General features: G+C 67.6%; 46 protein-coding genes. 22 read left to right on the forward strand and 24 right to left on the reverse strand.

Translation table 11 applies throughout. The features are described from left to right. Positions 1–182: 182 nt before the first annotated feature. Together ACJ7C5_RS10520 and ACJ7C5_RS10525 are read right to left on the reverse strand one after the other, a co-directional pair. Positions 183–815, reverse strand: coding sequence for a YdcF family protein (locus ACJ7C5_RS10520; RefSeq protein WP_080354798.1), 633 nt, complete (start codon positions 813–815; stop codon positions 183–185). Further along, complete coding sequence (locus ACJ7C5_RS10525) at positions 812–1,774, reverse strand: pyridoxal-phosphate dependent enzyme (protein WP_412703849.1); 963 nt, start codon at positions 1,772–1,774, stop codon at positions 812–814. Before ACJ7C5_RS10525 ends, ACJ7C5_RS10520 begins: the two co-directional genes overlap by 4 nt. A gap of 159 nt (positions 1,775–1,933) precedes the next feature. On the opposite strand from ACJ7C5_RS10525, the gene ACJ7C5_RS10530 reads away from it, so the two are divergent. Together ACJ7C5_RS10530 and mnmG are read left to right on the forward strand one after the other, a co-directional pair. After that, complete coding sequence (locus tag ACJ7C5_RS10530; protein WP_088027844.1) at positions 1,934–2,422, forward strand: hypothetical protein; 489 nt, start codon at positions 1,934–1,936, stop codon at positions 2,420–2,422. Between the two features lie 534 nt (positions 2,423–2,956). After that, entirely contained in the window at positions 2,957–4,846 is a 1,890-nt protein-coding gene (gene mnmG, locus ACJ7C5_RS10535) for a tRNA uridine-5-carboxymethylaminomethyl(34) synthesis enzyme MnmG (RefSeq protein WP_412703850.1), read from the forward strand. Positions 4,847–5,033: 187 nt separating this feature from the next. On the opposite strand, the gene smeC is transcribed toward mnmG, so the two are convergent. From smeC to smeA, 3 genes are read right to left on the reverse strand one after another with little or no spacing between them, the layout of a single operon-like run. Then, entirely contained in the window at positions 5,034–6,449 is a 1,416-nt protein-coding gene (gene smeC, locus ACJ7C5_RS10540; RefSeq protein WP_412703851.1) for a multidrug efflux transporter outer membrane subunit SmeC, read from the reverse strand. Next, positions 6,446–9,595, reverse strand: coding sequence for a multidrug efflux RND transporter permease subunit SmeB (smeB, locus tag ACJ7C5_RS10545; RefSeq protein WP_412703852.1), 3,150 nt, complete (start codon positions 9,593–9,595; stop codon positions 6,446–6,448). The genes smeC and smeB overlap by 4 nt, the downstream gene beginning before the upstream one ends. A gap of 12 nt (positions 9,596–9,607) precedes the next feature. Beyond that, complete coding sequence (gene smeA, locus ACJ7C5_RS10550; RefSeq protein WP_412703853.1) at positions 9,608–10,804, reverse strand: multidrug efflux RND transporter periplasmic adaptor subunit SmeA; 1,197 nt, start codon at positions 10,802–10,804, stop codon at positions 9,608–9,610. 129 nt (positions 10,805–10,933) lie between these two features. Here smeA and baeS point away from each other — a divergent pair, with 129 nt between their 5' ends. From baeS to ACJ7C5_RS10595, 9 genes are all read left to right on the forward strand, one after another. Beyond that, positions 10,934–12,325 (forward strand): sensor histidine kinase efflux regulator BaeS, encoded by a 1,392-nt coding sequence (gene baeS, locus ACJ7C5_RS10555; RefSeq protein ID WP_412703854.1) that lies wholly within the window; start codon positions 10,934–10,936, stop codon positions 12,323–12,325. Then, the gene (locus tag ACJ7C5_RS10560) at positions 12,322–13,011 is read left to right on the forward strand and encodes a response regulator (protein ID WP_094001292.1); all 690 of its coding nucleotides are present in this window, start codon (positions 12,322–12,324) and stop codon (positions 13,009–13,011) included. Before baeS ends, ACJ7C5_RS10560 begins: the two co-directional genes overlap by 4 nt. Positions 13,012–13,231: 220 nt before the next feature. Then, positions 13,232–13,762 (forward strand): gamma carbonic anhydrase family protein, encoded by a 531-nt coding sequence (locus ACJ7C5_RS10565; RefSeq protein WP_412703855.1) that lies wholly within the window; start codon positions 13,232–13,234, stop codon positions 13,760–13,762. 123 nt (positions 13,763–13,885) lie between these two features. Beyond that, positions 13,886–14,575, forward strand: a complete 690-nt coding sequence (locus tag ACJ7C5_RS10570) for an RDD family protein (RefSeq protein ID WP_094001293.1) — start codon at positions 13,886–13,888, stop codon at positions 14,573–14,575. Next, positions 14,572–15,564, forward strand: coding sequence for a stage II sporulation protein M (locus tag ACJ7C5_RS10575; protein ID WP_412703856.1), 993 nt, complete (start codon positions 14,572–14,574; stop codon positions 15,562–15,564). Before ACJ7C5_RS10570 ends, ACJ7C5_RS10575 begins: the two co-directional genes overlap by 4 nt. Beyond that, on the forward strand, positions 15,554–17,176 hold the full coding sequence (locus ACJ7C5_RS10580; RefSeq protein WP_412703857.1) for a DUF4129 domain-containing protein: 1,623 nt from the start codon (positions 15,554–15,556) through the stop codon (positions 17,174–17,176). The genes ACJ7C5_RS10575 and ACJ7C5_RS10580 overlap by 11 nt, the downstream gene beginning before the upstream one ends. Next, a complete protein-coding gene (locus tag ACJ7C5_RS10585; protein ID WP_412703858.1) occupies positions 17,173–18,357 on the forward strand; it encodes a DUF4350 domain-containing protein in 1,185 nt (394 codons plus the stop codon). Before ACJ7C5_RS10580 ends, ACJ7C5_RS10585 begins: the two co-directional genes overlap by 4 nt. Beyond that, positions 18,354–19,340 carry an AAA family ATPase gene (locus ACJ7C5_RS10590; protein WP_005411535.1) on the forward strand — a complete coding sequence of 329 codons (987 nt, stop codon included), beginning with the start codon at positions 18,354–18,356 and terminating at the stop codon, positions 19,338–19,340. The genes ACJ7C5_RS10585 and ACJ7C5_RS10590 overlap by 4 nt, the downstream gene beginning before the upstream one ends. Continuing rightward, positions 19,337–20,635: a DUF58 domain-containing protein gene (locus ACJ7C5_RS10595; RefSeq protein WP_412703859.1), complete on the forward strand. Its 1,299-nt coding sequence runs from the start codon at positions 19,337–19,339 to the stop codon at positions 20,633–20,635. Before ACJ7C5_RS10590 ends, ACJ7C5_RS10595 begins: the two co-directional genes overlap by 4 nt. Positions 20,636–21,196: 561 nt before the next feature. On the opposite strand, the gene ACJ7C5_RS10600 is transcribed toward ACJ7C5_RS10595, so the two are convergent. Next, complete coding sequence (locus ACJ7C5_RS10600) at positions 21,197–22,375, reverse strand: glutathionylspermidine synthase family protein (RefSeq protein WP_412703860.1); 1,179 nt, start codon at positions 22,373–22,375, stop codon at positions 21,197–21,199. A gap of 7 nt (positions 22,376–22,382) precedes the next feature. Further along, positions 22,383–22,955, reverse strand: coding sequence for a DUF1190 domain-containing protein (locus ACJ7C5_RS10605; protein ID WP_014038869.1), 573 nt, complete (start codon positions 22,953–22,955; stop codon positions 22,383–22,385). Positions 22,956–23,411: 456 nt separating this feature from the next. On the opposite strand from ACJ7C5_RS10605, the gene ilvD reads away from it, so the two are divergent. Together ilvD and ACJ7C5_RS10615 are read left to right on the forward strand one after the other, a co-directional pair. After that, entirely contained in the window at positions 23,412–25,250 is a 1,839-nt protein-coding gene (ilvD, locus tag ACJ7C5_RS10610; RefSeq protein WP_412703861.1) for a dihydroxy-acid dehydratase, read from the forward strand. 141 nt (positions 25,251–25,391) lie between these two features. Then, positions 25,392–26,000 (forward strand): hypothetical protein, encoded by a 609-nt coding sequence (locus ACJ7C5_RS10615; protein WP_412703862.1) that lies wholly within the window; start codon positions 25,392–25,394, stop codon positions 25,998–26,000. 57 nt (positions 26,001–26,057) lie between these two features. On the opposite strand, the gene dinG is transcribed toward ACJ7C5_RS10615, so the two are convergent. The 3 genes from dinG to aroE all read right to left on the reverse strand — a co-directional run bounded on the left by dinG (position 26,058) and on the right by aroE (position 29,530). Beyond that, on the reverse strand, positions 26,058–28,160 hold the full coding sequence (gene dinG / locus ACJ7C5_RS10620; protein ID WP_097049496.1) for an ATP-dependent DNA helicase DinG: 2,103 nt from the start codon (positions 28,158–28,160) through the stop codon (positions 26,058–26,060). A 167-nt stretch (positions 28,161–28,327) separates the two neighbouring features. Further along, positions 28,328–28,681, reverse strand: a complete 354-nt coding sequence (locus tag ACJ7C5_RS10625) for a hypothetical protein (protein WP_094001303.1) — start codon at positions 28,679–28,681, stop codon at positions 28,328–28,330. 3 nt (positions 28,682–28,684) lie between these two features. Next, entirely contained in the window at positions 28,685–29,530 is an 846-nt protein-coding gene (gene aroE / locus ACJ7C5_RS10630) for a shikimate dehydrogenase (RefSeq protein ID WP_412703863.1), read from the reverse strand. A gap of 51 nt (positions 29,531–29,581) precedes the next feature. Here aroE and ACJ7C5_RS10635 point away from each other — a divergent pair, with 51 nt between their 5' ends. Next, a complete protein-coding gene (locus ACJ7C5_RS10635; protein ID WP_412703864.1) occupies positions 29,582–30,442 on the forward strand; it encodes a hypothetical protein in 861 nt (286 codons plus the stop codon). A gap of 96 nt (positions 30,443–30,538) precedes the next feature. Here the strand turns inward: ACJ7C5_RS10635 and ACJ7C5_RS10640 are convergent, their stop codons facing one another. From ACJ7C5_RS10640 to ACJ7C5_RS10655, 4 genes are all read right to left on the reverse strand, one after another. Continuing rightward, the gene (locus tag ACJ7C5_RS10640) at positions 30,539–30,808 is read right to left on the reverse strand and encodes a hypothetical protein (protein ID WP_049461678.1); all 270 of its coding nucleotides are present in this window, start codon (positions 30,806–30,808) and stop codon (positions 30,539–30,541) included. 32 nt (positions 30,809–30,840) lie between these two features. Beyond that, positions 30,841–31,830, reverse strand: a complete 990-nt coding sequence (gene hemB / locus ACJ7C5_RS10645) for a porphobilinogen synthase (RefSeq protein WP_006400669.1) — start codon at positions 31,828–31,830, stop codon at positions 30,841–30,843. A 19-nt stretch (positions 31,831–31,849) separates the two neighbouring features. Further along, positions 31,850–32,767, reverse strand: a complete 918-nt coding sequence (locus ACJ7C5_RS10650) for a bestrophin family protein (protein ID WP_317222946.1) — start codon at positions 32,765–32,767, stop codon at positions 31,850–31,852. Positions 32,768–32,889: 122 nt separating this feature from the next. Further along, positions 32,890–33,138: a hypothetical protein gene (locus ACJ7C5_RS10655; RefSeq protein WP_006475755.1), complete on the reverse strand. Its 249-nt coding sequence runs from the start codon at positions 33,136–33,138 to the stop codon at positions 32,890–32,892. Between the two features lie 184 nt (positions 33,139–33,322). On the opposite strand from ACJ7C5_RS10655, the gene ACJ7C5_RS10660 reads away from it, so the two are divergent. Beyond that, a complete protein-coding gene (locus ACJ7C5_RS10660) occupies positions 33,323–33,787 on the forward strand; it encodes a YbjQ family protein (RefSeq protein ID WP_088027876.1) in 465 nt (154 codons plus the stop codon). Positions 33,788–33,892: 105 nt separating this feature from the next. On the opposite strand, the gene ACJ7C5_RS10665 is transcribed toward ACJ7C5_RS10660, so the two are convergent. The 5 genes from ACJ7C5_RS10665 to ACJ7C5_RS10685 form a co-directional block, all read right to left on the reverse strand. Further along, positions 33,893–35,692: a DUF885 domain-containing protein gene (locus ACJ7C5_RS10665; protein ID WP_412703865.1), complete on the reverse strand. Its 1,800-nt coding sequence runs from the start codon at positions 35,690–35,692 to the stop codon at positions 33,893–33,895. Between the two features lie 38 nt (positions 35,693–35,730). Beyond that, positions 35,731–37,101 (reverse strand): M12 family metallo-peptidase, encoded by a 1,371-nt coding sequence (locus tag ACJ7C5_RS10670; protein WP_412703866.1) that lies wholly within the window; start codon positions 37,099–37,101, stop codon positions 35,731–35,733. A gap of 293 nt (positions 37,102–37,394) precedes the next feature. Continuing rightward, the gene (locus ACJ7C5_RS10675; protein ID WP_412703867.1) at positions 37,395–37,910 is read right to left on the reverse strand and encodes a cytochrome c oxidase assembly factor Coa1 family protein; all 516 of its coding nucleotides are present in this window, start codon (positions 37,908–37,910) and stop codon (positions 37,395–37,397) included. 25 nt (positions 37,911–37,935) lie between these two features. Continuing rightward, entirely contained in the window at positions 37,936–40,161 is a 2,226-nt protein-coding gene (locus ACJ7C5_RS10680; protein ID WP_412703868.1) for a S9 family peptidase, read from the reverse strand. A gap of 157 nt (positions 40,162–40,318) precedes the next feature. Next, positions 40,319–41,008: a glutathione binding-like protein gene (locus tag ACJ7C5_RS10685; protein WP_094001311.1), complete on the reverse strand. Its 690-nt coding sequence runs from the start codon at positions 41,006–41,008 to the stop codon at positions 40,319–40,321. 112 nt (positions 41,009–41,120) lie between these two features. On the opposite strand from ACJ7C5_RS10685, the gene ACJ7C5_RS10690 reads away from it, so the two are divergent. After that, the gene (locus ACJ7C5_RS10690; protein WP_088027888.1) at positions 41,121–41,741 is read left to right on the forward strand and encodes a TIGR00645 family protein; all 621 of its coding nucleotides are present in this window, start codon (positions 41,121–41,123) and stop codon (positions 41,739–41,741) included. A gap of 200 nt (positions 41,742–41,941) precedes the next feature. Beyond that, positions 41,942–42,931: an energy transducer TonB gene (locus ACJ7C5_RS10695; protein WP_412703869.1), complete on the forward strand. Its 990-nt coding sequence runs from the start codon at positions 41,942–41,944 to the stop codon at positions 42,929–42,931. A gap of 81 nt (positions 42,932–43,012) precedes the next feature. Here ACJ7C5_RS10695 and ACJ7C5_RS10700 read toward each other — a convergent pair whose 3' ends face one another. Further along, on the reverse strand, positions 43,013–43,267 hold the full coding sequence (locus ACJ7C5_RS10700; RefSeq protein WP_412703870.1) for a hypothetical protein: 255 nt from the start codon (positions 43,265–43,267) through the stop codon (positions 43,013–43,015). Positions 43,268–43,345: 78 nt separating this feature from the next. Here ACJ7C5_RS10700 and ACJ7C5_RS10705 point away from each other — a divergent pair, with 78 nt between their 5' ends. Beyond that, on the forward strand, positions 43,346–44,143 hold the full coding sequence (locus ACJ7C5_RS10705; protein ID WP_094001314.1) for an AraC family transcriptional regulator: 798 nt from the start codon (positions 43,346–43,348) through the stop codon (positions 44,141–44,143). Positions 44,144–44,243: 100 nt separating this feature from the next. Continuing rightward, complete coding sequence (locus tag ACJ7C5_RS10710; RefSeq protein ID WP_412703871.1) at positions 44,244–44,954, forward strand: transposase; 711 nt, start codon at positions 44,244–44,246, stop codon at positions 44,952–44,954. Positions 44,955–44,979: 25 nt separating this feature from the next. On the opposite strand, the gene ACJ7C5_RS10715 is transcribed toward ACJ7C5_RS10710, so the two are convergent. The 4 genes from ACJ7C5_RS10715 to ACJ7C5_RS10730 all read right to left on the reverse strand — a co-directional run bounded on the left by ACJ7C5_RS10715 (position 44,980) and on the right by ACJ7C5_RS10730 (position 49,701). Next, positions 44,980–46,164, reverse strand: a complete 1,185-nt coding sequence (locus tag ACJ7C5_RS10715; protein ID WP_412703872.1) for an ABC transporter permease — start codon at positions 46,162–46,164, stop codon at positions 44,980–44,982. After that, the gene (locus ACJ7C5_RS10720; protein ID WP_285317405.1) at positions 46,161–46,907 is read right to left on the reverse strand and encodes an ABC transporter ATP-binding protein; all 747 of its coding nucleotides are present in this window, start codon (positions 46,905–46,907) and stop codon (positions 46,161–46,163) included. The genes ACJ7C5_RS10715 and ACJ7C5_RS10720 overlap by 4 nt, the downstream gene beginning before the upstream one ends. Beyond that, a complete protein-coding gene (locus tag ACJ7C5_RS10725) occupies positions 46,904–48,430 on the reverse strand; it encodes an alpha/beta fold hydrolase (RefSeq protein ID WP_412703873.1) in 1,527 nt (508 codons plus the stop codon). Before ACJ7C5_RS10725 ends, ACJ7C5_RS10720 begins: the two co-directional genes overlap by 4 nt. 68 nt (positions 48,431–48,498) lie before the next feature. Further along, positions 48,499–49,701, reverse strand: coding sequence for a GGDEF domain-containing protein (locus ACJ7C5_RS10730; RefSeq protein WP_412703874.1), 1,203 nt, complete (start codon positions 49,699–49,701; stop codon positions 48,499–48,501). 154 nt (positions 49,702–49,855) lie between these two features. On the opposite strand from ACJ7C5_RS10730, the gene ACJ7C5_RS10735 reads away from it, so the two are divergent. The 3 genes from ACJ7C5_RS10735 (at position 49,856) to ACJ7C5_RS10745 (ending at position 53,092) form a co-directional block, all read left to right on the forward strand. Beyond that, the gene (locus ACJ7C5_RS10735; RefSeq protein ID WP_094001320.1) at positions 49,856–50,341 is read left to right on the forward strand and encodes a DUF1203 domain-containing protein; all 486 of its coding nucleotides are present in this window, start codon (positions 49,856–49,858) and stop codon (positions 50,339–50,341) included. Positions 50,342–50,574: 233 nt separating this feature from the next. Then, the gene (locus ACJ7C5_RS10740; protein ID WP_412703875.1) at positions 50,575–51,744 is read left to right on the forward strand and encodes a lytic polysaccharide monooxygenase; all 1,170 of its coding nucleotides are present in this window, start codon (positions 50,575–50,577) and stop codon (positions 51,742–51,744) included. A gap of 178 nt (positions 51,745–51,922) precedes the next feature. Then, a complete protein-coding gene (locus tag ACJ7C5_RS10745; RefSeq protein ID WP_094001322.1) occupies positions 51,923–53,092 on the forward strand; it encodes a lytic polysaccharide monooxygenase in 1,170 nt (389 codons plus the stop codon). The last annotated feature ends 134 nt before the right edge of the window (positions 53,093–53,226 follow it).

Raw genomic sequence — 53,226 nt, forward strand, 5'->3', positions numbered from 1 at the left:
GGGGTTGGGCGGCGGGGGGGCCGCCACCCCCCCTTCTCGTGGGGGGGCAGCGGCGGCCCGGCGCCCGCCACTACCGCATTCCACACCGCACGCGAATCGCTCTGGTAGGTGCCAACCTTGGTTGGCACACCCCGTCAGATCGCGTTACGGCCGGCATCGTGCCAACCAAAGCAGGCCGCTGCTCAGGTATTGGCCGGCGAGCTCAGCGGCGGGCGCACCAGGTCGCGGTGGAAGAAATAGATTTCCTGCACCAGGAAGCGCCAGCTGGTGTGGAAGCTGCGGAAGCGCGTGCTGGGCGTGGACGAGGCCAGCGCATCGATGCCCAATGCCTTGCTCAGGCGCAGCGCGCGCGCCATGTGCAGCGGGTCGCTGACGATGATCACCCGGTGCAGGTCGCGCTGGTCCATCAGCCGCTTGGCTTCGACCAAGTTCTGCACGGTGTTGCGCGAAGCGGTTTCGATCAGGATCGCGTCGTCCGGCACGCCATGCTTGAGCGCATAACGCCGCGCCACCTGCGATTCGGAGAAGCGCGCGCCGGTACCACCGTAGCCACCGGTGAAGATCAGCAGTGGCGCGTACTGGGCCTCATACAGATCCAGGCCGTGGCGGATGCGTTCCTCGAATACCGGCGACGGCTTGGCGTCGTAGGCCGCTGCGCCGAGCACGATGATGGCGTCGGCCTTGGCGGCCTGGTCACGCTCGCCGACCCAGACGATCCAGGCAGTCACGCCCAGCAGCCAGATCACCAGCACCACGAACAGCCGCCACAGCCAGCCCAGCAGGCCGGTGCGATGGCGGTTGCGCTCGCGGCTCAAGGCGCCCCCCAGCGAAGTGCTGGCAGGTCGACATTGCCACCGGACAGCACCAGGCCCACGCGCAGGCCGGCAAAACGCTGCGGCTGTGCCAGCACCGCGGCCAGCACGGTAGCCGAGGACGGCTCGACCACCTGCTTGAGCACCTCCCACAGCAGTCGCATCGCGGCCATCGTCGCCGCGTCATCGACCACGATCACCTCGGCACCAGCCGCACGCAGCAGTTCGAAATTGGGCGCGCCGATCAGCGTACGCAGCCCATCGCAGATCGTGTCCGGGGTGAATGCCCCCTGGCGCTCGCCTGCGGCCAGTGATCGCGCGGTGTCGTCGGCACCGGCCGGCTCGGCCAGCACCAGGCGCGTCTGCGGGCTGGCATGCTGCAGCGCCAGGGCAGTACCGCTGGCCAGGCCACCACCGCCTACCGGCACCACCAGCACATCAAACGGGCCGTCGCTGTGCAGCAGTTCCAGCGCCGCGGTGCCCTGTCCAGCCATCACCGCCGGGTCCGCATACGGATGGACCAGGGTCGCTCCGGTATCGGCCTGCACCTTGGCGCAGGTGGCCTCACGGTCGGCAATGGTCGGCGGACAGCGCCAGAGCGTCGCGCCATGGCGCGCAATGTTGGCCAGCTTGGCCGCCACCGCACCTTCGGGCACCACCACGTGGCAGGGAATGCCACGGGTACGCGCGGCCAGTGCCAGGGCGGCGCCATGATTGCCGGAGGAGTGGGTGACTACACCGGCACTGGCGCGATCGGCCTCCAGTGACCAGACCGCGTTGCAGGCACCACGGAACTTGAATGCGCCACCGCGCTGCAGGTGCTCGGCCTTGAACGCCAGCCGCGCGCCGGCCAGCGCATCGAGCGTGCGCGAGCGCAGCACCGGCGTCACGCTGGCGTGCGGGGCGATCCTCGCGGCAGCAAGCAGGACGTCATCGGCGCGGGGCAACAGTGAATCGCTCATGACGCAAGATTAACGTATGGCTTCGCGCTGGCGACCGGGACACAGGTCATGCCAGCATGCAGCCCTACGCCTCCATTCATCCTGGCCGGCGGAATTAAGGGCCGATTCAACGCTGGCGCCCGAAGCTGACTGCACACCCGTCCTCTGGGGGGACCCACCATGAAAACGCGCCTGATGCTTGCCGGTGGCCTGTTGCTGGCCCTGACCGGCTGCACCACCTACGACTATGTCGGCGGCGGCCGCAGCGGCAGCTACTACCACGGTGCGCCGTCGGTGGAATACCGCTACCCGGCCGGCTACCCCTACAACTATGGCCCCTACTACGGTGGCTATGGCGGTTACTACGGCGGCTACGGCAACCCGTATTACTCGCGACCGATCTACCGCCCGCCGCACAACCACCGCCCGCCGCCGCGTCCGCCCGGCAACGGAGGCGAGAACCGTCCGCCACCGCCGTCGCGGCCGTCGTACAACGGGGGCTCGCCGTGGCGGAACATGGACTCGATGCGCCGCCCGCCGCAGTCCGGCGTGCGACCGTCGGCCCCTCCGCCGCAGGCCCGTCCGGCGCCGGCGCCGAGCGCGCCAAGGATGAACGGTTCCCCCTGGCGCAACATGGATCGTGCGACACAGCGCACAGTTGAGCGCTGAACCGTCTTGCATTTCACACGGTCTAAGCCGCAATCTACGCGGACAGTGACGGCCCGCGTCACAAAGTGACAAAAACGACACGGGCCGCCGCAAAAAGCTCTACGTCGATATCCGACAGGAACATCTGGATCCCCCCTGTTCCGGCCCTGTCGGATGTCGGCACCTCTGAAGGCAGACGGCCCCGCGATGCGGGGCCGTTTGTTTTCGGCGAGAGCCCCAGCGTCAGTAGATCCACGCCATGCGTGGATGGGGCCTTCCCGACAGCCCAAAAAAACAGGGCCGGACAGTCCCCCGACTGCCGGCCCTCTGCTCCCCCACCGTGCGCCTGTACCGGCCCCTGTTCCAATTCCGGTCACGGGCGCCTACGGCGCCAGCCACGATGGGTGCTATTGGGTTATCTGCAAAAATCCTGCCAACTTTAGGGCTGATTTCGGCGCCGGCCGGCCGGCACCGACGTCCCGGCCCCGAATGGCGCTAAAATCGCCACCCCGGCGCCGCCCCCCGGCCGCGCCCGCCCCCAGCTGAACAGCCCCCATGAATCCGTCCTTCCATCGTTACGACGTCATCGTCATCGGCGGTGGCCACGCTGGCACCGAAGCCGCGCTGGCCGCGGCCCGCACCGGCGTGCGCACCCTGCTGCTGACCCACAACATCGAAACGGTGGGCGCGATGAGCTGCAACCCGGCCATCGGCGGCATCGGCAAGGGCCACCTGGTCAAGGAGATCGACGCCCTGGGTGGCGCGATGGCGCATGCCGCCGACCGCGCCGGTATCCAGTGGCGCACGCTCAACGCCTCCAAGGGTCCGGCCGTGCGTGCCACCCGCTGCCAGGCCGACCGCAACCTGTACCGCATGGCGATCCGCGCCATCGTCGAAGGCCAGGCCAACCTGACCGTGTTCCAGGCCGCAGTAGACGATCTGGTGATCGAGGGCGACGCCGTGCGCGGGGTCATCACCCAGACCGGCCTGCGTTTCGACGCCGAAGCGGTGGTGCTGACCGCCGGCACCTTCCTGGCCGGCAAGATCCATGTCGGGCCGACCCAGTACGCCGCCGGCCGCATGGGCGACCCGCCGGCCACCACGCTGGCCGCGCGCCTGCGCGAGCGCCCGTTCCAGGTCGACCGCCTGAAGACCGGCACGCCGCCGCGCATCGACGGCCGCTCGCTGGACTACAGCGTGATGGACGAGCAGCCTGGCGATTCGCCGCGCCCGGTGATGTCCTTCCTCGGCTCGGTGGACGAGCATCCGCAGCAGGTCAGCTGCTGGATCACCCACACCACCGAACAGACCCACCAGATCATCCGCGATGCGCTGCACCGCTCGCCGCTGTACAGCGGCCAGATCGAAGGCATCGGCCCGCGCTACTGCCCGTCCATCGAGGACAAGGTGGTGCGCTTTGCCGAGAAGGCCAGCCACCAGATCTTCGTCGAACCCGAAGGCCTGGGCATCGTCGAGATCTACCCCAACGGCATCTCCACCTCGCTGCCGTTCGACGTGCAGCTGGAGATGGTGCGCAGCATCCGCGGCTTCGAGAACGCACACATCACCCGCCCCGGCTACGCGATCGAGTACGACTTCTTCGATCCGCGCGGGTTGAAGGCCTCGCTGGAAACCAAGCTGGTCAACGGCCTGTTCTTCGCCGGCCAGATCAACGGCACCACCGGCTATGAAGAAGCCGCCGCGCAGGGCCTGCTGGCCGGCCTCAACGCCGCACGCCAGGTGCGTGGGCTGGACGGCTGGTGCCCGCGTCGCGACGAAGCCTACCTGGGCGTGCTGGTGGATGACCTGATCACCCACGGCACCAACGAGCCGTACCGCATGTTCACCAGCCGCGCCGAGTACCGGTTGCAGCTGCGCGAAGACAACGCCGACCAGCGCCTGACCCCGGCCGGCCGCGGGATGGGCCTGGTCGATGATCGTCGCTGGAGCGCGTTTGAGACCAAGCAGGCGGCGGTGGAAGCCGAGCGTGCACGCCTTGGTGCACTGTGGGCGACCCCGGCCAATGCACTGGGCCGCGAAGTGAACGAAACGCTGGGCGTGGCGGTCAGCCGCGAAACCAACGTACTGGACCTGATCAAGCGCCCCGAGCTGGATTACGCCAAGCTGATGCAGGTGCCCTCGCTGGGCCCGGCCGTGGCTGACGGCAAGGTGGCCGAGCAGGTCGAGATCGGCGTGAAGTACGCCGGCTACCTGGACCGCCAGCGCGAGGAGATCGAGCGCCAGCAGCGGCATGAAGCCACGCCGATCGCTGAAGCCTTCGACTACGCGACGGTGCGCGGGCTGTCGGCCGAAGCACTGCAGAAGCTGGAGCGTGTGCGGCCGCAGACCATCGGTCAGGCGCAGCGCATCCCGGGCATGACCCCGGCAGCGATCTCGCTGCTGCTGGTGCACCTGGAGCGGGCGCGCCGCGGCCGCGTGGCGTAACGCGGTCGAACCTGCTTGTGGTGGGTGCCGATCTTGGTCGGCACGAATCATCTGATCGCATGCTTTCGTGCCGACCAAGGTCGGCACCTACCAGAGCGGATCACGTGCAGCAATGCAGTAGATCCACGCCATGCGTGGATGAACAACACAGCGCCGGTCAAGGTCGGCATCTACCGGAACGAACGCGTTACCGTGCGTCGGCGCCACCGCCCAGCACCTTGAACAACGTCACCCGGTTACCCGCTTCCTGCTGCTGCAGCGCGATCAGGTCCAGCTGCGCGGCATACAGGCTGCGCTGCGCATCCAGCGCCTGCAGATAGCCGTCCAGCCCGGTGTGGTAACGCGCGTCAGCCAGCGTGTAGCTGCGCTGGCTGGCGGCCACCAGCGCACGCTGGGCTTCCATCTGCGCAGTCAGGTGATCGCGCGTGGCAAGCGCATCGGCCACTTCGCTGAAGGCCTGCTGGATCGACTTCTCGTACTGCGCGATGCCGATGTCCTTGCCGATCTTCGAGGCATCCAACGAGGCCTTCAACGCACCGGCATGGAAAATTGGCGCGGTGATGCTGGGCGCGAGCGACCAGCCGCGGGTGCCGGCCGAGAACAGCGTCGACAACGCGGTGGAGCTGTGGCCGTAGTTGGCAGTCAGCGTCAGCGTCGGGAAGAACGCAGCGCGCGCGGCACCGATATCGGCATTGGCTGCCTGCAACGCGTGTTCGGCGGACAACACGTCCGGGCGCTGCAGCAGCACGCTTGAGGGCAGGTTGGAAGGCAACGGCGCCAGCGCCACGGTGCCGTCCAGTGCCTGCGCGCTCGGCAGCAATGCCGCGTCCAGCGGCGCGCCCACCAGCAACTGCAGCGCATCACGATCCTGCGCCTGCTGGGTCTGCAGCCTGGCCAGCGCAGCGCGCGCGGCTTCCACGCTGGTCTGCACCTGCGACAGGTCCAGGCCCGAGGCCAACCCCTGTGCGTGGCGGGCCTCGGTGCGCTGCAGGGTCTGCTGATGGCTGTCCAGGGTCTGCCGGGTGAACGCCAGCGACTGCTCGTCCGCCGCCAGCGCCAGCCACGCCGTGGCCACTTCGGCCACCAGGCTGGTGCGCGCGGCGCGCTGGTTCTCGGCGCTGGCCAGCCAGTTCTGCAGGGCCTCGTTCTTCAGGCTGCGGATGCGCCCGAACAGGTCCAGTTCCCAGCTGCTGATACCCACCTGCACCGCATCGGATTCGGTCACCTGAGTGGCACCGGTCTCGCTGTTGGCATCACTCACCCGCGAGCGGGTGACGCTGCCGCTGGCATCCACCGATGGCAGCAGCGCCGCGCGCTGGATACGGTATTGCGCGCGTTCCTTCTCCACCTGCAGCACCGCCACGCGCAGGTCGCGGTTGTTCTGCAACGCCAGCGCGATGACCTGCTGCAGGCGCGGTTCCAGGAACACCTCGCGCCAGGCCGGCATCGCCAGTGCCGGCTCGGCCTCGCCGGTGGCGGCATTGCCGAACTGTGCCGGCACCGGCGCCTCGGGGCGCTGGTAGTGCGGTGCCATGCTCACGCAGCCGCCCAGCACGGTGGTCATCGTTGCGGCCGCCAGGGCGCGCAGCAGCATCGGCTTCATGGGCTTGCCTCCGTGGCAGTGGCTTCGGCCGGCGCACGGCCCGGGAACAGGCGCCGCACCAGCAGATAGAACAACGGCACGAAGAACATGCCCAGTACCATCGAGGCGACCGTACCGCCGGCCACGCCGGTACCCAGCGAACGGCGCGCGGCCGAACCGGCGCCGGTGGCGAATACCAGCGGCAACACGCCCATCAGGAACGCCAGCGAGGTCATCACGATCGGCCGCAACCGCAGATAGACCGCCTGCAGGATCGCTTCGCGGGTGCGCTTGCCCTGCTGCTCGAGGATGCGTGCGAACTCGACGATCAGGATGCCGTTCTTCGCGGCCAGACCAATCGTGGTCAGCAGGCCGACCTGGAAGTACACGTCGTTGTTGAGGCCACGCAGGTTCATCATCAACACGGCACCGAACACGCCCAACGGCACCGCCAGCATCACCGCGAACGGCACCGCCCAGCTTTCATAAAGCGCCGCCAGGCACAGGAACACGAACAGCAGCGAGATGGCGTACAACATGGGCGCCTGGTTGCCCGACAGCTGCTCCTGGTAGGCCATGTCCGACCACGCGTGGCTGAAGCCTTCCGGCAGTGTGTCAGCCAGCCGCGCGATCTCGGCCATCGCCTCGCCGGAGCTGACGCCCGGCGCCGGCTGGCCGGTGATCTCCATCGCCGACACGCCGTTGTAGCGCTGCAATGCGGCCGGCGCGCTGGTCCAGTGGGCGCTGACCAGCGACGACAGCGGCACCATCTGGCCGGCCTGGTTGCGCACGCTCCAGCGCTCGATGTCCTGCGGCTGCATGCGTGCTTCGGCCGTGCCCTGGATGAAGACCTTCTTGATGCGGCCCTTGTAGATGAAGTTGTTGACGAAGTCGCCGCCCAGCGCTGCGTTCAAGGTGTCATTGATGTCCTGCGGATTCACGCCCATGGCCTGTGCCTTCGCGTCGTCCACCTTCACCGCATACACCGGCGCGTCTTCCAGGCTGGCATAACGCACGTTGACCAGCTTCGGATCCTTGGCGGCCTCCTTCAGCAGCGTGTTGCGCGCGGCCACGGCGGCGGCATGGCCGGCACCGCCTTCGTCCTGCAGTTCCAGGGTGAAACCGCCCGCATCGCCCAGGCCAAGTATGGCCGGTGGCGAAGTGATGAACACCTGCGCATCGGGCACGCTGGCCATGGCAGCGGTCAAGCGCGCGGCGATGGTATCGGCATCGTCCTTGCGGTCATCCCAGTCCTTGAGCCGGATGAAGGCCTGGCCGACGTTCTGTCCACTGCCGGTGACACTGAAACCGGCGGTGGCCTGGATCGACAGCACACTGTTGTCCTTCACTGCGGCGGCACTCAGGCGATCCATCACTGCACGGGTCTGCTCCAGGGTGGAGCCGGCCGGCAGCTTCACCAGCGCGTTGAGCATGCCCTGGTCCTCATCGGGCAGGAATGCACCCGGCAGGTGCCACAGCAGCAGGCCGGTGGCCACGCTCAGCACCAGGTAGAACAGTACACCCAGCGTGCGCCGGCCAAGGAAACCATCCACGCGATGGCGCAGGCCGTTGGAGGTGCGCTCGAAGCGGTGGTTAAACCAGATGAAGAACTTGCCCAGCAGGCTCGGCTCGCCGCCGTGGTCACCATGCGGATGGCCGCCCTTGGGAATCTGGTGCAGGATGCTGCCGCACAGCGCCGGGGTGATGGTCATCGCCACCAGCACCGACAGGATCATCGCGGCGGCAATCGTCACCGAGAACTGGCGATAGATCACGCCGGTGACACCGCTGAAGAACGCCATCGGCAGGAACACTGCGGTGAGCACCAGCACGATGCCGACCAGCGCACCGGTGATCTGGCCCATCGCCTTCAGCGTGGCCGGCTTCGGTGCCAGCCCTTCGAAGGTCATCACCCGCTCCACGTTCTCCACCACGACGATGGCATCGTCCACCAGCAGGCCGATGGCCAGCACCAGCGCGAACATGGTCAGCGTGTTGATCGAATAGCCGAAGGCCGCCAGCACGCCGAACGTGCCCAGCAGCACCACCGGCACCGCGATGGTCGGGATCAGCGTGGCCCGCCAGTTCTGCAGGAACAGGTACATCACCAGCACGACCAGCGCGATCGCCTCGATCAGGGTGATCACCACTTCCTTCAGCGAGATGGTCACGAACGGCGTGGTGGTGAATGCCACGTGGGCGGTGTAGCCATGCGGCCAGTACTTCTGCAGCTGCTGAAGCCGTGCATCGATGGCCTTGGACACGGCGATGGCGTTCGCACCGGCATTGAGCTCGATGCCCAGCGAGGCCGACGGCTTGCCGTTGAAGGTGCTGATGCTGTCGTAGCTCTCCGGCCCCAGGCCGATCGTCGCCACGTCGCCCAGGTGCACCACGCTGCCACTGGCATCGGCCTTGAGCACCACCTGCGCGAACTGCTCGGGGGTGTGCAGGCGGCTGCGCGCGGTCACCGTGGCGTCGAGCTGCTGGCCCTTCAGCGCCGGCTGGCCACCGAGTTCACCGGCCGACACGTCGGTGTTCTGCGCCTGCAGTGCGGTCTCGATGTCCGACGGCATCAGCGCGTACTGGCGCATCTTTTCCGGGTCCAGCCAGATACGCATGGCGTATTCCTGGCCGATCGGCTGGATGTTGCCGACGCCGCTGACACGGCTGATCTGGTCGTCGATGCGCGCTTCCATGAAGTTGGCGACATCGAAGTTGTCCATGCTGCCGTCTTCGCTGGTGAACGACAGCACCTCGAAGATCGAACCACTGGACTTGGTGATGGTCAGGCCGTTCTGCTGCACCGCCTGCGGCAGCGTCGCCATGGCCGCCTGCAGCTGGTTCTGTACCTGCACCTGCGCGGTGTCCGGGTTGGTGCCGGTGGCGAACACCAGGTTGACCTGCGCCGAGCCGTCGGAGGCACTGGTCGAGGTCATGTACATCAGGTGGTCCAGGCTCTGCTGGGACTGCTCGATGACCTGGGTGACCGCGTTTTCCACAGTCTGCGACGAGGCACCGGTATAGGTGGCGCGGATGGTGATGGTGGGCGGGGCGATCTGCGGGTAGCGGTCCACCGGCAGGATCAGGATCGCGAGCAGGCCGAGCAGGCTGACCGCGATGGCGATCACCCAGGCGAAGATCGGCCGGTCGATGAAGAAACGAACCATGCGCGGCAGGCCTCAGTGCGACTTTTCGTCGGTGTTGCCGTTCGGGTCGATCACCGGCATTGCTGCCAGCTGCGCGGTGGTGACCGCCACCGCCTTCACCTGCTGGCCGAGCGAAACCGCACTGCCGTTGCTGACGATCACCCGCTCGCCGGCCTTCAGGCCCTGCGTGATCTGCCACTGGTTGCCCACCACCTGGCCGGTGCTGACCCGCCGCTCGACCACGCGATCCTTTGCGTCGAGCAGGCGCAGCAGCGGCTCGCCACGTTCATTGCGCACCACCGCCTTCTGCGGCACCAGCAGCGCGCGCGCATCGGTGGCCATCGGCAGCACCGCCTTCAGGTACATACCCGGCAGCAGCAGGCCGTCCGGGTTCGGAATGACCGCACGCAGCACCACGTTGCCGGTGCCGGGATCGACCGCGCTGCCAACAAACTCCAGCGTGCCTTCATGCGCATACGTGCTGCCGTCTTCCAGCAGCACCTTCACCTGCGCCTTGCCGTCGATGGCCTTCACCAGGCCGGCATCGAGCTGCTTGCGCAGCGCCAGCATCTGCGTGCTGGACTGGGTCACATCCAGATAGACCGGGTCCAACCGCTGGATGGTGGTCAGCGCCGCATCCTGGCCGGCGGCGACCAGCGCGCCGGCGGTGACGCTGGAGGTACCGATGCGGCCCTCGATCGGTGCGGTCACCCGGGTGTAGTCGAGGTTGATGCGCGCGGCCTGCAGCGCAGCGCGCGCGGCGATCACATTGGCCTGTGCCTGCTTCAGTGCCGAGGTGGCATCGTCGGCATCCTGCTTGCTGGCCGCATCCATGCCCAGCAGCGTGCGGGTGCGCTCGGCCTTCGGCTGCGCCGACAGCACGGTGGCCTCGGCCTGCGCCAGCTGGCCGCGCGCGGTATCGAAGGCGGCCTGGTACGGCGCCGGATCGACCTGGTAAAGCAGCTGGCCGGCCTTGACCTGCTGGCCTTCGGTGAACAAGCGCTGGCGGATCAGCCCACCGATCTGCGGCCGTACCTCGGATACCTCGAACGGTACCGCCCGGCCGGGCAGGGTCTGCTGCAGTGCCAGCGGCTGCGCGCTGGCGGTGATGATGCCCACTTCGGGGGTGGCCGGGACGTCGGTCCTGCCCGCCGAGCAGGCGGCCAGAGCCAGCAGCAGGGGCAGCAACAGCGGACGGGGGGAACGGGACAGCGGGCGCAGGAGTGACATGGGGGGCGTGGGGGCCTTGCGTTGACCCGTGCACGCTGCCGTGGAACTGTGCAGAGAATATGGAGAATGTGCGACCCACTCAGCTGACGCTTGCTTTCGGCGCCGCATACGCCGCTAATGGCCCCCGCGATGGCGAAGATTCGACTCAAATTCGGCCTGACCGCGAAGACCTTCCTCGCGATCTTCACCGCCTGCCTGCTGGTGCTGGCAGTGAACGGCATTGCCAGCCGCGTGGCGTTCCAGACCGGCTTCCTGGACTACCTCAACGACCAGGGCGACCTGCGCATGCAGCGCCTGATGCCCCACCTGCAGCGCGAGTACAGCGCCCACGGCGGCTGGGAGCATCTGCGCGGCGACAGTGACCGCTGGGCGCGGCTGCTGCGCCCGGACCTGGCCCATGGGCACGAAGGGCCGGTGCCGCCGCTGTCCGACCAGACCGGCGTTCCTTCCCGGCTCGGCCTGTTCGATGCACAGCATCGGTTCGTGGCCGGCAATCCCGATGCCACCAGCGATGACGAGCCGCACGCGGTGCAGGTGGACGGACACACGGTGGGTTGGCTGGGCATGGTGCCGTTCCAGACCGTCATCGCCACCAATGATCTGAATTTCTACAACACCCAGATGCGCGCGTGGTGGGTGATCGGCATCTCGCTGCTGCTGGTGACGGTATTGCTGGCCTGGCTGGTGTCGCGCGCGCTGCGCCAGCGCCTGGCCAAGCTGGCTGCGGCCACGCACCGGCTGGCCGCCGGTGACTATGCCACCCGCATCGAGCGCACCAGCGACGATGAGCTGGACGCACTGGTCAATGACTTCAACCGGATGGCACAGGCGCTGGACGATACCGAGCGCAACCGCCGCGCCTTCATCGCCGACATCTCGCACGAACTGCGCACGCCGCTGGCGGTGGTGCGCGCGGAGCTGGAAGCGATCGAGGACGGCATCCGTCCATTGGACCGCGCCAACCTCGGTGGCCTGCAGAGCGAGATCCGCCAGCTGGGCAAGCTGGTCGACGACCTGCACGATCTGTCGATGACCCAGTCCGGCGGCCTCGCCTACCGCTTCGCGCCGCTGGACCTGGTGGCGCTGCTGCGCAGCGAACTCAATGGCATGCGCGTGCGCTTCGCCAACGCAGGCCTGTCGCTGGAAGAAGATCTACCCGCCACACCGCTGCTGGTGTCCGGCGACGAGCGACGCCTGCAGCAGGTACTGGCCAACCTGTTGGAGAACGCGCTGCGCTATACCCATACCGGCGGCCGCGTACGTGTGCAGGCAGCGCGGGTACCTGCCGGCGTGCAGCTGATCGTGGAAGACACCGCGCCGGGCGTGCCGGCCGACAAGTGCGCGCTGCTGTTCGAGCGCTTCTACCGGGTGGAGAGCTCGCGCAACCGTGCCAGCGGTGGCAGCGGGCTGGGCCTGGCCATCAGCCACAACATCATTCTCGCCCACCACGGCCACATCCACGCCGAGCCCTCGCCACTGGGCGGGCTGCGTGTGGTCATCACCCTGCCGGAGTCTGCATGAGCACGTCCCCCGCTGCGTCCGCGAAGATCCTGATCGTCGAGGATGAGCCGCGGCTGGCCTCGGTACTGCGCGATTACCTGGCCGCTGCCGGCATGGTCAGCGAATGGGTGGATGACGGCGGCCAGGTGATCGAGGCGTTCGCGCGCTACCAGCCCGATCTGGTGCTGTTGGACCTGATGCTGCCGCAGCGCGATGGCGTGGACCTGTGCCGCGAGCTGCGCGCCAGCAGCGACGTGCCGGTGATCATGGTCACCGCGCGGGTGGAAGAGATCGATCGCCTGCTCGGTCTGGAGATCGGCGCCGACGACTACATCTGCAAACCGTTCAGTCCGCGCGAGGTGGTCGCGCGGGTGGTGGCGGTGCTGCGCCGCTACCGCCCGGACCCATCGGCGCGTGCCAACGACGGCCTGCACATCGACGAGCCAGCCGCGCGCGCTACCTGGAACGGCAAGGGCCTGGACCTGACGCCGGTGGAGTACCGCCTGCTGCGCACGTTGCTGGCCACGCCAGGCCGGATCTGGGCGCGCGATGAACTGCTCGACCGGCTGTACCTGGATCATCGCGTGGTGGTCGACCGCACCGTCGACAGCCATGTGCGCAACCTGCGCCGCAAGCTGGCCGACGCCGGCATGGAAGGCGAGCCGATCCGGTCGGTATACGGGATGGGCTACAGCTACGAGCCGTAACCGGTAGTGGCGGCCGCGGGGCGGCCAACACGGGGAACCCGAGGGGGGGGGGGGGGTTGGGGGCCCCGGGCCGCCCGCGCGCCCCTGGGGGGGGGCGGCGGGGGGGGGGGGGGGGGGGGGCCCTGGGGGGGGGGGGGGGGGGGCCGCCCCCCCCCCCCCCCCACTACCGATGCCTCTGCCGCGTATCATCGTCGCGAACGCCCTGATTTCCGGAGACACGATGAACCCGCTGCGCCCCTTCCGCGACAAGATGCCCGTCTTCGGCGAGCGCGTGTACATCGATCCGGCCTGTACCCTCATCGGTGACGTGGAACTGGCCGACGACGTGTCGGTGTGGCCGGGCACGGTCATCCGCGGCGACGTCAATTACGTCCGCATCGGCGCCCGCACCAACGTGCAGGACGGCACCATCATCCACGTCAGTCACCACAGCCCGTACAACAAGGCCGGCTACCCGACCCTGATCGGCGAAGGCGTGACCGTCGGCCACGGCTGCATCATCCATGCCTGCACCATCGGCGATTACAGCCTGATCGGCATGGGTGCCTGCATCCTCGACGGCGCGCGGGTCGAGCGTCATGGCTTCGTCGGCGCCGGTGCGGTGGTCGGCCCGGGCAAGGTGGTGGGTGAAGGCGAGCTCTGGGTCGGCAACCCGGCCCGCCCGGCGCGCACGCTGAGCGACAAGGAGATCGAGTCGCTGCACTACTCGGCCGACCACTACGTGCGGCTGAAGGACGAGTACCTGGGCTGAACGGCCAACGCCGCCATGCGGCTCTGCTAAAGTCTGGGCCCGACCAGGACCTGTCGAGACCCCCATGCCTGTGGCTGCCTGCCGGAGAGGACTCCGCCGCCCACAACGAAGGCCATCGCACTGATGGCCGCACCGATGCTTGATACCTACCGCGAGGTGGTGACGCCGGAGGGTGTGCTGCTGCAGTTGCCAGCCGCCGGCCCGTTGCCGCGGGCGATGGCCTGGCTGGTGGATCTCGGTGTGCGCATCGCGGTGCTGGTGCTGATGTCGATCCCGCTGGCACTGCTGGACAAGTTCGGCTCCGGCCTCTACCTGGTGCTGATGTTCCTGGTCTACTGGGCCTACCCGATCGTCTGCGAGGCACTGTGGGGCCGTACCCTCGGCAAGCGCGCACTGGGCCTGCGCGTGCTGTCGCGCGATGGCGCACCGGTGGGCTGGATGGCGTCGATCACACGCAATCTGCTGCGTACCGTGGACATGCTGCCGTTCGGCTATGCATTGGGCCTGATCAGCAGCCTGTTCGACCCGCATGGCCGCCGCCTGGGTGACCTGGTGGCCGGCACCGTGGTGGTGCACGCGCCTGCGCTGTACCTGCCGCCGCCACCGACCATCGACAGCGTGCTGGCCCCGCCGCAGCCGCTGCGCCCGGATGAACAGGCGGCACTGATGGCCTTTGCCGAGCGCGCGCCCCGCTTGTCGGCGGCGCGCCAGCAGGAGCTGGCCAGCATTGCCGAGCCCCTCACCGGCACCCACGGCCAGGTCGCCGTGCTGCGCCTGTATGCAATGGCCAACTGGCTGCTGGGGCGGCGATGAAGCAGGAACAGTTCGTCGCCCGCTACCAGCAGGAATGGCAGGACCTGGAGCAGTGGCTGCTGCTGCGCGCCGGTGCCGCACGCCGTACGCGCCGCAAGGCCAGCGGGCTGGCACTGGACGACACCGCCTTTCCGCAGCGCTACCGGCGCCTGTGCCAGCAGCTGGCGCTGGCCCGTGAGCGCGGCTACAGCCCACAGCTGGTGCAGCGCCTGCAGCAGCTGATGCAGCAGGGCCACAGCGTGCTGTACCGCACGCGGCCGACGCGCTGGCGCGCGGCACTGGAATTCCTGGTGGCCGACTTTCCGCTGCTGGTGCGCAGCCAGGCACGCAGCATGTGGGTGGCACTGGCGATGTTCGCGTTGCCGGCGGTGGCCTGTTTCGTGCTGGCGCAGGCCTATCCGGACCTGATCCACATGCTGATGGACAACCGCCAGATCGCCGAGATGGAGCGCATGTACGACCCTGCGGCCGAGCGCCTGGGGCGCGACAGCGGCACCGACTGGATGATGTTCGGCCATTACGTCATGAACAACATCAGCATCGCCCTGCGCACCTTCGCCAGCGGCCTGCTGGCCGGGCTGGGCACGCTGCTGGTACTGCTGTTCAACGGCGTGACCATCGGTGCGGTGGCCGGCCACCTGCAGCACATCGGCCACGGTAGCCCGTTCTGGCGCTTCGTGGTCGGCCATGGCGCCTTCGAGCTGACTGCGATCGTGATCGCTGGCGGTGCCGGCCTGCAGCTGGGCATGAAGCTGCTGGCCCCCGGCCGGCGCAGCCGCCTGGATGCATTGGTCGACGGCGGCCGCATCGGCGCCCGGCTGTGCCTGGGCGCGGCGTTCATGCTGCTGGTGGCCGCCTTCATCGAAGCCTTCTGGTCGTCGATCGCCGAAGTACCCGCATGGGGCAAGTTCGGCGTGGCCGGCGTGCTGTGGGCCGGCGTGCTGTTGTGGCTGTGGCGCGGCGGACGCGGAGGCGGCGATGCGCATTGACCGTCTCGACGTGGTGCTGCGCGCACGCAGCGGCTGGGAAGCGATGGAGCTGGGCAGCGCCCTCACCCGCCGCCACGCACGTGCGGTATGGGGCAGCTGGCTGCTGGCCAGCGCTCCGCTGTTCGTGATCTTCAACGCACTGGGCTGGTGGCTGGATGCGTTCGGCTGGGCCTGGCTGGCGATGTGGTGGTGCAAACCGCTGTTCGAACGTGCGCCGCTGTACGTGCTGTCGCGCGGCATCTTCGGCGAACCGGTCGGCACGCTGGCGGCGCTGCGCGCGCAACGTCACTGGGGCAACAGCGGATTCTGGGGCTACCTGGGCTGGCGTCGTTTCAGCGTGCTGCGCAGCCTGTGCCTGCCGGTGAACCTGCTCGAGGGCAATGCGCCGGCCCAGCGCGGTGCACGCCGCCGCGCAGTGGCAGCCGGTGCCGCGGGCGCCGCCGTCGTGCTGACCGTGGCCTGCATGGCCTTTGAAGGGGTGCTGGTATCCGGTGCGATCGGTGCGGTGTTCATGTTCATGCCGCTGGAGCTGATGTCCGAATCGTGGCGCGCCGCATGGGACATGATCGGCCAGGACACGCCCGCATGGGCGCGGCTGGGCTTCAACCTGGCGTGCTGGCTGGCGTCGGCGCTGATCGGACCGTTCTATGTCGGCGCCGGCTTCGGCCTGTACTTGAACCGGCGTACGCAGATGGAAGCGTGGGACGTGGAGATCGCCCTGCGCCGCCTGCGCGAGCGGCTGCTGCCGGCGGCATCAACGCTGGCGCTGCTGCTGTGCCTTGCCCTGCCGCTGGTCTCCGCACCGGCGCATGCGCAGGACGCTGACGCCGAGCCCGAACGTGCCATGGGCAAGCCCAACGACCGTGGCGTCGCCGCCGAAGAAGGTGACGAAGCACCGACCATCAACCCGGCCAACACGCCGGCAACGATCTTCGGCGGTACGCCGGTGGACACCGCCGGTTTCCGTCAGGCAGTGAACCGCGCCTATGAAGACCCGCTGCAGCGCCCTACCCGCCAGGTCACGCACTGGAAGCCGATCGAGCAGGCCGAGGAAAAAAAGAAGGAAGACAAGCAGCTGCAGCGTGACACCAACAGCAAAGGTGAACGCAAAGCGCGCAAGGACGGCATCGCCTGGCTGGCGCGGCTGGCCGAATGGGGCCTGTGGGGCCTGCTCGGCATCCTGCTGCTGGTGTTGTTGCTGACCGTGCGGCTGTGGCTGCCGTGGCTGCGGGGCAGTGGCCGGCGCAAGGCTGACGCAGCACCGCAGGTGCTGGAGGAACAGGTGGAACTGCCGGTGGTGCTGCCGCCGGACGTGGCCACCCAGGCTGGTCTGCTGTGGGACCAGGGCCGGCCGCGGCAGGCGTTGGCCCTGCTGTACCGCGCCAGCGTGCGCACGGTGGGCGAGCGCAGCGGTATAGCGCTTCCACCCGGCGCCACCGAAGCGCAATGCCTGCGCGCGTCGCGGCGCATGCCCGAGCCCAGCGACCGTGACCTGTTCGCACGCATCGTGCGCATGTGGCAGTACGCCGCCTACGGTGGCCGCCTGCCCAGCCGCGCCGATTTCGATGCATTGGCCGACACCCTGCGCCAGCAGTACGGGTGGCAGGCATGAGTCCGCGCCTGTTCTGGTCGTTGCTGCTGGGTGCATTGGTGCTGTTCGGCGTACCGCTGACTGTGCTCTACCTGCGCACGCACGAGCGGGTGACCGAGACGATCCGGCTTCCGCCTCAGGGCGAGGCCGCCTATAACCCGCTGTACGTACTCGGCCAGGCCCTGCGCGCCGATGGCATCGACGTGCATTCGCGACCGCGGCTGGAGTTGCAGCAGATGACGCTGGGGCGCCACGACACGGTGGTGCTGCTGCAGGACAGCAGCGAACTGCCGGCGCCGGCGGTGAAACAGCTGCTGGACTGGGTCGACCAGGGCGGCCACTTGCTGGTGCGTACACCACCACGGGCCGAGGACGATGCCAGCAGCACGCAGGGCCCCCTGCTGGACCAGTTGGGCGTGGACAGCCTGTTCCAGCGCAGCGACTGCCAGGCCTTCCATGTCGACGACGATCCGGGCCACGTCGAATTCTGTGGTGGCCGCCGCTTCACGCTTGGGTTTGCGGCCAGTGCGCGGGCCGAACGCCGCTGGGGCACTGATCGCGACCTGGTGTTCGCGCGCCTGCGCCACGGCCAGGGCAGAGTGAGCGTGCTGGCCGACATGGAGTTCATGCGCAGCGAAGTGGACTCACCGGCAGCGCGCCTGGCCTCTGCCGCAGGCAAGGCCAGCGACGGCCTGCACGATCCTGCCCATCGCGACCTGACCCGCTACCTGCTCGATCCGAACTACGGCAAGGGTGCGGTCTGGCTGGTCTATGCCAGCCGCCCGCCGTCGCTGTGGTCGCGCATGTTCTATCAGGGCTGGCCGCTGTGGGCGCCGCTGCTGCTGGCTTTGCTGGGCTGGTTGTGGGGCCGCTCGCAGCGCTTCGGCAGCCTGCTGCCGTCGCCGGTGCTGGAACGCCGTTCGCTGCTGGAGCACGTGCGCGCCAGTGGCGAACTGCTGCTGCGCTTCGGTCACGGCATGCGCCTGTACGAGGCCGTGCTCGCCCTGTTCCTGCATCGCCTGCGCCTGCGCGCACCGATTGCCACCGCACTGGACGGTGCGCCGCGCGATCAGGCCATCGCCGAGCTGCTGAAGTGGCCGCAGGGCCGCGTCGCCAGCGCGCTTACGCCCCCTCCGCCGCACGATTCCTCCGCCCTGCGCGAGCGCATCCGCTTGCTGCTCCAGATGAGATCCCTGCTATGACCGAAGTCCCCGAGCTGCCGGCGGCCGCCAACGCCCGCCTGATCGAACGCGTCGATGCCATCCGCGATGCCGTCGGCCACGCCTTCATCGGCCAGGCCGATGTACTGGACCAGATCCTGGTGGCGCTGCTTGCCGGTGGCCACGTGCTGATCGAGGGCGTGCCAGGGCTGGGCAAGACCCTGCTGGTGCGCGCACTGGCACAGGCCCTGGAACTGGATTACGGCCGCGTACAGTTCACCCCCGACCTGATGCCCAGCGACGTCAGCGGCCACGCGGTGTACGACCCGAAGAGCGAGAGCTTCAAGATCCGTCGCGGTCCGGTGTTCACCAACCTGCTGCTGGCCGACGAGATCAACCGTGCACCGGCCAAGACCCAGTCGGCGCTGCTGGAAGTGATGCAGGAAGGCCAGGTGACCATCGAAGGCAAGGCCTTCACCCTGGCGCCGCCGTTCATGGCGCTGGCCACGCAGAACCCGCTGGAGCAGGAAGGCACCTACCCGCTGCCGGAAGCACAGCTGGACCGTTTCCTGCTGAAGGTGCTGATCGACTATCCGCAGCTGGAGGACGAGAAGCGCATGGTGACCGCGATCACCAGCGGCCGCGCCGCCAGCGATTTCGACCTGAGCCAGGTGCCGCGTGTGCTCGGTGCCGGTGAATTGCTGGAACTGCAGCGTGCCACTGCGGCGATCACCGTCGATGACGAAGTGATCGACTACGCGGTGCGGATTGTGGCGGCCACGAGGCAGTGGCCGGGTATCGCGGTCGGCGCTGGCCCGCGTGGCAGCATCGCGCTGGTGCGTGCCTCGCGCGCACAGGCGGTGCTGGCCGGTCGTGATTTCGTCACGCCGGATGATGTGCGCGACATCGCACGCCCGGCGCTGCGCCACCGCATCGCGCTGGCACCGGAACTGCAGATTGAAGGCCAGGACGCCGACGACGTGCTGGGCGCGCTGCTGGCCAAGGTGGAAGCACCGCGCCGATGAGGCCGGCCCCGCTGCTGCTGGCGCTGCTGCTGGCCTGGGCTGCCCTGGGCGGCCTGGTGCTGGGCGGGTTGCTGCCGCGCTGGAGCTGGGCGCTGGCGGCGCTGGCGATTGCCGTGCCGGCGCTGGTGGATCTATGGCGCCAGTGGCGGCGTCCGTCGCCGCAGGTGCAGCGCGAACTGCCCGAAGCGCTGGCACTGGGCGTGCGCCGCGAGGCTGCACTGCGGCTGCAGGCGGACGCACCGATGACGGTGCAGGTGTTCGACCTGGTACCCGGCGGCTGGCCGCTGGAATCGCTGCCGCAGCGCGTGCGCCTGCAGGCGGGCACCGCTGCCACCCTGCACTACCATCTGCAGCCGCTGCAGCGCGGGCATTTCCGCTTCGAGGGCGTGCACCTGCGCATGCGCTCGCCGTGGCGCCTGTGGTGGCAGCAACGCACCCTGCCCCCCGCGCTGGACGTGCGGGTCTATCCGAACTTCGTGCCGCTCACCCGCTTCGCGTTGTTCAGTGCCGACCAGGCCTCGCGGCTGGTCGGTGCGCACGTGAAGCGCCGCCGCGGTGAGGGCACCGACTTCCACCAGATGCGCGAGTACCGCATCGGCGACAGCCTGCGCCAACTCGACTGGAAGGCCACCGCACGCGCGCGCAAGCTGATCTCGCGCGAATACCAGGACGAGAAGAACCAGCAGCTGCTGCTGATGCTCGACAGTGGCCGGCGCATGCTGGCCAGCGAAGGCGGGCTCTCGCACTTCGACCACGCGTTGAACGCCTCGCTGGTGGTGGCCTACCTGGCGCTGCGCCAGGGTGATGCCGCCGGCCTGTTCGCTGCCGGTGGCGAACGCCGCTGGGTCGCGCCGCAGCGCGGCATGGGCACCGTCGAGCACCTGCTGCGCGCCAGCTACGACCTGCAGCCGCGCGCGGTGGCCACCGACTACCTGGCCGCCGCCACCGAAGTGTCGCTGCGCCAGCGCCGGCGCGCGCTGGTGATGCTGGTCAGCAACGTGCGCGACGAGGACATCGAAGACCTGCTGGCGGCGGTGCGACTCCTGCAGCAACGCCACCTGGTGTGCGTGGCCAGCCTGCGCGAACGCGAGCTGGACGGCGCGCTGGAGGGCGAGGTGCAGACGCTGGAGGACGCGACCCAGGCCGGTGCCGCGGCGCTGTACCTGCAGCAGCGCGCGAAGGCGCATGAGGCGCTGCGCAGCGAGAAGGTGATGGTGCTGGACGTCACCGCCGATGCCCTGCCTGGTGCGCTGGTGGAGCGCTATCTGGCGGTGAAGCGCGAAGGGCTGCTCTGATACCAGCGATCGCCTTGGTGGGTACCAACACCGATTGCCGGCCAGCGGCCGGCACTACCCCTGCAACAACCGCCGCACCGCTCTGGTAGGTGCCAACCTTGGTTGGCACGAAACCCACAGCGCCGACCAAGGTCGGCATCTACCAAAACCGGTTACCGGCCAGCGGCCGGCACTACCCCTGCAACAGCCGATGCATCGCTCTGGTGGGTGCCAACCTTGGTTGGCACGAAACCCACAGCGCCGACCAAGGTCGGCATCTACCAAAACCGGTTACCGGCCAGCGGCCGGCACTACCCCTGCAACAGCCGATGCATCGCTCTGGTGGGTGCCAACCTTGGTTGGCACGAAACCCACAGCGCCGACCAAGGTCGGCATCTACCAAAACCGGTTACCGGCCAGCGGCCGGCACTACCCCTGCAACAGCCGATGCATCGCTCTGGTGGGTGCCAACCTTGGTTGGCACGGAATCAACAGCGCCGACCAAGGTCGGCCACTACCTACAGCGGTTGTTCTACGACCGGCGTCGGTTGCCCACGCCGGCCCGGGGGCGCCGTACCGTCATCAGACGTAGATCCGCGTTGGCGCCTCATCAACGATCGCGTGCGGCACGAAGCGCGCGCTGTCGCGGGTGATCGCACTGTCGTCCTCGCGAATGCCGATGCCGCAGGCATGATCGCCAATCACCCAGCTGCCGATCAGCGGGTAGCCGCCTTCGAAGCGGGTCAGCGGATGGGCGCGCTGGATGATCGCCGGACCATCGTAGGGACCGTCGCTGCGCTGGGTACTGCCATCGGCCAGGTGCATCTCGATGTTCGCACCTTCGCGCGAGAACAGCGGCTTGCGCACCCAGCCCGATGCCAGCGTGCTGCCGTCATCGAAATGCGCCTCCAGCAGGTTCGGATGGCCCACATTGCGCTGCCACAGCAGCGGCAGGATGCCCTTGTTGCTCAGCACCGCCTTCCACGCTGGCTCCAGCAGCTGCACGCCCGAGCCGGGCAGCGCGCGGCCGAACTCCTCGGCCATCAGGTCTTCCAGCGGGTACAGCTTGAACAGCGTGCCGATCACCGAATCGTCCAGCGCGGTGAAGCGACCGTCCTCGGACAGGCCGATATCCTCGATGGCGATGGCCTGGCCATGCAGGCCGGCCTGCGACGCACAGTCGCGCAGGTAGTCGACGGTGCCGCGGTCTTCTTCGGAGCTGCCTACGGCGCTGAAATACAGCGGCGGCGGCAACTGCGTGGCCAGTTCGCCGAAGCGTTCGACCAGCGCTTCATGGATCGCGTTGAACTGGTCGGCATGCTGCGGCAGGCGACCGGCGTTGCGCTGGTCCTCCAGCCACTGCCACTGGAAGAAGCTGGCCTCGAACAGCGAGGTCGGCGTGTCGTAGTTCAGTTCGTACAGCTTGGCTGGGCCGGTACCGTCGTAGGCCAGGTCCAGGCGACCGTAAAGATGCGGCTGGCGCTGACGCCAGCTGTCGGCGATCCAGTCGCGGTAATGCGACGGAATCGCCAACTGGTCCATCAACCGTTCGCTGCCGATGACATCACCGACCAGGTCCAGCGCCATCTGGTGCAGCTCGGCGCTGGGGTCTTCGATGTCCTGTTCGATCTGGCGCAGGGTGAAGGCGTAGTACGCGCTCTCATCCCAATACGGCTGGCCATCGATGGTGTGGAAGCGGAAACCCGCCTCTTCCGCGCGTGCCCGCCACTGGGCACGCTCGGCAATCCGGATACGCTGCATGGGTCGATCAGCCGCCGTAGCTGCCGCTGGTGCTGCGGCGCGCGCTGGTGTTGCCGAAGCCACCACGGCTGGCAGTGACCGCACGGTTCGGCTCGCTGGTGACCGGGGCCAGGCCCGCCTTGCCTGCGCCGATGCCGCTGGCGGTGTTCAGGCCACCGCTGCCGCCCGGTGCCGGACGCGCCCAGCCGGCGCTCTTGTCCTGGTAGGCCGGCGACGCCGCCGGCGCCTGCGGCGCGAGGCCGCCGCGGTTGCTCAGCATCTGCGACATGAAGAAGCCCATCATCATCGGGCCGATGAACGAGGTACCGGCCGAGGTGTGCTGTTGCACACACTGTTCCGGCTTGTAGTCCTTCTCGCAGGCCTCCTTGCTGGCGTACTTCGGCGCCGCATCGGCGGCCTGCTTCTGCGCTTCGGCGAAGGCATTGCGGCACGACGACGGATCGCCGGTGGCCTCGGTGCAGGCCTCCACCGAGGTGTACAGGCCTTCCTGCACCTTCACCTCCGGCTCCTTCTGGCAAGCGGTGAACAGCAGCGGCGCAGCGCTCATCAGCAGCAGCGCGGTGGTGCGGGAACGTTTCATGGCCTCATGCCCTGTCGACGGATCAATGCCCCAATGATGCCAAATCCTGGCCAGCAACCGGAATCGGCAAAGTGGGAAAGATGAACGGACTTTCATTTTCGTCGTTCCAATCAGGAATCGGGGTCAGAGCCCGTTGCGCAGCAACGGGATCCGACCCCGTCAGATTGCGGCCAACTGTCGAAGGCGGGGTGGGTCCGGTTGCGGGGGCGTGAGCGCCATGGATGGCGCGACCGAGGCTACATGGACGTACTTGCGCCGTCCCCCGCAGCCGGACCCACCCCGCCATCCCACGGATAGCCCAGCTGTTGCCGTTGAGGTTGCCGGCCAGCGGCCGGCACTACCGCGGGTGCCGGGCGCAGCCCGGCCGGACCACCTCCGGTGGTTGCAGCAGCAACCGAAAAAATTGGCCATGATCGGCTGACCCCCATGTCGTACGGCCCGCCCGTTCCGCCAGCCATGCCCGAATACCGTTCCCGCACCTCCACCGCCGGCCGCAACATGGCCGGCGCCCGCGCCCTGTGGCGTGCCACCGGCATGAAGGACGGCGACTTCCACAAGCCGATCATCGCCATCGCCAACTCCTTCACCCAGTTCGTGCCCGGCCACGTGCACCTGAAGGACCTCGGCCAGCTGGTCGCGCGCGAGATCGAACAGGTCGGCGGCGTCGCCAAGGAATTCAACACCATCGCCGTGGACGACGGCATCGCGATGGGCCACGACGGTATGCTGTATTCGCTGCCCAGCCGCGAGATCATCGCCGACGCCGTGGAGTACATGGTCAACGCCCACTGTGCCGACGCACTGGTGTGCATCAGCAACTGCGACAAGATCACCCCCGGCATGCTGATGGCCGCGCTGCGCCTCAACATCCCGGTGGTGTTCGTCTCCGGCGGGCCGATGGAAGCAGGCAAGACCAAGCTGTCCGAGCACAAGCTGGACCTGGTCGACGCGATGGTGGTGGCCGCCGATGACAGCGCCTCCGACGAGAAGGTCGCCGCGTTCGAGCGCAGCGCCTGCCCCACCTGCGGTTCCTGCTCGGGCATGTTCACCGCCAACTCGATGAACTGCCTGACCGAAGCGCTGGGCCTGTCGCTGCCCGGCAACGGCACCACGCTGGCCACCCACGCCGACCGCGAGGCGCTGTTCCGCCGCGCCGGTCGCCTGATCGTCGAACTCTGCCACCGTTGGTATGGTGGCGAGGACCCCAGCGCGCTGCCGCGCGGCATCGCCACCCAGGCCGCGTTTGCCAACGCCATGACCCTGGACATCGCAATGGGCGGCTCCACCAACACCATCCTGCACCTGCTGGCCGCCGCGCAGGAAGCGGAGGTCGACTTCGACCTGACCCACATCGATGCGCTGTCGCGGCGCGTCCCGCAGCTGTGCAAGGTGGCGCCGAATACGCCGAAGTACCACATCGAAGACGTGCACCGCGCCGGCGGCGTGTTCGGCATCCTGGGTGAGCTGGACCGCGCCGGCCTGCTCGATACCACGGTGCCGACCGTGCACAGCACCAGCCTGGCCGACGCGCTGGAACGCTGGGACGTGGTGCGCAGCGACAACGACACCCTGCATGCCTTCTTCAAGGCCGGCCCGGCCGGCATCCCCACCCAGGAGGCCTTCAGCCAGGCCACGCGCTGGCCGAGCCTGGACGTGGACCGCGCCGAAGGCTGCATCCGCTCGCTGCAGCACGCGTATTCGCTGGAAGGCGGCCTCGCCGTGCTGCGCGGCAACCTGGCCGTGGATGGCTGCGTGGTGAAGACCGCCGGCGTGGACGAGTCGATCCATGTGTTCGAAGGCCCCGCGCGCGTCTATGAAAGCCAGGACGCCGCCGTCGCCTGCATCCTCGCCGACGAAGTGCAGCCGGGTGACGTGGTGGTGATCCGCTACGAAGGCCCGAAGGGCGGCCCCGGCATGCAGGAGATGCTGTACCCGACCAGCTATCTGAAATCGAAGGGGCTGGGCAAGCAATGTGCGCTGCTCACCGATGGCCGCTTCTCCGGCGGCACCTCGGGCCTGTCGATCGGCCACGTGTCGCCGGAAGCCGCCAGCGGCGGTGTCATCGGCCTGGTGGAAAACGGCGACCGCATTCGCATCGACATCCCGGCGCGCCGCATCGACCTGCTGCTGGACGAGGCCACGCTGGCCCAGCGCCGCGCCGACGCCGATGTCCGTGGCTGGAAGCCGCGCGCGCCGCGCCCGCGCAAGGTCACCAGCGCGTTGAAGGCTTACGCCCTGCTCGCCACCAGCGCCGACAAGGGCGCCGTACGCAATACCGCGCTGCTGGGCGATTGATCCGTGTGCGGCAATGCCGGCCGCTGGCCGGCATCTGCACGATGCGTCTGCGTACCAATGAGGTTGCCGGCCAGCAGCCGGCACTTCCCATCCTGATCCGTTATGGTGTTCCAGGAAGTCACCAACACGGAGGTTGCGATGATGTTGCTTTCCATTGCGCTGGCCGCTGCTATGGGCACGTCAGCCGAACTGCCCAAAGCCCCGGACTGCAGCTACGACCGCGATGCGATGCTGGCGATGGAACCGGATGCGTTCGATCAGGACATGGAAGGCGGCTGGCGCACGCTGGCCGACCGTGGCTGCCACCGCGAAGCCGCTGACCTTCTCGCCGCCTATGCTGCGTTGCCGAAGGCTGCAGGCAACTCCATGATTCTGTGGCATGAAGGCCAGATGCGTGCGGAGGCGGGCCAGTACCCGCAGGCGGTGGCGCTGATGCAGCGCACCTACAAGCCCACCGACACCGATCCCGGTTACTGGAACGCCTACGTGGACGGCACGATCGCCTTCCTGCAGCGCGATCGTGCGGCGCTGGAGAAAGCGCGTGCAAGGTTGATCGCGATTCCTGCGCCGGAGCAGATTGCCAGGGCGCTGAAGGATGGGCGCTATCACTTCACGACCGCCGGCGGGCAGAAGGTGGATGCGCCGTGGCCGCCGAACCTGGACGTGCTCGATGGCTTCCTGCGCTGCTTTGATCGCGATTACCACAATGCGATGGGCAACCAGTCCTGCCGGAATCCGGAGGGCGGTTGAGCGACAGAGTGCGTGGTGGGGTCAGAGCCTTTCCTGCGGAAGGGATCCGACCCCGTGTCAGCCGATCACGCGCTTGAACGGCGGCAACGCGTCGATGATGCGCTTGCCGTAGCGGCGGGTCAGCAGCCGCGAATCGAGGATGACCACGCGGCCGGTGTCGGTGGAGGTGCGGATCAGGCGGCCGGCGAACTGGGTCAGCGTGCGCAGCGCGTGCGGAATCGCGATCAGATTGAAGGCGTTGAGCCCGCGCCCCTCGAACCATTCACTGAGCGTGGCGGTCTGCGGGTCGGTCGGCACTGCGAACGGCACCTGGGTGATCACCACCGTGGTGCAGGCCTCACCGGGCAGGTCGAGGCCCTCGCCGAACGAATTCAGGCCGAACAGCACCGAGCCTTCGCCTGCGGCCACGCGCCGCAGATGCTCGTCGATCAGGCGGGTCTTGGACATCTCGCCCTGCACCAGCACCTGCTTGCGGCGCGCGGTCGACATCAGCCCGGCCACCTTCTCCATCTTCCAGCGCGAGGTGAACAGCACCATCGAGCCCTTGGCCCAGTCCAGTTCGGTGTCGAGGTAGCGCGCCACTTCGCGCGGGTGCCCTTCGCGGTCGTCCGGGGTGACCGGGAACTTCGGCACGATCAGCTCGGCCTGGTTGGGCAGGTCGAACGGCGAGGACAGCGAGACCATCTCGGCCTCTTCGGGAATGCCGTTGTCGATCGCCAGTGACTGGAAGTCACCGCCGCCGGTCAGCGTCGCCGAGGTCATCACCACCGAGTCCACTTCATCCCACAGCAGCTTGCGCAGCACGTGCGCGGCCGACACCGGCGAACCGTGCAGCACCAGGTCGCCGTCACGGGTGGCGGTGACCCAGCGCGCCATCGGCGGTGCGCCGTCCTTGTCCTCGCGGCGCCACGCCTGCCACAGGTTGTACTGCTGCTCGATCATTTCCAGCGCCATGCCCAGGTTGCGCTGCAGGCGCTCGCGCGCGGCATCGTCCGGCTTGCCCTTGGCCACCTGCGCGGTGGCGGCATGCGCCCAGTTGTAGAGGCTGCGGGTATCGTCGGCCAGGGCCTCGATCGGCTCGCGCCAGGCCTCGGGCAGGCGCCCATTGGCCGCGCGCCACATCGGCTCTTCGTCGGCCGGTGCCGGCATCCACACCCGTTCGATGTGGTCGCGGAACGCGCGCAGCTGTTTGGCCACGTTGCTGGCCACCTCGATCGCTTCGTTCGGCAGCAGGTTGCCGAGGCGATCCTTGTCGACCGCGCGGTAGGCACCGGCAATCAGGATCTGCAGGCGGCCGGTTCGCTTGGCCATCTCGTCCAGCGCCAGGCTCGCCGCGCCCTGGTCGATCGCCACGTTGCCGATGTGATGGCCTTCGTCCAGCACCAGCAGCATGTCCGACGGCGGCGCAATCAGCGGCTGTCCGTTGTCGCTGTCACCGATCGACAGTGCCGACAGCAGCAGCGCGTGATTGGTGACCACGATCTGCGCATCACGCACGGTGTTGCGCGAACGCAGCACCGCACACTGCGCCGAATAGGCACAACGACGCCCCGCGCAGCCCGAAGCCGGCGTGGTGATGCGGCTGCGCAGGCCGGGGCTGATGGTCTCCGGTGCGTTGTCGATGTCGCCATCCCAGCTGCCGCCGGTGAAGGCATCGGTCAGGCGCTTGGCGATGTCCATCTCGATCGGCGCCAGCGGCCGGTCGAACAGCGGCGCGTCATCCTCGAACATGCCACCCTGCGAGCCCTCGCCCTGGGCCTCGGCGGCATTGCGCGTGCACAGGTAACGGGTGCGGCCCTTGGCCAGCGCCACGGTCGCTTCCAGGCCGGTGGCCTTGAGGAAATTCGGGATGTCGCGCTCGACCAGCTGCGACTGCAGCGCCACGGTGCCGGTGCTGATCACCAGCTTCTTCTTGCTGGCCAGCGCGATCGGCACGCCTGCGGTGAGGTAGCCCAGGCTCTTGCCGACGCCGGTGGGCGCTTCGACCACGCCGACGCCACCGCTTTTCGACAGCGCACGCGACACCACACCGATCATCTGGCTCTGCGAGCGACGGGTGGAGAAGCCGGGGGTATTGGCCTGCAGCGTCGTGTACGCCTTGCGGATCGCGTCCTTCAAGGTGTCATCGAGCGTGCGCGGAGCGGCGACGGTTTCGGTCACGCCGGGAAGTACCGTGGCTGGATCAGGCCGGTCATTGTCGCATGGCCGGCCGCGTTCACCGTCGCTGGCACCCTGAACGGGCCAGCGACGACGCCCGGCGGCGGTCACGGTCCGATCGCCGGACTGCCCAAGGGCCAGATACGCCGGGCCTGGCCCGGCGCTGCCGCTCAGGCCGCCGGGATCGTACGGCTACGCAGCAGGCGCACCAGTGCCCACACCAGCAGCACCACGCCGATGGCCTCGACCATGGCCAGCGCGAAATGCAGCACGCCGAGGATGGCGCCCATGCCCGAGATGGCGCTGAAGTTGCCACTGCTGACCAGCCACATCGGCAGGACACCCGCCACCAGGCCGCCCAAGCTGGACAGCAGCAACAGCACCAGGCCGACCAGGGCGCCGGTGCGGGTGGCATCGCGCGGCGCGCCGACCACCCAGACCAGGCCGATGCACAGCGCGATCAGCACCGGCAGGCGCACGCCGACCATGCTCAGCACGGTCACCATCAAGGTTGTGCTGTCCATCGATCAGTCCTCGCCGGCCAGCACGGCCGAGCCCTGGCGCAGCGACTGGTAGATCTCGTCGGTCTGCGGGCGCACGCCATGCCACTGCAGGAAGCTCTCTGCCGCCTGCTCGACCAGCATGCCCAGGCCATCCACGGTATTGCGGCAGTTCGCCGCGCGCGCCCAGGCCAGGAAGGCGATGGCGGCCTCGCCGTAGTTCAGGTCGACGGCGGTGGTCATTGAATTGACCAGCGACAGCGGCAGCTTGAACTCGACGTCGCGGTCGCGGCCGGCCGAGGTGGCATTGACGATCAGCTCGAAGTCGCCCAGCTCGCGCAGGTCTTCCCAGTAGCGGCTGATCGCGCGGCCCGGCTCGCCCATGGCGTCGATCAGTTCATCGGCACGTTCCGGCGTGCGGTTGACCACCACCAGCTCGGTGATGCCGGCATCGAGGAAGGCCGGAGCGACGCTGCGCGCGGAGCCACCGGCACCGATCAGCAGCATGCGGCGGCCACGCAGGTCCAGGCCGTGGCGGTCGGTCAGGTCACGCACCAGGCCGATGCCATCGGTGGTGTCGCCATGCCAGCGGTCGCCCTTGCGCAGCAGCGTGTTGACCGAACCGGCGCGGCGCGCACGTGCAGTCAGAGTGGTGCACACCGAGAACGCGGCTTCCTTGTGCGGCGAGGTGACGTTGGCGCCGACGCCGCCGTCGACGGCGAAGGCTTCCAGGCCGGCCAGGAACGCATCCGGGGCCAGGTCGATCGCGCGGTAATCCACCGCGATGCCTTCCTGGCGACCGAACGTCGCGTGGATCTGCGGCGACTTCGAGTGGGCAACGGGGTGTCCGAAGACGGCGTAACGGTCGGTCATGGAATCCTCAAGCTGGCTAGACTGATGCTCTTTCGTGCACGGACCCGGATGATGCGCATCACCCCGCCCCTGCTGGTGCTTGCCGCCAGTCTACTCTCTGCCCCCGTGGCGATGGCGTTGAACGAGTACGGCATCGAAGGCATGGGCGTGGTCTCGACCCGTGCCGACGAGGGCCGCGCCACGATCAGCGCCGATGGCCAGCGCATCGTTTTCGCCCGCCGCGGCGAGGCCGGCTGGGGCCTGTGGGAGGCACGCGTGGTGGACGGTCGCTGGCAGCAGGCACAGGCACTGCCGGTGGGCGTGGCCGGTGAAGCCCGCGATCCCTACTTCAGCCGTGACGGCCGCTGGCTGCTGTTCGCGGCCGGCCGCGAGGGCAAGCTGGCGCTGTATCGGGCCGCGCTGGCCGCCGATGGCCGGCTGGGCAGCGCGCAGGCCCTGGCCGGCGATGGCGGGCGCCGGGAAGAACGCGGACCGGCCCTGAGCGCGGATGGCCAGCGGCTGTTGTTTGCTCGGCAGCAGGGCGGTGGCGCCGGCTGGGACCTGTTCGTGGCAACGCTGGATGCCCAGGGCAGGCGTGGCCCTGCAACGGCGTTGACCGCGTTGAACAGCGCCGATGACGAGACCGATGGCGATTGGCTGGGCCATGACGGCGCGGTGGTGTTCAGCCGCGGCAGCGGCACGACCGCGCAGGTGTGGAGCAGCGGCTGTGCGTGGAGCGGCGTGGCGCTGCAGCCGCTGGGGCTGTCGTTCAACCAAGCCGGCGGCTGGACCGGCGCGCCGGTGATCGACAATGCCAAGCCGGGCGAGATGATGGTTGCCAGCAGTGCGGCGAAGGCGCCACGTGCCGGTGGCGTGGATGTGTACCGGCTGGCGGTGCCGAAGGTGGCGGCGGTGGCCGGGTGTATCCGGTAGATCCACGCCATGCGTGGATAGCCGTCTGGTAGATGCCAACCTTGGTTGGCATGCGGGAAAGCGCCAACCAAGGTTGGCGGCTACCAGAACTGAGAGTCAGCGCGACAGTACTTTGGCGCGCTGCTGTTCGTACTCCAGCTCGCTCAGCTGGCCGTTGTCCTTGCGCTGGTTCAACGCGGCCAGCTCGGCCTGCACGCTGTCGGGCAGGGCCTGCTCACGGGCCACGTGGCGGGCGGCGGAGAGCTGCTCCGGCGGGCGCTTGCCGGCCCGCCAGGCGGCGATGAAGACACCGACGATGATGGCGCCGAACACCAGCGTACCGATGCCCCAGATCAGCCATTGCATCCATCCCAGTTCGGGTCCCATCGCGTATTCCTCCGTCTATCGTGGCGCTATTGTCAGCGCTCGCGCAGCCATCGCGCCACCTGCGGCGCGAAATAGGTCAGCACACCATCGGCACCGGCCCGCTTGAAGCCCAGCAGCGACTCCAGCACGCAGGCGCGCTCGTCCAGCCAGCCGTTGGCGAAGGCGGCCTTCATCATCGCGTACTCGCCACTCACCTGATAGGCGAAGGTCGGCACGCCGAAGGTCTCCTTCACCCGGCGCACCAGGTCCAGGTACGGCATGCCCGGCTTGACCATCACCATGTCGGCGCCCTCTTCCAGATCCAGCGCGATCTCACGCAGGGCCTCGTCGCCGTTGGCCGGGTCCATCTGGTAGGTCTTCTTGTCGGCCTTGCCGAGGCTGGCCGCGCTGCCCACCGCGTCACGGAACGGGCCGTAGAACGCCGAGGCGTACTTGGCCGAGTAGGCCATGATGCGCACGTTGATGTGGTTGTCGGCATCCAGCGCACGACGGATCGCGCCGATGCGGCCGTCCATCATGTCCGACGGCGAAACGATGTCGACGCCGGCCTCGGCGTGCGATACCGACTGCTTGACCAGCGCCTCGACGGTGATGTCGTTCAGCACATAGCCCTTGTCGTCGATGATGCCGTCCTGGCCGTGGGTGGTGTACGGGTCCAGCGCCACGTCGGTCATCACCCCCAGCTCCGGGAAGCGCGACTTCAGCGCGCGGATCGCACGCTGCGCCAGGCCGTCCTCGGCCCACGCCGCCGACGCATCCAGCGACTTCAGCGACGGGTCGATCACCGGGAACAGGTCGATCACCGGGATGCCCAGCTCCAGCGCCTCTTCGGCCACCTTCAGCAGCTCTTCGATCGACAACCGCTCCACGCCCGGCATCGACGGTACTGCGGTGCGGCCGGCCAGTTCGTGCACGAACACCGGGTAGATCAGGTCGTCGGTGGTCAGCGTGTTCTCGCGCATCAGGCGGCGTGAGAACTCGTCATGGCGCATGCGGCGCGGGCGGTAAAGCGGGTGGGACATGGCAGGCTCCGAGGAGTGGCTATTGCAACAGGTAGCCCTGCGGCAGCAGGGGTTCGGGCAATGGGCGTTCGCCGAGCGCGTCGAGCTGGTCGATCTCGATCGTGCGCACCAGTGCGTCCAGCGGCAGGTCGTTCGGCTCCAGGCCGAACGGGTCTTCCATTTCTTCGCCCAACTGGTCCAGGCCGAAGAAGGCATAGGCCAGCACCGCCGACAGCACCGGCGTGCCCCAGCCCAGCGAACTGGCCAGGCCGAACGGCAGCAGCACGCAGAACATCCATGCGCAGCGGTGCAGCAGCAGGGTGTAGGCAAACGGCAGCGGTGTGGTGAGAATGCGCTCGCAGCCGGCCTGGATCGACGACATCGCGTGCAGGCGTTCTTCCAGCTGGGTGTAGAGGATCGGGTCCAGCTCACCGCTGCGCAGGGCCTGCGCCAGCTCGGCGGCGATCATCGACAACAGCGCGTCGGGCACGTTCTCGCGCTGCCCGAGTTGTTCGCGCTGGCGCTTGTCCAGCCACGGCAGGGCCATCAGCGCCACGATGCGCCCGCGCAGGCGACCGGCCAGTGCATGGGCGAAGGCGGTGGTGAGGTAGGCGATGCGACGACGACGGCCGGTGTCATCGGCCAGCAGCAGGTTCACCTGGCGGGCCAGCGAGCGCGATTCGTAGACCAGCTGGCCCCACAGCTTGCGGCCTTCCCACCAGCGCTCATAGCAGGCGCTGTTGCGGAAGCTGAGGAAGATCGACAGCACCAGTCCGAGCAGGGTGAACGGCGTGACCGAAACGCGTTCGATGCCGGTCGGCGGCGCCAGTTCCACCACCGCAGCCACGGCGATGGACAGGATCAGGATGGCCAGCACCTTGGGCGCGATCGCTTTGACGATCGAACCGCGCAGGATGTACAGCAGTTGCCAGCCGTGGGGACGGGGTCGGATGATCATGGGGCAGCCGCGCCGGGCGCGGATTCACAGGCACGCGGGGGGCTCGCGCAGCCATCCATTGTACGCCCCTGCCCGGCCATCGGCCGTGCGCCTGCGACGCCCTGTCGCACCCGGGCGCAGGCTCAGATCACGCCGCCACCCAGGCCGAGGCGGAGGATGCCCACCACCACCACGATGCCGTTCAGGACCAGACCGGCCCAGGCCCGGCCACGCTTGCTCGGGTGGGTGAACAGGATGCCCAGCGCGGCGATGACCGCGCCCACCGCAGCGAACGGGATCAGGAACCAGTTGCCCCAGCCGAGCAGTGGAATCAGCGCCAGGATCATCCACAACAGCGCCAGTACGCCCCACAACAGACTGATCACACCCATGCCGCTCTCCCGCAGTTGGTTCCTGCCCCAACCATAGACGTTCCCGCTGCCGCCGCCTACTGCCATTGGCGGGGCTGTCACCGCCACCGTGCTAGCGTGCTGCCGTGCGTGCCCTGGCCCGGGTGTTGGCGCCGATTCAGAGTGGCCCGCCGATGATCGCAACCAGTCCTACAGGGGTCGTGCCATGAATATCCGTTGGGCCGCGTTGGCGGCCATCCTGCTGGTCGCCGCTGGCTGTGCCAGCACCTCCAAGGTGATGCTGGGCCGCGCCCGCGCACCGATCGATCCGGCGCTGGTGCAGATCTATTCCACCCCGCCGGCCGGTTCCCAGGAAATCGCCCAGCTGGAATCGGCGTCGGCCGTCGGCTTCGGCACCCAGGGCCAGACTGATGCCGCCGTGGCACGCCTGAAGCGCGAGGCTGCGGCGCTGGGTGCCAATGGTGTGGTGCTGATGGGTGTCGGCAGCAGCGGTTCGCCGGTGGGCATGTCGGTGGGCGCCGGTTCGTTCGGCTCGCATGTGGGCGGTGGCGTCGGCATCGGTATTCCGACCACGCAGAAGCGCGCCGCCGGCGTCGCGATCTGGGTGCCGAATCCGGCACCGCCGGCGCGGTTGCCGACACAGGTGATCACACCGCAACCGCAGCGGTGACCCTCTCGGGTCACCGCGGGTAGTGCCGGCCGCTGGCCGGCAACCTCAGGAACCTGTCCAACGCCCAGAGAATGCCGGCCAGCGGCCGGCACTACCCGATGATGCTCAGCGCTTGTACTTCGGCACGAACACCTTGTTCACCGCATCGGCCAGCTGGTCCGGCGGCAGCAGGCCCTGGTCGAGCAGGAAGTTGTTGAAGGCCAGACGGTCGAACTTCGCGCCCAGCGCCAGCTCGGTCTGCATGCGCAGCTCCAGGATGCGGGTATAGCCATAGAAGTAGCTGCCGGCCTGGCCCGGCATGCGCACCATGTAGCGGTCCAGTTCCTGGGTGGCCATCGCCTTGGACAGACCGACCTGCTCCATCAGCACGCGCTCGCCGTTGGCACGGTCGGTCAGGCCGAGGTTGAGCATCGGGTCCAGCATCGCGCGCGCGGCACGCAGCAGGCGGAACTGCAGGGCGATCATCTGCCCGTCCAGCGGCTCGTACGGCACCATCTCGGCTTCGGCGTACAGCGCCCAACCTTCCACGTTCACCGAATTGAACGCGAACATGGTGCGCGCCAGCGAGATGCCGCGCTCGACCATCGCGGTGAACTGCAGCTCGTGGCCGGGACGGCCTTCATGCGCGCTCAGCGTCCACGCCGCCGCACCGAAGTTGAAATCGTCGTACTGTGCGCCCGGGCCGGCGGCCGGGTTGCCCAGCGGCAGCACGAAGGTGCCCTGCTGCCCGGTGTTGTTGACCAGCGGCGCCGGCAGGAAATGCGGCGCCGGGCTGGCGGCACTCTCGGCAGCCGAACCCAGGCGCATCTGCATGGCGCGCTTGGGCACGTCGACGATCGCGTGCTCGCGGATCAGTGGATCGATCGCATCGATCACCTTGCGGTAGTGGCCTTCCAGATGATCGTCGGCGATCTTGTCGGCCTTCAGTGCACGGATCACCGCCACCGGGTCGCTCGGGTCGGCCACCTTCAGGCCCTTGTCCTTCACCACCAGCGGCGCCAGCTGCTGCATCGCCGAGCGGGTTTCCATGAATTCCAGCTGCGCGCGCTGCATCAGCAGCTTCGGGTCGATGTCGATGCCGACCTGCTTGAGCTGATAGGCGTACAGCGGCGCCGGCAGGCGTGCGTCGGAGCGCGCCTTCGGCAGCACGGTGGTGCGCGTCCAGCTGGCGTAGTCCTTCATCTGCCCGGCCAGGGCCTTCATCGCTTCATCGGCGCCGGCAATCTGGTACTTCTTCAGCAGCGACTCGATGCCGGTGATGTAGGTCTCGACGTTGTCCAGCGACTGCTGCACTTCGATCTTCGTCGGTTGCAGCAGGCTGCTGTCCTTCAGCCGTTCCTCGTAGCGCTGGCGGGCCAGCGTGGTGAAGGCGGTGCCGCCCGGTTGCAGGCCGGCATAGGCCTTGAGGCGGTCGACCGCCTTGGCCCGGCGCTCAGCCGGCACCTGGTCGGACAGCAGCAGGTTGAGGCCGCTGAACACCGTCTGCGGCGCATCGCTCCACGGCAGCAGGTACTTCTCGTTGAGCTCGCTGCCTTCGATGTTCTGGCTGGCGGCATGGATCATGATCTCCAGGTCCTGGCGGACATTGGGATCCTTTTCGGCGGCCAGCTTCGCCTTCAGCTCGTCGCGGGCCTTGGCCATCGCGGCGCGGTAGCGCGCATCATTGTCCGGGCCGAGGTCGGCCACCTTGTCGTCATAACCGGGAACGCCGAAGAAGCCGGTTTCTTCCGGCTGGAACGGCCCCTGCGCATCCAGCAGGATCTGTGCCAGGGCGTTGCTGCGTGCCACCCAGGCCGGGCTGGCGGGAGTCGCGGCCTTGGCGGCCGGCGCGGCCAGGGCCGGCGGTGCGGACAGCAACGGGGCGGCAGTCAGGGCCAGGGCAACAGCGAGCGCAATCGGCTTCATGGGACACTCCAGCAAAGGGTTGCCCGCACCCTACGCGCTCACGGCGATGGCGACAATCGGCTGGAGGTCACGGCGACCGCATTTGGGACATCGGGATCATGCAATGGCGGATCCGGATGGAAGCTGGCTACGATGCCCTTCGTTTCGCGCAGGACTCTTGCGTTGTCGTGAAGATCAACGGATCCGGTTGGCACACCCTCATGCTGGATGAGCGGAGATGACCAGATGTTCACCCGCGGGCAGGCCCGGTCGCCGCACTCCAAGGCCATGACGGTACGCCAGCCAGGCACGTCTTCCGCGTTGAACTGATAGCCATGCCCGTATGCGAATCTTGGAGGATCAAGTGCCGCGTTCTCGGGATCATGATCTGCTCCCAGCAGATGGCCCATCTCATGTGCAAGGGTGTGGTGGTCCAGACATCTGCGCTCGACGGCGAGAAAGGCGGTTTCCCGGGTCGCCAGAACCTGCTGGGCCAATCCGCATGCGGAAGCGCCTGAATGTGTATCGATGATCATCACCATTACGTCGGCTCGCTCGCCTTCCCGCGCCACGTGCAGCAGCCAGAGGGGGCCTTGCCTGCCCTTTGCGATGTCATCGAGCGTCCGATCAAGCGTGGTTTCGCGGTATCCCGGAAGTGCGTTGGCCGCCGTCTGCAGCTCCAGTTCAATACCACTTGCTGCAAAGCCGGCATTGGCCTCGATCACCGCAGCCCTGACCTGCTCGATTGCCGGATCCAGCCCGTCCGCCAACGCACCGGCCGCAAAGCCGTACGCAACCCGAATCACATCGCGACCTTCGCCGTTCCCTCCGGCGGCAATTCCTGGAGGAAGATCTGGAGCGGGCCGGTCTGGTCGCCGGTCCCTCACATCGTCTCGCTCGTCCCGTAGAGCGCGGCGCACATCACGCTTTACCAGTCGATCGCCGTCCAGCGTGTAATGCCAGAACCCATGGCTGAATCTCGCATGTGTTCCTGAAGTGTCCGACCAGATTCGCACGTACGGGGGCGGCCCAGGCTTCCCTTCAACATCCAGCGAAACGGCCTTCACCCTGCCCACCCACTGCATACCAGGGATCGAGCGCGCCTCTCGTTGTGCACCTTCGTCACCCGCAGGCCGGTAGATCACACTCTGGACGCTCTCGAACAGGGGTTCGGAAGGATCGCGGACAAGGTGAAGAACCATGTCGTGGAGATCAACGGTGATCTCATCGGCAGCCAGGGCGACCTCATTCACGCGAACCCGACGTACCCAGTCCACATCATCGCCTGCTCTGCGCAGCTGCTGTTCTGCTCCTGCCAATGGTGTGTCCGAGAGTACCTCCACGAAGGGCTCAGCAGCCATGCCGGGGGGAATCGAAAGCAGCGCAAACACTGTCAGCACTACCATGGTCCTGATTGCATACGTTCGCATTGCACGCTCCTTCCAGTATGAAGTGAATCGTTGCAGTCGGATCTGCGCTGCAACCGCTCAATCATTGGAGGGAACCTGTGCCAGCAATCCGGAACGTCGTTCGCACTATCAATCCACGCTATCGAAGCAGTGAGGATTGAAGGCTTCGCCACTCGCGAACCGGTCCATCAGCGTCGTGTGGTGTCGGCACTGATTGGCCTCACACCAGACATGCCGCGCTCAGCCGAGGCCCGATCGGCAAGTGAATTCAACTGTGGCGGATCACGACAGCCTCGGTCTCGGCGGTCGTGCGGTCACAGCGCGGCAGTGAGTGGACAGTCGCCGCGTTCGCGGCAGGCCTGCAGCTCGCACTCCTGTGCGGCCTCGTCATCATCCAGTGCGGTCAGGTCGAAGGTCTGCTTGTCCTCGCCCAGCACATACATCACCGGGTAGTCCCACACGTCGTCATTGCGGGTGCCTTTCACGAACAGCCGACCGTGCGCGTGCGGTCCTTCCAGGGCCACGGTCAGGCCGACATCGCGCTGGCCGTTGATCGCGGTCTGCATGCTGCCCAGCGGCATCGATTCGATATGCAGCGGCTCGCCGAAGGCTTCCACCAGTTCGATGCTGCAGCCCGCGCGGCGCAACGCTTCGCGCATCGGCGGGCTTTCGCGTGCCGCCTCGCTCCAGCGCAACACGCTCCAGGTCACCACGCCACCGGCGCCGCCCAGCACCAGCACCACCGTCAACGGCATCGCCCAGCGCCAATGACGGCACCACCAACCGGCGGACGTCTGTCGATGGGCGGGAATCGGTGGTGGCAGGGTCATCGGCGGGCTCCTTCCCGGCTGCGGATCAGGGCTTCAGGCAACGTCCCAGGAAGGCTTCGGCCACGCGGTAGCGATGCAGGGCATCGGCACCGGACAGACCATGCTTGGCACCCGGGTAGGTCATCAGCTCGAACGGCTGTGCACGCTTCTGCAACGCGCTCATCAGGCTGGTCGAATTGGTGAACAGCACGTTGTCGTCGGCCATGCCGTGGATCAGCAGCAGCGGCGAACGCAGGCCGTCGATATGGGTCAGCACGCGCGCTTCGCGGTAACACGCTTCATTGCGCGCCGGCAGATCCATGTAGCGTTCGGTGTAGTGGCTGTCGTACAGGCCCCAGTCGGTGACCGGCGCACCGGCCACGCCACAGGCGTACTGATTCGAGGCCTTGGCCAGCAGCATCAGGGTCATGTAGCCACCGTTGGACCAGCCCTGCACGCCGATGCGCGCCGGGTCCACCCACGGCTGCTGCTTCAGCCAGGTCACGCCACGCAGCTGGTCGGTCACTTCCACTGTGCCCTGCTTGCCATACAACGCACCACCAAAGTCACGGCCACGTCGCGGGGTGCCACGGTTGTCCAGCGAGAACACCACATAGCCCTGCTGGGCCAGGTACTGGTTGAACAGGTGGTCGCCACGGCCAGGCCAGCTGTCGGTGACGGTCTGGCTGGCCGGGCCACCGTAGACGTATACGGCCACCGGGTAGCGCTTGGACGGATCGAAGCCGGCCGGCTTGATCAGGCTGTAGTTGAGCGGAGTCTTGCCATCGGCAGCCATCAACGTGCCGAACTCGACCGGGCGCTGCGCATCTCGGTAGCGCGCATACGGATGCTTCGGGTCCGCCAGGTTGTTCTCGAGCAGGGTAGCGATCTTCTCGCCATTGGCGCGGAACAGTTCGATCTGCGGCGGCGTGGTGCTGTTGGACCAGCTGTCGACATAGACGCTGGCGTTGCGGGCGAAGCTGGCGCTGTGCATGCCCGGTGCCTTCGACAGGCGCTGCGGCTCACCGCCCTGCAGCGACACCGCGTAGATCTGGCTTTCGCGCGAGGTCTCGATGCCGGCACGGAAGTAGGCCTTGCCGGCCTTTTCATCGACCGCCAGCAGCTCGTCCACCGGCCAGTTGCCGTGGGTCAGCGCGGTGGCCTTGCCCTTGCTGTCGATGCGGTACAGGTGCTGGAAGCCGGTGCGTTCGGACGACCACAGCACGCTGCCGTCTTCAAGGAAGCGCAGGCTGTTGTGCAGCGGCACCCAGGTCGGGCTGGTCTCGTGGGCGAGCACGCGCTGGCGGTTGGAATCGAGTGCCACTTCCACCAGATCCAGCTGCCTCTGGTCGCGCGACTGGCGCTGGAAGCTCAGGTGCTGCGCATCGCGCCAATCGACGCGGGCCAGATAGATGTCCTGTTCCTTGCCCAGATCGACCCAGCGCGGCTGCGCATCGGCAGCCGGTGCGATCACGCCCAGCTGCACGCGCACGTTGGCATCGCCGGCAGCCGGGTAACGCTGCTCGATCACGTCAGTGCGGTCGGCGTAGACCTCGTAGCGCTTCTGCACCGGCACCGGTGCTTCATCGATGCGGGCGAAGGCGATCGCCGAATCGTCCGGCGCCCACCAGTAACCGGTGTGGCGGTCCATTTCCTCGTCGGCGACGAACTCGGCCACGCCGTTGCCGATGGTGGTGCTGCCGTCGCGGGTGAGCTGCAGCTGCTTGCCACTGGCCAGGTCGATCACCCACAGGTTGCGGCCACGAATGAAGCTGACGAAACCGCCCTTGGGCGACAGCTTGGCGTCGGTGGCGAAACCTTCACCGTGGGTCAGCTGGCGCACCGCCGCCTGGCCCTGCTGCTTGAGGTCGTACAGGTACAGTTCGCCGCCCAACGGGAACAGCAGGCGCTGCGCGTCCGGCGACCACTGGTAATCGACGATGCCGGTCATCGCGGCGATGCGCTGGCGTTCGCGGCGTGCCTTTTCCTCATCGCTGAGGGTCTCGGTGCCGGGCAGCACCACCTTGGAATCGACCAGCAGGCGGGTCTGGCCGCTGCCGATGTCGTAGGTCCACAGGTCCAGCTGGTTGCGGTCGCTGTCCTTGCCGCGCAGGAAACTGACCTGCGAACCGTCCGGCGCCACCTTCGGCTTCATCAGGGTCGGGCCGGACAATGGCAGCGGGCCGGTGATGGCTTCCAGGGTCAGCTTTTCAGCGTGGGCGGCGGTTGTGGTGGCGAGCATGAGGGCGAGCGAAGCGAACAGGTGGCGCATGGAGGATCCCGGCAAACGGCAGGTCCACCCCGGCTCGGAGCACGGGGCGGTCGTTCCCCATCCTAACCAAGCCCGTGCAGGAAGGCAGCATGACCTTTTGCCCATAAGGAGTGCCGGCAAGGAGTGCCGACCAACGGTCGGCACCCACCGTACTGGGTCAGCGCTGGCCGAACAGGTGCTTGCGCTCTTCGTCGCTGAGCGGCTTGCCAGCGTTGGGGTTCACCTGCTGGCGCAGGGCATAGGCGCGCTGGGTGGCCGGGCGCGCGGCGATGGCGTCGTGCCAGCGCTTGAGGTTCGGGAACGCGGCGAAATCCACCGGCAGCTTGTCGTAGGCGCCGATCCACGGGTAGCTGGCCATGTCGGCAATGGTGTACTCGTCGCCGGCCAGGAAGGCGTGCTGGGCCAGGCGCTTGTCCATCACCCCGTGCAGCCGGCGCACTTCATTGTCATAGCGCTCGATCGCGTACGGGATCTTTTCCGGCGCATACACATTGAAATGCCCCATCTGGCCACTCATCGGGCCCAGGCCGGCCATCTGCCAGAACAGCCACTCCAGGGTGGTGACGCGGCCGCGCGGGTCACTGGGCAGGAACTGGCCGGTCTTTTCGGCCAGGTACAGCAGAATCGCGCCGGACTCGAACACGCTCTGCGGGGCGCCGCCATCGGCCGGGGCGTGGTCGACGATGGCCGGCATCTTGTTGTTGGGCGAGATGGCGAGGAATTCCGGCTTGAACTGGTCGCCCGAGCCGATGTTGACCGGGTGGATGCGGTACTCCAGGCCGGCTTCTTCCAGCAGCAGGGTCACTTTATGGCCGTTCGGGGTGGGCCAGTAATACAGGTCGATCATGGCGGCGGCTCGGGGTGCGGAAAGGAACCTGAAGTCTAGTGCGAGAGTTGGGTTGGCACCGTCACGGCAGGCCGGTAACCTCGCCTCTCCCCCGCAACGCAGCATCCTCCGCATGAGTGCAAACCGCCCGCCGCTCTCCCCGCTGTCCACGCTGATCTTCGCCTCGCGCTGGCTGCAGCTGCCGCTGTACCTGGGCCTGATCGTGGCGCAGTGCGTCTATGTATTCCTGTTCGGCAAGGAACTGTGGCACCTGATCTCGCATTCGGCCTCGATGGGCGAGCAGCAGATCATGCTGATCGTGCTGGGCCTGATCGACGTGGTGATGATCTCCAACCTGCTGGTGATGGTGATCGTCGGCGGCTACGAGACCTTCGTCTCGCGCCTGCGCCTGGAAGGCCATCCGGACCAGCCGGAGTGGCTGAGCCACGTCAACGCCAGCGTGCTGAAGGTGAAGCTGGCGATGGCGATCATCGGCATCTCCTCGATCCACCTGTTGAAGACCTTCATCGCCAGTGGCGCGCTGGGCGGCATCCCGCTGTGCACGCCGGAGCAGATGAGCGTGGCCGCCGCCAACATCGGTGTCGCCCGCTGCTCGATGCTGACCCAGGACGGCGTGCTGTGGCAGACCATCATCCACTGCGTGTTCATCCTGTCGGCGATCGGCATCGCCTGGACCGACAAGCTGATGTCCAACGGCCACAGCAAGCCCCACGACAAGGCGCACGACCACTGAGATCGTTGCCAGCAGCGGCATGATGCCGTTGCCCATTCCGGCCACCGCCCCTTGCGCGCGGCGGTGGCCGGGATGCTAGATTGCACCCTCGCCGTTGCCGGCGGTGGCGTCGGGAAACGTCATCGTTCCGTGCCCGGACCGCAGGTCCCGGCCATGCATATCAATGATTTACGTCACGTCGTCTTCTAGAGGGGAGCAGGATGTCGCACGTCTCAACGATCACCGCCGCGCGCCGGTGGCTGCCGGTTGCCCTGGCACTGGCGCTGGCCGCCTGCTCGGGCAAGGAAGAATCCGCAGCACCGGCCCCGGCCGCCGCACCCGCCGCACCGGTGGTCGCTGCCAAGGTGCAGTCGATGGGCACCGAGCAGCTGCGCGAGTCGGCCAGCCAGGCGCTGCGCGAGAACCGCATGTATGCGCCGGCCGGCGACAACGCCATCGAGTACTACCTGGCGCTGCGCGACAAGACGCCGGACGACGCTTCGGTGAAGAGTGCGCTGACCGATCTGCTGCCCTACACCCTGATCGCCGCCGAGCAGCACCTGGGCCGTGAGGACTACCCCGAGGCGCAGCGCCTGGTAGCGCTGATCGAGAAGGTGGACGCCTCCGCCCCTGCCCTGCCGCGCCTGAAGGAAGGCCTGGCCAAGGGCGTGGAGAACGCGGCCAAGCGCACCGAGACCGAAGCAGAGAAGGCAAAGAAGGACGCCGAAGACCGGACCAAGCAGCAGGCCGAACAGCAGCGCCTGGCCGAGCAGCGCGCCAAGGAAGCCGATGCGGCCAAGCAGATTGCCGCGCAGCAGGACGCCACGCGCCGCGACAACGAACGCCAGGAAGCCGAGCGCCAGGCCACCGCCCGCCGCGAAGCCGAACAGAAGCAGCAGCAGGCGGCGGCCCAGCAGGCCAGCGCCGCACGCCAGGCAGCCGCCGCCGCTGCGCCCACGCTGCGCCCGGTCAGTACGCCGGCACCGCGCTATCCGGGCGAAGCACTGCGTTCGGGCACCTCGGGCGAAGTGCTGGTGGAGATCACCGTCGGCACCGACGGCTCGGTGATCAACGCCCGCGTGCTGCGTGCGACACCGAGCCGCGTCTTCGACCGCGAAGCCCTGAACGCCGTGAAGCGCTGGCGTTTCGAACCGGTCAGCGCACCGGTCACCACCCGCCGCACGCTGGTGTTCGCCCCGGGCGGCGGCTGATCACAAAAGGGGACGGAGGGGATTAAGTCGTTCCCGCCCCTTGATGACGCCAAGGCCCGGCATGTCCGGGCCTTGGCCGTTTCAGGCCACACCCTCGATCAAGTCCTGCAGTGCAGGATCACGCGCAGCCAGCACACGGAACAGGCCCAGTGCGTGCAGACCCGGCAGCAGCGTACGCAGGTCGGCCTCGGCGGCGGCGCGGGTGGCGTCATTGCTGGCGGGATCCTGCCAGTCACGAACGCTGGCCAGAAAGGCACCGACACTGCCCTTGCGCACGGTGACGCCGTTCACCTGCACGTCGTTCTGGTGGTCGGGAAGGATGTCCTGTGGTCGCATGGGGGAAGCGCTCGGTTGAAGTGGGCTCCAGTGTCGGGGCCCGAACGCGACGTTTCTGCCGTATAACTGCCAAGCAATATGGCAGATCAGACAACCACCGCATTGCTCGACCCCGCGTTGACCGATGCCGCTGACGGACCGGTGGTGCTGGCGGCCCGGCTACGCCAGCGCGGTATGCGTCGCACGGCCCGCCACCAGCACGCCCGCGGCCAGCTGCTGGGTGCGCACCAGGGCCTGCTGCGGATCGCCGCCGACGACCTGCACTGGCTGCTGCCCGCAGGTCACGTCGCGTGGATACCGCCCTTGCTACCCCATGCGCTGCTGAGCGCAGACGGGTTCGATGGCTGGAGCCTGTACTTCAATGCCGAGGCCTGCCTGGGCCTGCCCGCCACACCGCGCATTTTCCAGCCCAATGCACTGCTGCAGGCGGCGACAACACGTGCGCTGCGATGGCCCCATCAGCCGCTGGACGCTGCGCAGGCACGACTGGCCGGTGTGATCGCCGATGAGATTGCCGCCAGCATGCCCCTGCCGCTTGCCCTGCCACAACCGCGTGACCGGCGACTGCAGAAGATCGCCGCCGCACTGGCGCGCGCACCTGAAGACGGCTGCAGCATCGAGGAGTGGGCCGCAAGCAGCGGGCTTTCCGGCCGCAGCCTTGCCCGCCATTGGCTGGCCGAGACCGGCATGACCTTGAGCCAGTGGCGGCAACGCCTGCGCGTGCTGCTGTCGCTGCCACGCCTGCTGTCCGGCGAGCCGGTGATCAGCGTCGCGCTGTCGATGGGCTACGAGACGCCCAGTGCGTTCATCGCCGTGTTCAAGCGCGAGATGGGGGTGACGCCTGCGCGCTACGGAAAAGGGGACGGAGGGGATTAAGTCGCTTCTGCCCTACCCCACACCTTCTCGCGGCATCGCCTGATGTTCACCACAGCCCGCTTGGCGGCAGGCTGGCGACTCCTTGAATTCCTGAACTCCCATGCCTCGACAAGCACGCCTGATGCTGGCCGGCCAGCCGTACCACGTGACCCAGCGCGGTGTGAACAAGGGGGCGATCTTCGTTGACGATATCGACCGCCAGTTGTTTCTGCACCTGTTGCACAGTGCGTTTCTGAAGCATCAGGTCGCGCTGCATGCCTACGTATTGATGGGCAATCACGTTCATCTGTTGGCCACACCCTCCACGGGTGTGGGCCTAGCCAACGCGATGAGGATGCAGGGCAACAACTACGTCCAGGCCTTCAATCAGCGACATGAGCGCAGCGGACCGCTCTGGCAGGGTCGCTTCCATTCTTCAATGGTGGACAGCGACGCCTATCTGCTCAGCGTTTATCGCTACATCGAACTCAATCCAGTTCGTGCAGGCATGACAGGCGCCCCGGAAGATCACCCATGGTCGAGCGTGCATGGAAACCTGCAGCGCCGCGATGATCCGATGCTGACAGAACACCCCGCCTTTCAGGCACTGGCCTCGACCAAGCGACAGCGGGCGACGCTCTATGCGCAGTTCCTGCGGGACGTGAACGCGTCCGCTGACCTGCCGGCAATCCGCAACCACAGTGCTGCGCAGCATCCATTGGGAAGCACAGCGTACCTGCGGATGGTAGAGCAGACACTTGGACGACCTGCGATGCTGCGCAAGCGTGGGCGCCCGCGCAAAGAGGGGACGGGAGGGCTAGAAACGACTTAATCCCCTCCGTCCCCTTTTCTGCATGTCAACCGGAGATCGCCAGACGCTCGTTGTGGTAACGCCGCACCGCGGCGAACCACAGCACTGCGGCCAGGCCAAGGCTGGCGCCGAGATAGATCGCCCACACCTCCGGTGTGATCGTCTCGTGGCGGATCACCTTCAGCAGCATCTGGTTCTGCGACAGGAACGGCACGGCGTACTGCCACAGCTCGCTCTTCAGCGGATAGGCCACCAGCGCGTAACCGGGCATCATCGGCAGCAGCATCAGCCAGGTCATGTGGCTCTGCGCTTCCTTCATGCTCTTGGCTGCGGCCGACAGGAAAGTCAGCAGCGAGGTGCCGATCATCAGCATCGGCAACATCACCAGCAGCATCTGCAGCATCGAACCGACATTCATGTTGAACTGGCGACCGATGTTGCCGGGCGCGATCTGTGCGCTCACCTTGAACGCCACCAGGGTCAGCAGCAGCGATACGAACCCGACCACGCAGGCGGCGGCGATCTTGCCGCTGACAATGGCGCTGCGCGAGCCCGGCGTGGCCAGCAGCGGTTCCAGTGACTGCCGCTCGCGCTCGCCGGCGGTGGCGTCCATCACCAGGTAGGCGCCGCCGATGAACGAGGTCAACGTGAGCAGTACCGGCAGCAGCATCGACAGGATCATGCCGCGCTTGGCCTCGGCACTGGCCAGATCCTGGCGCGCCACGTCCAGCGGCCGCGCCACCTGCGCGTCGATGCCACGCGCCATCAGGCGCAGCGCACCAACCTGGCCGTTGTAGGTCGCCAGTGCCGCCTCCAGGCGTGCGCTGGGCACTTCTGCGGCGCGACGGGTACTGTCCTTGATCACCTCCACCAGCGCCGGCTTGCCATCGGCCCAGTCCTTGCCGAAGTCATCGCTGATGCGCAGCGCCACGTCGATCTCCTGGCTGCGGATGGCCTCGGCCAGGTCCTTCGGTGCCGGTGCGGTGTTCAGCCCCTGCGCGGCGAGGAAACGCACCAGATTGGGGGCGTTGTCTGCACCGATGGTCGGAATCTGCAGCGGTTGTTCAATCTGGGTGCGCACCCGGCTCTCGGCCAGCTTGCCCATGCCCAGCAGCAGCACCGGGTACAGCAGCGGCCCGAACAGCAGGGTCAGCAGCAGTGTGCGGCGATCACGGGAAAGGTCGCGCAGTTCCTTGCGCATCACCGTCATCAGGGTCGACATCATGCTCATGCGTGCAGGCCCTCTTCGCTGCCGATCAGTTTCACGAACGCATCTTCCAGGTTGGCCTCGCCGGCCTGCGCACGCAGCTCGTCGGCGCTGCCGGCCGCCATCACCGTGCCCTTGGCGATGATCACGATGTGGTCGCACAGCGCGGCCACCTCCTGCATGATGTGGCTGGACAGGATCACGCAGCGACCCTCTTCGCGAAGGCCCAGCAGGAATCGCCGCAGCGCGCGCGTGGTCATCACGTCCAGACCGTTGGTCGGCTCATCGAGAATGACGTTGCGCGGGTCGTGCACCAGCGCGCGGGCGATCGCGGTCTTCGTACGCTGGCCCTGCGAGAAGCCATCGGTCTGGCGGTCGAGGATGTCACCCATGTCCAGCGCGTGCGACAGCACTTCGATGCGCTCGCGGATGCGCTCGGCCGAGAGACCATGCAGTTCGCCGAAGTAGGCGATGTTCTCGCGCGCGGTCAGGCGCTTGTAGACACCGCGCGCATCGGGCAGCACGCCAAGGTGGCGGCGTACTTCCACCGGATTGCGTGCGGCATCGACACCATCGACGCTGATGCTGCCCTGGTCGGGGGTCATCAGCGTGTACAGCATGCGCATGGTGGTGGTCTTGCCGGCACCATTGGGGCCCAGCAGGCCGGTGATGCGGCCGTCCTCGGCACGGAAGCCGACATTGGATACCGCCTGGATGCGGCCGGTGCGTGTGTCGAAGGCCTTGTGCAGGTTGTCGGCGACGATCATGGTTCCCATCCGTTGAACGAGGTGAACGCCGGCACGTAGCTCAGCGTGTCCAGGCAGCCGGCATCCAGCGCCCTGGCATCGGTCTTGTCGATGAACTGGCCGAGCAGGCGCGGCATGCAACCGGCGGTCAGCGTGCCGTGGCCCTGGCCACGGGCGACCAGCGCACGGCCATTGGGCAGGCCCTTGAGGACCTGCTCGGCATAGCGCGGTGGCGTCACCGGGTCGAGTTCACCGGACAGCAGCAGCGCCGGTACGTCACTGCGCAGCGGCACGGCATTGGCGGGCGGTGCCGGCCGGTGCGGCCATACCGGGCAGGCGGCGAAGAAGGCACTGGCCACGTCGTTGCCGAACAGGCGCTCGGAATCCTCGGCCGGTGCGTGGTAGCGCGGCGCATCTTCGCTGCAGATCACCGACCACTGCATGCCACGATTGATCTGGAAATCCATGCTGCGGTTCGCACCCCGTGCCAGCGATGCCAGCGGTGCATAGCGGCCATGCGCGGCTTCATCGAGAACCAGCGGCAGCAGCGAGGAATACTGCGGCACATAGGAGAAGGCGAACGCCAGGCCGATCACGCTGTCCGGACTCAGCACATCCTGCCGGGGCTGGTTGGTGCCGGGGTCGCGATATTCCACCGAGACCGGCGCATGGCGCAGGGTCTCGACCACGCTGCGCAGCTGCGCGCGGGTGTCGGTCGGGAAGCGCTTGCTGCAGGCGGCATCCTTGCGGCACTGCGCCGATTGCAGGGCGATCGCATCCTCGAACGTCGTGGCGAAATCACCGCCCACCACCAGCTCATTCGGTACCACGCCATCGATGACGATGCTGCGCGTGTGCTGTGGATAGGCACCGGCATAGCGCTGGGCCACGCGGGTACCGTAGGAACCGCCGACCAGGTTGACCTGATCCACGCCGAGCGCACCACGCACCGCATCCAGATCAGCGATCGCCTCGGTGGTGGTGTAGAAGCGGGCATCGGCGCGCCCCTGCAGCGAGGCCGCGCAGCGCTCGGCATAGTCGCGCAACGATGCTTCAGTGGGTGCGGCATCCTCGTCCATGGCCAGTTCCTTGCCATCCGTGCCAAGGCAGTTGAGGGGATTGGAGCCGCCGGTACCGCGCTGGTCGACGAGGAAGATGTCACGCTGCTTGCGCACCTGGCGCAGCGCGGCATCGACGATGACCGCCACTTCGCTGGCCGCCTGGCCGGGGCCGCCGGCCAGGAAGAACACCGGGTCGGGCTGGCTGGAGCCGCTGCTGCCCGATTCCAGCCAGGCAATGCGCAGGCCGATGCGGCGGCCATCGGGCTGGGCCCGGTCCTCCGGCACCTGCAGGGTGGCACACTGCGCCTCCACGTTGGCGCTGGCGCCTTCGGTGGACAGCGTGCAGGGCTGGAAGTCGATCGTGCCGAAACGGCGGCTGGGCGCATCGCTGGCGCTTTCCGTGCCGGGTGACGGTGACTGGCTGCAACCGGCAAGCATCAGGCTGGCCAACGCTGCGGCCAACGCGAGGTGGTGTCTTTGCATCGTGCTCGTTTCCCCTGGAGGACGTTCCTGGCAACCACGACGGGCTGCCGCGGAAGATGTGACTCAACTTACACGGGCACGGCGTCGTCGGCGATGGGCAGACGCGAAATCTCCGCCGGCGTGGCGCAGGCCAGGCGATCGCGGCCCGCGGCCTTGGCCCGGTACAGCGCCGCGTCCGCCGCTGCCAGCAGCGCGGACAGGTCGCCGTGGCCATCGTCCATCGCCAGGCCGATGCTGGCGGTGACCGTCACCGGTCCGGTGCCCAGCCGCGCCGGCTTCTGCTGCAGAGCGGTACGGATGGCCGCAGCCCGCGCCATCGCTTCACCCTGCGTGCTGCCGGCCAGCACCAGCACGAACTCCTCACCACCGTAGCGTCCCAGCAGCGTGTCGTCGCCCTGCAGATCGTGCTGCAGCAGCGCAGCGAAGTGGCGCAGCACCTGGTCTCCGGCCAGATGGCCCCAGCGGTCGTTGATCTGCTTGAAATGATCGACGTCGACCAGCAACAGGGCCAGTGGCCGGCCCTGCCGACGCAGCCGCTGCAACTGTGCCTGGCCATCGGCCAGCACCGCGCTGCGGTTGAGCAGACCGGTCAGGCCATCCGTACGCGCCGTACGCCGCAGATCGACCAGCATGCGCTCGACCAGCAGCAGCACCATCGCAAAGCACCGCGCCAGTTCCAGCATCACACCGGCAATGTAGGTGACGAACATCGGTGTGCCGGTGCGCATGATGTCCTCACCGGCATCGGGTGCCACCGGCAGGAACAGGCGCACCGCGTACAGTGCCGCCTCGGCCAGGAACACCGCCGCCGCCAGACGGCAGCTGGTGCGCTGTTGCAGGGGGGCATGTCGCAGCAGCAGCCACGCGATCCAGCCATCGACCAGCAGCGTGAACACACTGAACACCTGCAGGCGCACGCCCAGGTCCGGCCACAGCACCAGGAAGGCGAAGATGCAGGCCATGAACGCGGCCGCCATCAACAATGGCCGCCACAGCGGTAGCGGCCGTTCCAGATGCAGTGCCACGCCGCGCAGCATCAGCACCGCGCAGCCGGCCATCGCTGCATTCCCGGCCAGTATGGCCGGTGCCAACGGCAGGTAGGGTCGCAGCGCCAGCAGGGTCACGCCCAGGGTCAGCAGCCACAGACTTGCGGTCCACTGGCGCAGCACCGGTTGCCCGCGCAGCACGACCAGCAGCAACGAGAACCCCACGGCAATGCCGATGCAGAGCAGGAAGCCAAGCACGGTGATGGTGGGGAAATCCAGGGACATGCGGCGCTCATCGGCCGGGGCGGCGCGCGCATCTTAGCGCCTTGTGGTGCGATCCCCGTGGCACTGCCTGGCACGATGGCGATGCGGGGTCCGAAAACGGCGAGCACGGTGACCGGCGCATGCGCAGAATCCGCGGAAAACCAAGGAGACGCCCATGCATGCGTGGTACCTCGGTGGCATCGACCACCGCCCGTTCCTGCACCTGTTCGAGAAGAGCGACACCGCGCTGGCCGCGCTGGGCATCCAGCGCCGCTGGGCCGGCGAAACAGGAGGACACCCCTGCCGGGTCAGCCTGAGCGATCCACCCCGTGGCAGCGAGCTGCTGCTGTTGTCCCATGTGCACCTGCCCCTGCACTCGCCCTATCACGCCTCGGGCCCGATCTTCGTGCAGCGTGGCGTAACACGCTGCGTGCTTCCGCCCGGTGAGGTACCCGCCTATGTACAGCGCCGTACGATCTCGTTGCGCGCCTATGACCAGGCTGCGTTGATGCTGGCCGCAGAGATCAGCGCAGGCAATGATGTCTCCGCCCGGCTGGACGCGCTGTTTGCCGACCCTGCCGTGGCCTTCGTGCAGCTGCACAACGCGGCCCACGGTTGCTTCTCGTGCCAGGCAGATCGGGTGGGTATGGCGCCGACGTAGCAGGATCTCCACGACGTGATCGATGCCTCGCCGAAGACGTGATGGCCAACGCATCCGTTCAGTCCCGCGTGAAGCCTGCGGGAAGGGCTTCACACCGCCAGTCACGGATCGGCGCTTCCGTGGTTCCTCAGCCTGCATCGCGACTCGATACTCGCCGTGGTGCCGCCGAAAGTCCGCCGTGCAGCGCAGCTCCTGCGGTCACCGTTCTCTTTCGACGACCACAAGGAAGCGCCATGTCATTCCGATCCACACCGCTGTTGCTGGCCACCTCGTTCGCCGCTGCGGGCCTCTGCCTGGCAGGCAGCGCGTTGGCCCACGGCACCATGACCACGCCGATCAGCCGCGTCTATGCCTGTTTCCAGGGCAACCCGGAGAATCCGACCAACCCCGCGTGCGCCGCCGCCAAGGCCGTCGGTGGTTCGCAGGCGTTCTACGACTGGAACGGCATCAACCAGGCCAACGCCAACGGCAACCACCAGGCCGTGGTGCCCGACGGCAAGCTGTGCAGCGGCAACAACCCGACCTTCCGTGGGCTGGATGTAAACCGCAGCGACTGGCAGACCACGCCCATCCATGCCGATGCCAATGGCAAGTTCACCTTCGTGTTCAAGGCAACCGCGCCGCATGCCACGCGTGACTGGCGCTTCTTCGTCACCCGCGACGGCTGGCAACCGGGCAGCCCATTGCGTTGGGCCGATCTGCAGGAATTCTGCACGCTGGGCAACACGTCACTGTCGGCCGATGGCACCTACAAGCTGCAATGCACGCTGCCGCAGCGCACCGGCCAGCATGTGATCTACAACACCTGGCAGCGCTCGGATTCGACCGAAGCGTTCTACACCTGCATGGACGTGCGCTTTGAAGGCGGCGGCGGTACCACACCGGCACCGCAATGGCAGGATGCTGGCCCGGTCACCGCACGCGGCGAGCTGCCGGTCGGCACCACCCTGGCGCTGCGCGTGTTCAATGCCAACGGCAATGATGTCGAACGCGTGGAAGCGATCCTGGCCAGCGGCCAGACCGCGGCCGCGCAATGGCCGTTGGCGCTGGCCCGCAAGGTCAATGCCAGTGCCCAGCATGCGCGCGTGGGCGTGCTCAACAACGGCGTGATCACGCCGTCGGCGTCGGCCACCGACAATCGCGTATACCTGAAGGACGGCAACCGCTTCCAGCTCGACACCAAGGTGCCGGACCCGGGGACGCCATCGCCGGGCGGTGATTTCGACCACGTATACCCCGCCGGCATCGGCAGCTATGTGCCGGGCCAGACCGTGGTGAAGAGCAGCGACGGCAAGCTGTATGCCTGCCGCCCATTCCCGGAAGGTGCGTGGTGCAACGTCAATGCCGAAGCCTACCGGCCGGGCGTGGGTGCGGCCTGGCGCGATGCGTGGATCGCCTACTGACGCAGCGATATGGGAGGCGGTGCAAAGTGCGCCGCCTTCTGCCTGGAGTGCGGCACAGTGAGCACCGTGTTGCAGATCGATCACGGCCTTGATCGATTTCAAACTTGTCCGATGTTGCCGACGACCCTGCATGTGAAGACTGCGCGAGGTTTCCCACACTTCGCAAAGGAGTTCCTGCATGCATCTGTCCCACCGGGCAGTCCTCGCACTGTCCGTCGTTGCCGGCCTGGCCCTGTCCGGCAGCGCCTTCGCCCACGGCACCCTGTCCAAGCCGCTCAGCCGCGTGAAGCAGTGCCACGAAGGCAATCCGGAAAACCCGACCAACCCGGCCTGCGCCGCGGCCAAGGCCATCGGCGGTGCGCAACCGTTCTACGACTGGGCCGGCGTCAACCAGGCCAACGCCAACGGCAACCATCAAGCGGTGGTTCCAGATGGCGAGTTGTGCAGCGGCGGAAACAGCAAGTACCGCGGCCTCGATCTGAACCGCAGTGACTGGCCGACCTCGCCGATCCGCGCCGATTCTCGGGGCCGCTACACCTTCGAGTTCAAGGCACCGGCCCCGCATGCCACCCGCGAGTGGAAGTTCTACGTCACCCGCGACGGTTGGCAGCCGGGCAGCCCGTTGCGCTGGGCCGATCTGCAGGAATTCTGCACGCTGGGCAACGTGCCGGTCTCCGGCGACGTCTACAAACTGGACTGCCCGCTGCCCAAGCGCAGCGGCCAGCACATCATCTACAACACCTGGCAGCGCTCGGATTCCGGTGAAGCGTTCTATACCTGCGCGGACGTGCGCTTCGAAGGCGGTGGTGGCGTCGAACCGCCGCCGCAGTGGCAGGATGCCGGCGCGGTGACCGCCCGCGGTGCGTTGGAAGAAGGCACCACCCTGACGCTGCGCGTGTTCAACGCCCAGGGCAATGATCTGGAAAGCCCGCATATCACCCTGGCTGCGGGTCAGACCGCTGCGAACCAGTGGCCGCTGGCGCTGGCCCGCAAGGTCAACGCCAGTGCGCAGCAGGCGCGCGTGGGCGTGATGAAGAACGGCGTGATCACACCGGTCGCCTCGGCCACCGAGAACCGCGTCTACCTGAAGCCGGGCAACCTGTTCCAGATCGATACCCGCCTGCCGGGCCCGGTCGATCCGGTCGATCCGCCGCCGGGTGACGACTACGACCATGTGTACCCGGCCGGCCTCGGCAGCTATGTGCCCGGCCAGACCGTTGTGAAGGGCACCGACGGCAAGTTGTACGCCTGCCGCCCGTTCCCGGAAGGTGCGTGGTGCAACATCAACGCCGATGCCTACCGCCCGGGCACCGGCTTTGCCTGGCGCGACGCCTGGATCGCGTACTGAGGCAGGACACCGGGGCGGCGTGATGCCGCCTCCGGTGGGCATTTCAAGGCGTCATGGGGGGGTGGCGGCCCCCGGCCGGCCCAAACCAGACATAATTAAAGCAGTAGGAAATCAAGCGGCGGGTAGTCGGGGTG

The organism is Nocardiopsis yanglingensis (genome assembly GCF_045809185.1).
Lineage (GTDB): Bacteria > Pseudomonadota > Gammaproteobacteria > Xanthomonadales > Xanthomonadaceae > Stenotrophomonas > Stenotrophomonas yanglingensis.

Bases quoted from the DNA above. Each gene is read 5' to 3' on its own strand.
- baeS (WP_412703854.1), top strand. From the start codon at position 10,934: ATGGCGAAGATTCGACTCAAATTCGGCCTGACCGCGAAGACCTTCCTC.
- ACJ7C5_RS10525 (WP_412703849.1), bottom strand. From the start codon at position 1,774: ATGAGCGATTCACTGTTGCCCCGCGCCGATGACGTCCTGCTTGCTGCC.
- ACJ7C5_RS10640 (WP_049461678.1), bottom strand. From the start codon at position 30,808: ATGGGACCCGAACTGGGATGGATGCAATGGCTGATCTGGGGCATCGGT.
- ACJ7C5_RS10595 (WP_412703859.1), top strand. From the start codon at position 19,337: ATGAGGCCGGCCCCGCTGCTGCTGGCGCTGCTGCTGGCCTGGGCTGCC.
- ACJ7C5_RS10715 (WP_412703872.1), bottom strand. From the start codon at position 46,164: ATGAGCATGATGTCGACCCTGATGACGGTGATGCGCAAGGAACTGCGC.
- ACJ7C5_RS10580 (WP_412703857.1), top strand. From the start codon at position 15,554: ATGCGCATTGACCGTCTCGACGTGGTGCTGCGCGCACGCAGCGGCTGG.
- ACJ7C5_RS10650 (WP_317222946.1), bottom strand. From the start codon at position 32,767: ATGATCATCCGACCCCGTCCCCACGGCTGGCAACTGCTGTACATCCTG.
- ACJ7C5_RS10600 (WP_412703860.1), bottom strand. From the start codon at position 22,375: ATGCAGCGTATCCGGATTGCCGAGCGTGCCCAGTGGCGGGCACGCGCG.
- hemB (WP_006400669.1), bottom strand. From the start codon at position 31,830: ATGTCCCACCCGCTTTACCGCCCGCGCCGCATGCGCCATGACGAGTTC.
- ilvD (WP_412703861.1), top strand. From the start codon at position 23,412: ATGCCCGAATACCGTTCCCGCACCTCCACCGCCGGCCGCAACATGGCC.
- ACJ7C5_RS10570 (WP_094001293.1), top strand. From the start codon at position 13,886: ATGGCCGCACCGATGCTTGATACCTACCGCGAGGTGGTGACGCCGGAG.
- ACJ7C5_RS10655 (WP_006475755.1), bottom strand. From the start codon at position 33,138: ATGGGTGTGATCAGTCTGTTGTGGGGCGTACTGGCGCTGTTGTGGATG.
- ACJ7C5_RS10605 (WP_014038869.1), bottom strand. From the start codon at position 22,955: ATGAAACGTTCCCGCACCACCGCGCTGCTGCTGATGAGCGCTGCGCCG.
- ACJ7C5_RS10670 (WP_412703866.1), bottom strand. From the start codon at position 37,101: ATGCGAACGTATGCAATCAGGACCATGGTAGTGCTGACAGTGTTTGCG.
- ACJ7C5_RS10675 (WP_412703867.1), bottom strand. From the start codon at position 37,910: ATGACCCTGCCACCACCGATTCCCGCCCATCGACAGACGTCCGCCGGT.
- ACJ7C5_RS10615 (WP_412703862.1), top strand. From the start codon at position 25,392: ATGTTGCTTTCCATTGCGCTGGCCGCTGCTATGGGCACGTCAGCCGAA.
- smeA (WP_412703853.1), bottom strand. From the start codon at position 10,804: ATGTCACTCCTGCGCCCGCTGTCCCGTTCCCCCCGTCCGCTGTTGCTG.
- aroE (WP_412703863.1), bottom strand. From the start codon at position 29,530: ATGACCGACCGTTACGCCGTCTTCGGACACCCCGTTGCCCACTCGAAG.
- ACJ7C5_RS10705 (WP_094001314.1), top strand. From the start codon at position 43,346: ATGGCAGATCAGACAACCACCGCATTGCTCGACCCCGCGTTGACCGAT.
- ACJ7C5_RS10690 (WP_088027888.1), top strand. From the start codon at position 41,121: ATGAGTGCAAACCGCCCGCCGCTCTCCCCGCTGTCCACGCTGATCTTC.
- ACJ7C5_RS10665 (WP_412703865.1), bottom strand. From the start codon at position 35,692: ATGAAGCCGATTGCGCTCGCTGTTGCCCTGGCCCTGACTGCCGCCCCG.
- ACJ7C5_RS10710 (WP_412703871.1), top strand. From the start codon at position 44,244: ATGCCTCGACAAGCACGCCTGATGCTGGCCGGCCAGCCGTACCACGTG.
- ACJ7C5_RS10660 (WP_088027876.1), top strand. From the start codon at position 33,323: ATGAATATCCGTTGGGCCGCGTTGGCGGCCATCCTGCTGGTCGCCGCT.
- ACJ7C5_RS10720 (WP_285317405.1), bottom strand. From the start codon at position 46,907: ATGATCGTCGCCGACAACCTGCACAAGGCCTTCGACACACGCACCGGC.
- ACJ7C5_RS10685 (WP_094001311.1), bottom strand. From the start codon at position 41,008: ATGATCGACCTGTATTACTGGCCCACCCCGAACGGCCATAAAGTGACC.
- mnmG (WP_412703850.1), top strand. From the start codon at position 2,957: ATGAATCCGTCCTTCCATCGTTACGACGTCATCGTCATCGGCGGTGGC.
- ACJ7C5_RS10730 (WP_412703874.1), bottom strand. From the start codon at position 49,701: ATGTCCCTGGATTTCCCCACCATCACCGTGCTTGGCTTCCTGCTCTGC.
- ACJ7C5_RS10725 (WP_412703873.1), bottom strand. From the start codon at position 48,430: ATGCAAAGACACCACCTCGCGTTGGCCGCAGCGTTGGCCAGCCTGATG.
- ACJ7C5_RS10565 (WP_412703855.1), top strand. From the start codon at position 13,232: ATGAACCCGCTGCGCCCCTTCCGCGACAAGATGCCCGTCTTCGGCGAG.
- ACJ7C5_RS10575 (WP_412703856.1), top strand. From the start codon at position 14,572: ATGAAGCAGGAACAGTTCGTCGCCCGCTACCAGCAGGAATGGCAGGAC.
- ACJ7C5_RS10680 (WP_412703868.1), bottom strand. From the start codon at position 40,161: ATGCGCCACCTGTTCGCTTCGCTCGCCCTCATGCTCGCCACCACAACC.
- ACJ7C5_RS10735 (WP_094001320.1), top strand. From the start codon at position 49,856: ATGCATGCGTGGTACCTCGGTGGCATCGACCACCGCCCGTTCCTGCAC.
- ACJ7C5_RS10700 (WP_412703870.1), bottom strand. From the start codon at position 43,267: ATGCGACCACAGGACATCCTTCCCGACCACCAGAACGACGTGCAGGTG.
- ACJ7C5_RS10625 (WP_094001303.1), bottom strand. From the start codon at position 28,681: ATGGACAGCACAACCTTGATGGTGACCGTGCTGAGCATGGTCGGCGTG.
- ACJ7C5_RS10560 (WP_094001292.1), top strand. From the start codon at position 12,322: ATGAGCACGTCCCCCGCTGCGTCCGCGAAGATCCTGATCGTCGAGGAT.
- ACJ7C5_RS10635 (WP_412703864.1), top strand. From the start codon at position 29,582: ATGCGCATCACCCCGCCCCTGCTGGTGCTTGCCGCCAGTCTACTCTCT.
- smeB (WP_412703852.1), bottom strand. From the start codon at position 9,595: ATGGTTCGTTTCTTCATCGACCGGCCGATCTTCGCCTGGGTGATCGCC.
- ACJ7C5_RS10745 (WP_094001322.1), top strand. From the start codon at position 51,923: ATGCATCTGTCCCACCGGGCAGTCCTCGCACTGTCCGTCGTTGCCGGC.
- ACJ7C5_RS10530 (WP_088027844.1), top strand. From the start codon at position 1,934: ATGAAAACGCGCCTGATGCTTGCCGGTGGCCTGTTGCTGGCCCTGACC.
- smeC (WP_412703851.1), bottom strand. From the start codon at position 6,449: ATGAAGCCGATGCTGCTGCGCGCCCTGGCGGCCGCAACGATGACCACC.
- ACJ7C5_RS10590 (WP_005411535.1), top strand. From the start codon at position 18,354: ATGACCGAAGTCCCCGAGCTGCCGGCGGCCGCCAACGCCCGCCTGATC.
- ACJ7C5_RS10695 (WP_412703869.1), top strand. From the start codon at position 41,942: ATGTCGCACGTCTCAACGATCACCGCCGCGCGCCGGTGGCTGCCGGTT.
- ACJ7C5_RS10740 (WP_412703875.1), top strand. From the start codon at position 50,575: ATGTCATTCCGATCCACACCGCTGTTGCTGGCCACCTCGTTCGCCGCT.
- ACJ7C5_RS10585 (WP_412703858.1), top strand. From the start codon at position 17,173: ATGAGTCCGCGCCTGTTCTGGTCGTTGCTGCTGGGTGCATTGGTGCTG.